The 57,671-nt window shown below is 40.0% G+C and carries 51 protein-coding genes; 34 read left to right on the top strand and 17 right to left on the bottom strand.

Features of this window, described 5'->3' with window-relative positions:
* Positions 1 to 363: 363 nt before the first annotated feature.
* Positions 364 to 939, bottom strand: coding sequence for a DUF2777 domain-containing protein (locus JOC77_RS16535; protein WP_204545411.1), 576 nt, complete (start codon positions 937 to 939; stop codon positions 364 to 366).
* 290 nt (positions 940 to 1,229) lie between these two features.
* On the opposite strand from JOC77_RS16535, the gene asnB reads away from it, so the two are divergent.
* The 3 genes from asnB (at position 1,230) to JOC77_RS16520 (ending at position 6,842) form a co-directional block, all read left to right on the top strand.
* Positions 1,230 to 3,080, top strand: coding sequence for an asparagine synthase (glutamine-hydrolyzing) (gene asnB / locus JOC77_RS16530; RefSeq protein ID WP_204545409.1), 1,851 nt, complete (start codon positions 1,230 to 1,232; stop codon positions 3,078 to 3,080).
* Positions 3,081 to 3,587: 507 nt separating this feature from the next.
* Positions 3,588 to 5,129 carry an alpha-amylase family glycosyl hydrolase gene (locus JOC77_RS16525; RefSeq protein WP_204545407.1) on the top strand — a complete coding sequence of 514 codons (1,542 nt, stop codon included), beginning with the start codon at positions 3,588 to 3,590 and terminating at the stop codon, positions 5,127 to 5,129.
* 45 nt (positions 5,130 to 5,174) lie between these two features.
* Entirely contained in the window at positions 5,175 to 6,842 is a 1,668-nt protein-coding gene (locus JOC77_RS16520) for a glycoside hydrolase family 13 protein (RefSeq protein WP_204545405.1), read from the top strand.
* A 934-nt stretch (positions 6,843 to 7,776) separates the two neighbouring features.
* On the opposite strand, the gene JOC77_RS16515 is transcribed toward JOC77_RS16520, so the two are convergent.
* The 3 genes from JOC77_RS16515 to JOC77_RS16505 form a co-directional block, all read right to left on the bottom strand.
* Positions 7,777 to 8,640 carry an SDR family oxidoreductase gene (locus JOC77_RS16515; protein ID WP_204545403.1) on the bottom strand — a complete coding sequence of 288 codons (864 nt, stop codon included), beginning with the start codon at positions 8,638 to 8,640 and terminating at the stop codon, positions 7,777 to 7,779.
* Positions 8,641 to 8,968: 328 nt separating this feature from the next.
* The gene (locus tag JOC77_RS16510; RefSeq protein WP_204545401.1) at positions 8,969 to 9,460 is read right to left on the bottom strand and encodes a YajQ family cyclic di-GMP-binding protein; all 492 of its coding nucleotides are present in this window, start codon (positions 9,458 to 9,460) and stop codon (positions 8,969 to 8,971) included.
* Between the two features lie 203 nt (positions 9,461 to 9,663).
* Positions 9,664 to 10,533, bottom strand: a complete 870-nt coding sequence (locus JOC77_RS16505) for a DegV family protein (protein WP_204545398.1) — start codon at positions 10,531 to 10,533, stop codon at positions 9,664 to 9,666.
* 142 nt (positions 10,534 to 10,675) lie between these two features.
* On the opposite strand from JOC77_RS16505, the gene JOC77_RS16500 reads away from it, so the two are divergent.
* Positions 10,676 to 11,518, top strand: coding sequence for a YitT family protein (locus JOC77_RS16500; protein ID WP_204545395.1), 843 nt, complete (start codon positions 10,676 to 10,678; stop codon positions 11,516 to 11,518).
* 39 nt (positions 11,519 to 11,557) lie between these two features.
* Here the strand turns inward: JOC77_RS16500 and JOC77_RS21640 are convergent, their stop codons facing one another.
* The 3 genes from JOC77_RS21640 to JOC77_RS16490 form a co-directional block, all read right to left on the bottom strand.
* On the bottom strand, positions 11,558 to 11,686 hold the full coding sequence (locus JOC77_RS21640; RefSeq protein ID WP_275585087.1) for a hypothetical protein: 129 nt from the start codon (positions 11,684 to 11,686) through the stop codon (positions 11,558 to 11,560).
* On the bottom strand, positions 11,686 to 11,832 hold the full coding sequence (locus JOC77_RS16495) for a hypothetical protein (RefSeq protein ID WP_204545392.1): 147 nt from the start codon (positions 11,830 to 11,832) through the stop codon (positions 11,686 to 11,688). The genes JOC77_RS21640 and JOC77_RS16495 overlap by 1 nt, the downstream gene beginning before the upstream one ends.
* Positions 11,833 to 12,014: 182 nt before the next feature.
* Complete coding sequence (locus JOC77_RS16490; protein WP_204545389.1) at positions 12,015 to 12,833, bottom strand: Cof-type HAD-IIB family hydrolase; 819 nt, start codon at positions 12,831 to 12,833, stop codon at positions 12,015 to 12,017.
* A gap of 161 nt (positions 12,834 to 12,994) precedes the next feature.
* Here JOC77_RS16490 and JOC77_RS16485 point away from each other — a divergent pair, with 161 nt between their 5' ends.
* The 5 genes from JOC77_RS16485 (at position 12,995) to mobB (ending at position 17,153) form a co-directional block, all read left to right on the top strand.
* The gene (locus JOC77_RS16485; RefSeq protein WP_239558840.1) at positions 12,995 to 13,762 is read left to right on the top strand and encodes a prolyl oligopeptidase family serine peptidase; all 768 of its coding nucleotides are present in this window, start codon (positions 12,995 to 12,997) and stop codon (positions 13,760 to 13,762) included.
* An 83-nt stretch (positions 13,763 to 13,845) separates the two neighbouring features.
* Entirely contained in the window at positions 13,846 to 14,154 is a 309-nt protein-coding gene (locus JOC77_RS16480; RefSeq protein ID WP_204545607.1) for a metal-sulfur cluster assembly factor, read from the top strand.
* Positions 14,155 to 14,277: 123 nt separating this feature from the next.
* Entirely contained in the window at positions 14,278 to 15,327 is a 1,050-nt protein-coding gene (moaA, locus tag JOC77_RS16475) for a GTP 3',8-cyclase MoaA (RefSeq protein ID WP_204545383.1), read from the top strand.
* A 27-nt stretch (positions 15,328 to 15,354) separates the two neighbouring features.
* A complete protein-coding gene (locus tag JOC77_RS16470) occupies positions 15,355 to 16,629 on the top strand; it encodes a molybdopterin molybdotransferase MoeA (protein ID WP_204545380.1) in 1,275 nt (424 codons plus the stop codon).
* Positions 16,614 to 17,153, top strand: coding sequence for a molybdopterin-guanine dinucleotide biosynthesis protein B (gene mobB, locus JOC77_RS16465; protein WP_204545377.1), 540 nt, complete (start codon positions 16,614 to 16,616; stop codon positions 17,151 to 17,153). The genes JOC77_RS16470 and mobB overlap by 16 nt, the downstream gene beginning before the upstream one ends.
* Positions 17,154 to 17,215: 62 nt before the next feature.
* On the opposite strand, the gene JOC77_RS16460 is transcribed toward mobB, so the two are convergent.
* The 3 genes from JOC77_RS16460 to JOC77_RS16450 all read right to left on the bottom strand — a co-directional run bounded on the left by JOC77_RS16460 (position 17,216) and on the right by JOC77_RS16450 (position 21,035).
* Positions 17,216 to 18,628, bottom strand: a complete 1,413-nt coding sequence (locus tag JOC77_RS16460) for a sigma-54 interaction domain-containing protein (RefSeq protein WP_204545375.1) — start codon at positions 18,626 to 18,628, stop codon at positions 17,216 to 17,218.
* A gap of 98 nt (positions 18,629 to 18,726) precedes the next feature.
* Positions 18,727 to 19,512, bottom strand: a complete 786-nt coding sequence (locus JOC77_RS16455) for a 3-hydroxybutyrate dehydrogenase (RefSeq protein ID WP_204545366.1) — start codon at positions 19,510 to 19,512, stop codon at positions 18,727 to 18,729.
* 80 nt (positions 19,513 to 19,592) lie between these two features.
* Positions 19,593 to 21,035, bottom strand: a complete 1,443-nt coding sequence (locus JOC77_RS16450; RefSeq protein WP_204545363.1) for a GntP family permease — start codon at positions 21,033 to 21,035, stop codon at positions 19,593 to 19,595.
* Positions 21,036 to 21,464: 429 nt separating this feature from the next.
* Between JOC77_RS16450 and argC the strand changes: the two genes are divergently transcribed.
* The 8 genes from argC to JOC77_RS16410 all read left to right on the top strand — a co-directional run bounded on the left by argC (position 21,465) and on the right by JOC77_RS16410 (position 31,237).
* On the top strand, positions 21,465 to 22,499 hold the full coding sequence (gene argC / locus JOC77_RS16445; RefSeq protein WP_204545360.1) for an N-acetyl-gamma-glutamyl-phosphate reductase: 1,035 nt from the start codon (positions 21,465 to 21,467) through the stop codon (positions 22,497 to 22,499).
* A 14-nt stretch (positions 22,500 to 22,513) separates the two neighbouring features.
* Complete coding sequence (gene argJ, locus JOC77_RS16440; RefSeq protein ID WP_239558838.1) at positions 22,514 to 23,746, top strand: bifunctional ornithine acetyltransferase/N-acetylglutamate synthase; 1,233 nt, start codon at positions 22,514 to 22,516, stop codon at positions 23,744 to 23,746.
* Positions 23,747 to 23,760: 14 nt separating this feature from the next.
* A complete protein-coding gene (gene argB, locus JOC77_RS16435; RefSeq protein ID WP_204545358.1) occupies positions 23,761 to 24,546 on the top strand; it encodes an acetylglutamate kinase in 786 nt (261 codons plus the stop codon).
* Positions 24,543 to 25,697, top strand: coding sequence for an acetylornithine transaminase (locus JOC77_RS16430; RefSeq protein WP_204545356.1), 1,155 nt, complete (start codon positions 24,543 to 24,545; stop codon positions 25,695 to 25,697). The genes argB and JOC77_RS16430 overlap by 4 nt, the downstream gene beginning before the upstream one ends.
* An 85-nt stretch (positions 25,698 to 25,782) precedes the next feature.
* Positions 25,783 to 26,862: a carbamoyl phosphate synthase small subunit gene (locus tag JOC77_RS16425; RefSeq protein WP_204545354.1), complete on the top strand. Its 1,080-nt coding sequence runs from the start codon at positions 25,783 to 25,785 to the stop codon at positions 26,860 to 26,862.
* A complete protein-coding gene (locus JOC77_RS16420; protein ID WP_204545352.1) occupies positions 26,855 to 29,971 on the top strand; it encodes a carbamoyl phosphate synthase large subunit in 3,117 nt (1,038 codons plus the stop codon). Before JOC77_RS16425 ends, JOC77_RS16420 begins: the two co-directional genes overlap by 8 nt.
* Positions 29,972 to 29,973: 2 nt before the next feature.
* A complete protein-coding gene (gene argF, locus JOC77_RS16415; RefSeq protein ID WP_204545350.1) occupies positions 29,974 to 30,933 on the top strand; it encodes an ornithine carbamoyltransferase in 960 nt (319 codons plus the stop codon).
* 118 nt (positions 30,934 to 31,051) lie between these two features.
* Positions 31,052 to 31,237 carry a YjzC family protein gene (locus JOC77_RS16410; protein WP_204545348.1) on the top strand — a complete coding sequence of 62 codons (186 nt, stop codon included), beginning with the start codon at positions 31,052 to 31,054 and terminating at the stop codon, positions 31,235 to 31,237.
* Between the two features lie 132 nt (positions 31,238 to 31,369).
* Here JOC77_RS16410 and JOC77_RS16405 read toward each other — a convergent pair whose 3' ends face one another.
* Positions 31,370 to 31,558, bottom strand: a complete 189-nt coding sequence (locus tag JOC77_RS16405) for a DUF2929 family protein (protein ID WP_204545346.1) — start codon at positions 31,556 to 31,558, stop codon at positions 31,370 to 31,372.
* 177 nt (positions 31,559 to 31,735) lie between these two features.
* Between JOC77_RS16405 and JOC77_RS16400 the strand changes: the two genes are divergently transcribed.
* From JOC77_RS16400 to JOC77_RS16390, 3 genes are all read left to right on the top strand, one after another.
* Positions 31,736 to 32,464 (top strand): hydrolase, encoded by a 729-nt coding sequence (locus JOC77_RS16400; protein ID WP_204545343.1) that lies wholly within the window; start codon positions 31,736 to 31,738, stop codon positions 32,462 to 32,464.
* A gap of 78 nt (positions 32,465 to 32,542) precedes the next feature.
* A complete protein-coding gene (locus JOC77_RS16395; RefSeq protein ID WP_204545340.1) occupies positions 32,543 to 33,349 on the top strand; it encodes a hypothetical protein in 807 nt (268 codons plus the stop codon).
* A gap of 281 nt (positions 33,350 to 33,630) precedes the next feature.
* Positions 33,631 to 33,816, top strand: a complete 186-nt coding sequence (locus JOC77_RS16390) for a ComZ family protein (RefSeq protein ID WP_204545337.1) — start codon at positions 33,631 to 33,633, stop codon at positions 33,814 to 33,816.
* Between the two features lie 52 nt (positions 33,817 to 33,868).
* Here JOC77_RS16390 and JOC77_RS16385 read toward each other — a convergent pair whose 3' ends face one another.
* Positions 33,869 to 34,105, bottom strand: a complete 237-nt coding sequence (locus JOC77_RS16385; RefSeq protein ID WP_204545335.1) for a hypothetical protein — start codon at positions 34,103 to 34,105, stop codon at positions 33,869 to 33,871.
* Between the two features lie 210 nt (positions 34,106 to 34,315).
* Here JOC77_RS16385 and JOC77_RS16380 point away from each other — a divergent pair, with 210 nt between their 5' ends.
* The 4 genes from JOC77_RS16380 (at position 34,316) to JOC77_RS16365 (ending at position 38,814) form a co-directional block, all read left to right on the top strand.
* Entirely contained in the window at positions 34,316 to 35,251 is a 936-nt protein-coding gene (locus JOC77_RS16380; RefSeq protein ID WP_204545333.1) for a beta-ketoacyl-ACP synthase III, read from the top strand.
* A gap of 41 nt (positions 35,252 to 35,292) precedes the next feature.
* Positions 35,293 to 36,531 carry a beta-ketoacyl-ACP synthase II gene (fabF, locus tag JOC77_RS16375; RefSeq protein WP_204545331.1) on the top strand — a complete coding sequence of 413 codons (1,239 nt, stop codon included), beginning with the start codon at positions 35,293 to 35,295 and terminating at the stop codon, positions 36,529 to 36,531.
* Positions 36,532 to 36,932: 401 nt separating this feature from the next.
* Entirely contained in the window at positions 36,933 to 37,715 is a 783-nt protein-coding gene (locus JOC77_RS16370; protein ID WP_204545319.1) for a DUF2268 domain-containing putative Zn-dependent protease, read from the top strand.
* Between the two features lie 343 nt (positions 37,716 to 38,058).
* Entirely contained in the window at positions 38,059 to 38,814 is a 756-nt protein-coding gene (locus tag JOC77_RS16365; RefSeq protein ID WP_204545603.1) for a YjbA family protein, read from the top strand.
* A 65-nt stretch (positions 38,815 to 38,879) separates the two neighbouring features.
* Here the strand turns inward: JOC77_RS16365 and trpS are convergent, their stop codons facing one another.
* Positions 38,880 to 39,866, bottom strand: a complete 987-nt coding sequence (trpS, locus tag JOC77_RS16360; protein WP_204545317.1) for a tryptophan--tRNA ligase — start codon at positions 39,864 to 39,866, stop codon at positions 38,880 to 38,882.
* A 356-nt stretch (positions 39,867 to 40,222) separates the two neighbouring features.
* A complete protein-coding gene (locus JOC77_RS16355; protein WP_204545309.1) occupies positions 40,223 to 40,588 on the bottom strand; it encodes a DUF3899 domain-containing protein in 366 nt (121 codons plus the stop codon).
* A 401-nt stretch (positions 40,589 to 40,989) separates the two neighbouring features.
* Between JOC77_RS16355 and JOC77_RS16350 the strand changes: the two genes are divergently transcribed.
* The 5 genes from JOC77_RS16350 to JOC77_RS16330 all read left to right on the top strand — a co-directional run bounded on the left by JOC77_RS16350 (position 40,990) and on the right by JOC77_RS16330 (position 46,757).
* Entirely contained in the window at positions 40,990 to 42,651 is a 1,662-nt protein-coding gene (locus JOC77_RS16350; protein WP_204545306.1) for a peptide ABC transporter substrate-binding protein, read from the top strand.
* Between the two features lie 135 nt (positions 42,652 to 42,786).
* Positions 42,787 to 43,716 (top strand): oligopeptide ABC transporter permease, encoded by a 930-nt coding sequence (gene opp3b, locus JOC77_RS16345; RefSeq protein ID WP_204545303.1) that lies wholly within the window; start codon positions 42,787 to 42,789, stop codon positions 43,714 to 43,716.
* On the top strand, positions 43,716 to 44,732 hold the full coding sequence (gene opp3C / locus JOC77_RS16340) for an oligopeptide ABC transporter permease (RefSeq protein WP_204545300.1): 1,017 nt from the start codon (positions 43,716 to 43,718) through the stop codon (positions 44,730 to 44,732). The genes opp3b and opp3C overlap by 1 nt, the downstream gene beginning before the upstream one ends.
* Before the next feature lie 17 nt (positions 44,733 to 44,749).
* Positions 44,750 to 45,820 carry an ABC transporter ATP-binding protein gene (locus JOC77_RS16335; RefSeq protein WP_204545298.1) on the top strand — a complete coding sequence of 357 codons (1,071 nt, stop codon included), beginning with the start codon at positions 44,750 to 44,752 and terminating at the stop codon, positions 45,818 to 45,820.
* A 1-nt stretch (position 45,821) separates the two neighbouring features.
* Positions 45,822 to 46,757 (top strand): ABC transporter ATP-binding protein, encoded by a 936-nt coding sequence (locus JOC77_RS16330; RefSeq protein ID WP_204545296.1) that lies wholly within the window; start codon positions 45,822 to 45,824, stop codon positions 46,755 to 46,757.
* 373 nt (positions 46,758 to 47,130) lie between these two features.
* On the opposite strand, the gene JOC77_RS16325 is transcribed toward JOC77_RS16330, so the two are convergent.
* Positions 47,131 to 47,316 (bottom strand): hypothetical protein, encoded by a 186-nt coding sequence (locus JOC77_RS16325; RefSeq protein ID WP_204545284.1) that lies wholly within the window; start codon positions 47,314 to 47,316, stop codon positions 47,131 to 47,133.
* 509 nt (positions 47,317 to 47,825) lie between these two features.
* Here JOC77_RS16325 and spxA point away from each other — a divergent pair.
* The 5 genes from spxA to pepF all read left to right on the top strand — a co-directional run bounded on the left by spxA (position 47,826) and on the right by pepF (position 54,714).
* Positions 47,826 to 48,221, top strand: a complete 396-nt coding sequence (spxA, locus tag JOC77_RS16320) for a transcriptional regulator SpxA (protein WP_101641127.1) — start codon at positions 47,826 to 47,828, stop codon at positions 48,219 to 48,221.
* Positions 48,222 to 48,679: 458 nt separating this feature from the next.
* Positions 48,680 to 49,354: an adaptor protein MecA gene (gene mecA / locus JOC77_RS16315; RefSeq protein WP_204545282.1), complete on the top strand. Its 675-nt coding sequence runs from the start codon at positions 48,680 to 48,682 to the stop codon at positions 49,352 to 49,354.
* A gap of 150 nt (positions 49,355 to 49,504) precedes the next feature.
* Positions 49,505 to 51,016: a cardiolipin synthase gene (cls, locus tag JOC77_RS16310; RefSeq protein WP_204545280.1), complete on the top strand. Its 1,512-nt coding sequence runs from the start codon at positions 49,505 to 49,507 to the stop codon at positions 51,014 to 51,016.
* A gap of 575 nt (positions 51,017 to 51,591) precedes the next feature.
* On the top strand, positions 51,592 to 52,773 hold the full coding sequence (locus tag JOC77_RS16305; RefSeq protein WP_204545267.1) for a competence protein CoiA: 1,182 nt from the start codon (positions 51,592 to 51,594) through the stop codon (positions 52,771 to 52,773).
* Between the two features lie 126 nt (positions 52,774 to 52,899).
* Entirely contained in the window at positions 52,900 to 54,714 is a 1,815-nt protein-coding gene (gene pepF, locus JOC77_RS16300; RefSeq protein ID WP_204545265.1) for an oligoendopeptidase F, read from the top strand.
* Positions 54,715 to 55,238: 524 nt separating this feature from the next.
* Here pepF and JOC77_RS16295 read toward each other — a convergent pair.
* A complete protein-coding gene (locus JOC77_RS16295; protein ID WP_204545247.1) occupies positions 55,239 to 56,105 on the bottom strand; it encodes a ClpXP adapter SpxH family protein in 867 nt (288 codons plus the stop codon).
* Positions 56,102 to 56,506, bottom strand: a complete 405-nt coding sequence (locus tag JOC77_RS16290) for a globin domain-containing protein (protein ID WP_204545245.1) — start codon at positions 56,504 to 56,506, stop codon at positions 56,102 to 56,104. Before JOC77_RS16290 ends, JOC77_RS16295 begins: the two co-directional genes overlap by 4 nt.
* Positions 56,507 to 57,671: the final 1,165 nt, after the last annotated feature.

Raw genomic sequence — 57,671 nt, 5'->3', positions numbered from 1 at the left:
CCGGAATCGAGCATAAGGTACTCACAATCGCGCATAGAGCAGCAAGAGGGGAATCTCGAACTGAAAATGACGGTTCTTGGACAAAGACCAAAGTATCTGAACCTCGAAATAGTGTGTGGAGTATCCAAAACACGTAAAGAGTACGCAAAAAAGCGTGACTGAAACTTGAAATTGAACGCCCAAACTTCACTATTTGTTTGCGAGCCCGCTGGGGGGTCTCCAAACCGTACTTTCCAAACTGAGAACGCGATGACCAACAAAACTAAATTGCGCATAGGAGCTAATATTGCCCCATCCGCATGACTGAGCAGCTGCCCTTCCAAAGAGAAACAAGTTCCAACACTCCCGATTAGGTTCCCCTTATTACTGCGCAGGATTTGAATGGAGCTTTTCAATAACAATTCGTTTTCCGGTATTGATCGTGAACTCAAAACGGTCATGTTCATGTTTTAAATAGCGAAAATGATGCTGAACAGAACAAATTCCTTCCCCATTATCAAAAATAAAAAAGTTTACTCCAGATTGCAATTTTTTCTCCTTAAGAAAAGTCAGCTGATTATAACTATAAATACAATCGTAAATCGAAAAATCTAAAGAATTGAGGGTCGTTATAAATTGAAAGAAAGCATCATCATTAAGTTCATCCAATAATCGTTCAAATGAATAAAGGATATTTTTTCTAATACGAACCTTTTCCTCATCATATAAATAAGTGGTGTCTTTGCTTAGTTTAATCACACCATTATCTTCAAGAATTCCTTTTCTCCATCTGTTGCCTCTGAAAATTTCGATGTCGTGGTGAAGAAAGTCGTCAAGAGAAGCTGCTTCATCCGTTTCATCATCAAAAAAAACCCATTGCTGATTGATAAATTCTACTACACCTTCTGTGAAGGCTCTGGATTGTATGGATACGAGTTTAGAACGGTGCTGTTTGTTCATGGTCTACCTCCAAAATGGATGCCTCACCTACTTTTTAGACAAAATCATCTTAAATTATAACTGTATATTTTTTCTGGGTCGGGACAATTAACCATCTAATCTGTTTTGCATAGTCTATGTTATCTGTAATGGAAGGCCTAAATATTTCAGGATGTAAGCTTAATACCTATGCAGGCAGTGAAACTTCAACTCGCTAAAAGTTAGGAACCAGACCAGAAAAAGCTTATCTCTAAATTAATTGGCTGCATGCAGCTGTATCTACAAGCTGTGCAGGAAAGGAAGATGAACATATGTGTGGAATAACGGGATGGGTCCATTATCAAAGAAATCTTACAAATGAAAAAGCCATTGTGGAAAAGATGACGAACACCCTGCAAAGGCGCGGTCCAGACGAAACAAATATTTGGTCGGAGCCCCATGCCACCTTTGGCCATAAAAGGCTTATTGTCGTTGATCCAACTGGCGGTAAGCAGCCAATGACTAAGGAAGAAGATCACAATCGTTATACCCTCTGCTACAATGGTGAACTGTATAACACAGAAGATTTAAGAAAAGAACTCCTAATAAAAGGATATTCCTTTAAAGGGCATTCTGATACAGAAGTATTGCTTGCCTCCTATATGGAATGGAAAGAAAAATGCGTGGAATTTTTTAATGGCATATTTTCTTTTGCTGTCTGGGATGAAAAAGAGGAAAAACTATTCATTGGGCGAGACCGTTTAGGGGTGAAGCCGCTTTTTTTTGCAGAAAAAGATGGCGGGTTCTTATTTGCTTCTGAAATTAAAGCCCTGCTTGCTCATCCGAGTGTAAAAGCAGAAATAGACAGAGAAGGCCTGGCGGAGGTATTTGGCCTCGGACCGTCCAGATCGCCGGGATCAGGAGTATTTAAAGGGATAGAGGAACTCCGGCCTGCCCATGCTCTGACCCTTTCCAGAGACGGATTGAAAATCTGGAGATACTGGAATGTTAAAAGCAGCGAGCACAAGGGGAACTTGAATGAAACCGCTGATACTGTGGGCTTTTTACTAAGGGATGCCGTAACAAGGCAGCTTGTATCGGATGTACCGCTTTGTACCTTTCTTTCAGGGGGCTTAGATTCAAGCGCGATTACTGCCATCGCAGCTAAGCATATGGAAGAAAAGGGACTCGGCCAGCTCCATACTTATTCCATTGACTATGAAGATAATGACAAATATTTTCGGGCTAATGCTTTTCAGCCAAATTCAGACGTCCCCTGGATCAGGCGGATGTCGGAAGCCTTTAACACCCAGCATCACAGCTATGTAATTTCACAGGATGCGCTGTCCGATTATTTAGCAGATGCTGTAAGAGTGAGGGATATGCCGGGGATGGCAGATGTTGATTCTTCACTCCTATGGTTTTGTAAAGAGATCAAAAATGATTTTGTTGTTAGTTTATCAGGTGAGTGTGCGGATGAAATCTTCGGAGGCTATCCATGGTTTCACCGCACAGAGGATTTAGACAGCGGCAGTTTCCCATGGATGCGTTCTTTGAAAGAAAGGAACTCACTGTTAAAAACTCACTGGCAGGAAAAGCTTGCCCTAGAGAGCTATGTGGATCAGAAATATAAGGAAACAATATCAGAAGTTCCGGTGCTGGAGGGAGAATCCGGTGCAGCTGCTAAAAGGCGTGAGCTATTCTATTTGAATATTATCTGGTTTATGACAACACTGCTAGACCGCAAGGACCGGATGAGTATGGGGGCAAGCCTGGAAGTTAGGGTACCCTTCGCAGATCATAGATTAGTAGAATATGTATGGAACATACCGTGGGAAATGAAAATGGCAGGTAACCGGGAAAAAGGGATCTTAAGGAAAGCACTGGAGGGAACACTGCCTGAAGAAGTATTATACAGAAAAAAGAGTCCATATCCAAAGACTCATAACCCGGTTTATACACATAGGGTCCAGAAGCTTTTGAAAAAGAAGCTGGCAAATAAAGAATCTGTCCTTCACGAACTGTTCAACGGAAATAAACTTCAGCAAATTTTAAATACCGGTGGATCCGCATTTAAAGTTCCTTGGTTCGGACAATTGATGACTGGACCCCAGCTGTTAGCTTACCTGGTACAGTTTGATTTATGGTTTGAAGAATATGGAATACAAATCGTAGAATCATAAGAAACAAGCCGGTGCGCGGAGTGCACCGGCTTTCTAATAGTAATTATATTTATGAATTTTAGCGGGCTGCGCCTTCAGACTTTTTTGTAGGGACAGAAGATGGATCAGCTGGAATGCTGCTTTGAAAAACCCTTTTTCTTCCATATTCAGGATTAAAGTCTCCTTGTGATTAGCCCGACCAGGCAGACTAACTTGAATAGTACACCAGCAATCTAACATATAGTTATGCAAACGTTATTCTTATACAAAGTTATCAAAATGCTAATATTCGTTCAAATTCACCAATATTTAGAAGACTTATTTTTTGGAATTGTTGTAAAAAATGAGGCGGAGAGTATAATAAGATTAATAGTTTGCGCAATCGCTTTCATGAAATGAATGAAAGATAAATGAATAATTTAGCCGGAAGGATTTATGCGAAATGATTTATATCACTATACGGATTGACGGCATTGCCGTATACAGGCTACTCTAATAGAGGTTAAGAAGATTGAGGGGAGATTTGAAATGAAAAGCAAACTATTTGCCATACTTATGCTGCCATTCATGCTGATTTATACGATTCCGGCTGCAGCGGAGGAAACTAAACCAGAATCGCGGGAATGGCGGGATGAAAATATATATTTTCTAATGGTGGACCGTTTTAAAAACGGGGACACCCAAAATGATTATAAGGTAAATGTTAAAGATCCTAAGTCCTATAATGGCGGTGATTTTACCGGAATTATCCAGGAACTTGATTACATAAAGGATATGGGCTTTACGTCTATCTGGCTTACACCGGTTTTTGACAATGATGAAAAAGGGTATCATGGCTACTGGATTCGAGACTTTTATAAAACAGAAGAACACTTTGGGACGATGAAAGAATTCAAGAAGTTAGTCAAGGAAGCTCATAAGCGTGATATGAAGGTTATTTTGGATTTTGTTGTAAACCATACGGGACCCAAACATCCTTGGGTGAAAGATCCTTCTAAAAAGGATTGGTTTCATGACCAAAAACCTATACAAAATTGGAATAATCAAAGCGAAGTAGAAAATAACTGGCTATATGATCTGCCTGACTTAAATCAGGAAAATCCTGAAACACGAAAATACCTCCTTGAAGCGGCTAAATGGTGGATTAAGGAAACAAACATAGATGGATACCGTCTGGACACAGTCAGACATGTTCCAGCCGATTTCTGGGCTGATTTTTCCAAAGCAGTCAAATCCGAAAAGAAAAATTTCTATTTGTTAGGTGAAGTATGGGAAAATGACCCTGGCAAAATTGCTAGATACCAGGAGTCGGGTATTGATGGATTTGTAGATTTTCCCCAAAACGAATATCTGAGAAAAATATTCGCTTCAAGCGATCGAAGCTTAACAGGTGCGTTTCTTTCAATAAAAAGAAATAAAGAAAACTTTAAGCAACCCGAGCTGCTTGGAACCTTCATGGATAATCACGATATGCCGCGGTTCACAAGTGAAATTGTACGAAATAAACAAAATCCCGGCACAAGATGGAAACTTGCTCTTTCCTATTTATATACTGCTCCAGGCATTCCAATCGTCTATTATGGCTCGGAGATTGCGCTGAATGGCGGAAATGACCCAGATAACCGGCGTTTAATGGGATTTAAAGCAGAAAAAGAGATTATTGATTACCTCACTAAACTCGGAGAATTAAGAAATAAATATAAAGTCCTCACTAGAGGAACGATGGAAGTCTTATACGATAAAGGCGGTATGGCAGTTTATAAGCGCCAATATAAAAAAGACACCTTCGTAGTTGCGATTAATAACTCCTCAAAATCTAGAACAATTGTTTTAAACAAAGAGGATTTGGACAAGAATAAAGAACTTCGCGGTTTGCTGGAAGGGGACCTTGTAAGAAGCAAGGGGGATACGTATAAAATTATTTTAGACCGCGAAAAAACAGAGATTTATGCCCTGGCAGATAAAACGGGGCTGAATATTCCATATTTGCTTTTGATGGGAACCGTATATGCAGCATTTATTGGTTTTGTCTTCTTATTGGTTAAAAGGTCAAGAAAAAAGAACAAGTAAATATCATAAATGCTTAATAAGCATAGGTAACGGGGGATATGGGAAATGAAAAAAATTTGGTGGAAAGAAGCAGCGGCATATCAAATTTATCCGCGCAGCTTCATGGACAGCAATGGGGATGGCATTGGAGATATCCAGGGAATTATTTCTAAGCTGGATTACTTAAAAGAGCTAGGGATAGATATATTATGGATCTGCCCTATTTTTAAATCCCCTAACGCAGATAACGGCTATGATATCAGCGACTATCAGGACATCATGGATGAGTTTGGAACGATGTCTGATTTTGATGAGCTGCTTGAAGAAGTGCATGCCCGCGGTATGAAAGTCATTCTTGACCTCGTTATCAACCATTCCAGCGACGAGCATCCATGGTTTATCGAATCCCGTTCATCAATAGATAACCCTAAGAGAGATTGGTATATATGGAGAGACGGAAAAGATGGGAAGGAACCAAATAACTGGGAAAGCATTTTTTCAGGAAGTGCCTGGGAGCTGGATGAAAAAACAAACCAATATTACCTTCACTTATTTGATAAAAAGCAGCCGGATTTCAACTGGGAAAACAGTGAAGTGCGCAGAGCACTATATAACATGGTAAACTGGTGGCTTGATAAAGGGATCGATGGATTCCGGGTTGATGCGATCAGCCACATTAACAAGCGGACCGGCCTTCCGGATTTGCCAAACCCGGAAGCCCTGTTATATGTTTCTTCGTTCGACATGCACACCAATCAGGAAGGCATTCATGAATATCTGGAAGAGCTCAAGAACGAGACATTCTCTAAATATGATATTATGACCGTCGGCGAAGCAAATGGTGTAAGAATTGACCAGGCTGATGAGTGGGTTGGCGAGGAAAACGGCACATTCAATATGATTTTCCAATTTGAACATCTTGGCCTTTGGGACAAAGGAACAAATAACAGCGTGGACGTCCGCCAGCTTAAGGAAACATTAACAAAGTGGCAGCAAGGATTATATCAAACAGGCTGGAACGCCTTATTCTTCGAAAACCATGACCAGCCGCGAAGTGTTTCAACCTGGGGCAATGACCAGGAATATTGGAAAGAGAGCGCAAAAATGCTGGGAGCCTGCTATTTCCTGATGTCTGGGACGCCGTTCATCTATCAGGGACAGGAAATAGGCATGACTAACGTTCAATTCGGCTCAATAGATGATTATGATGATGTGGGTATGAAAAACTACTATCAAATTGAAACTGCCAAAGGACGGCCGCATGATGAAATCATGGACATAATCTGGCAGAAAGGCCGGGATAACTCTCGTACGCCGATGCAATGGAACACAGAAAAGAACAGCGGTTTCTCTACAGGAACTCCATGGATGAAAGTTAATCCAAATTATACTGACATCAACGTTCAAGCCCAAAAAGAAGATCCTGATTCCATTTATCACTTCTATAAAAAAATGATAACCATCCGCAAGGAGCATGAAGCTCTAATATATGGGGACTATCAGCTGGTTCTAGAAAACCATCCATCCGTATATGCATATACGCGCAATCTTGATAACCAGACTGTACTCGTAATCTGCAGCTTTAGTGAAATAGAATCCAATGTAAGCTTTCCTAATTTAACAGAGAAGCCATCAGAACTCCTATTAACTAACTACCAAGAGGCAGAGAAGGAATTGCCAAAGACAGTTCGATTAAAACCTTATGAAACACGGATTTATATAATAAATAATTAAAAGATAACTTGATGGATTCTCATTCATTTTGATGAGGGTCCCTTTTTTTATGCTGGGGGTTATTTTTAATACACTTTGGACGGGATTTATGGCTTTTGATCTGCGGGGCTGAGGGAAAGTAGGTAAATGTTATATGCTTTATCATCATAGTAGAATTGGAAAGTATGCTTAGGTTTATGAACGCTTGGAAATATAAGATTTATGCTTAAGTTTTTGAAGGTTATGCTTGAGAATAAAGGTTCTACGCTTAAGTTAGAGAGATGTATGCTTAAGTTTTGTGATTTTGGATTTAGTTTAGGAAGTTATGCTTATCTTCTAGGAATATGCCTATATATGCTTTGTTTTACTATTATGGATAGGGATATACGCGGATATTTATTCTTTAATAGTTAAAAAGATCGTATTTTTATACAGCCGCATAGTTGGGTCTGTATAGCCTCATAGAATAAAAGGGATTTTTTCAGTGGTTGCATCTTTGCTCGCAAGCATCTCGACTGCTCGCAAAGTCCTATAGCGGCTCGCATGCTCTTATTTTTGCTCGCACATTCAAAAAGCTGCTCGACCGCCTGCAATTTTTGCTCGCATCCACCTGGTCTGCTCGCAAAACCCGCAAGCTGCTCGCATTCTCTTATTTTTGCTCGCAAATTCAAAAAGTTGCTCGACTTTCTGCAATTTTGCTCGCATACACCGAGACTGCTCGCAAAACCCGCAAGCTGCTCGCATTCTCTTATTTTTCCTCGCAAAAAGGTGATCCCAGCCGCCGATCTTTGCTCGAAACATCACATATGCTCCCACATCCGTAAGCTGCATGTAATCCCTTGTAATGTGCTAGCAACTGCCATTAGTTGCGTGTATTTATTGAGTCTGCACGCAGTCTCTATTTCTGCTCCAACACCCATAAAAAAAAGGCCACCATAACGATGGCCTTACTGATTTAGCCGTTAACCACTTTGCCGCCGTTGATATGAATAACCTGGCCGCTTATATAAGATGAGTCATCACTAGCCAGGAAAACATAAGCAGGGGCAAGTTCTTCGGGCTGCCCGGCTCTGCCCATTGGCGTGTTCTGGCCGAATTTTTCCACTTCTTCTTCGCTAAAAGTGGATGGAATTAATGGAGTCCAGATTGGCCCTGGTGCTACCGCATTAACCCGGATTCCATCTTTAACAATGGAGTTGGAGAGAGCTCTTGTGAAAGAAACGATCGCTCCTTTTGTTGAGGAGTAATCAATCAGCTTTGGATGGCCCTCATAAGCTGTAATGGATGCGGTATTGATGATGCTGGCTCCCTTTTTCATGTGGGGGAGTGCAGCTTTTGTCAGGTGGAACATCCCGAAGATATTGGTTTTGAACGTGCGCTCCATTTGATCCTTCGTGATGTCAAGAATACTCTCCTGCGGGTGCTGCTCTGCAGCATTGTTAACGAGAATGTCTAGGCTTCCGAATTCGTCGATTGTCTGCTGCACAACACTCTGACAATGCTCTTCCTCTCCTATATCTCCTGTAATAAATAAGCATTTAACGCCTTCCTGCTCAATGAGGCTGCGTGTTTCTTTGGCATCGGCATTTTCCTCTAAGTGCGCAATAACAACGTTTGCACCTTCTTTTGCAAAATAGATGGCTGCAGACTTACCGATTCCACTGTCGCCACCCGTAATTATGGCCGTCTTGCCTTGTAATTTACCTGATCCTTTATAAGATGAATCCACAGAGTCTGGTCGTGGTGTCATTTTGGTTTCAGTTTCCTGTCTCATATCCTGCTGCTGAGGCGGAAAGCCTTGATTTTGATTTTGGCTCAATTCTATCCCTCCAAGTTTTGTATTCTATAATTTTCTTTCCTTTGTAGAGCAGAAGAAAACATGGAAAAATTATACAAAGGACTGTGTTTTCATGTTGAAGCAAGCCATGCCTTGATATATGCAAGAAGCACTATTAAAAATTATTTATACTGCCGCGAGATAGTATCACATATACAGGAATTTAGAAGGAGCGGCTGAAGGAATGACTCGTGAGGCTTGTACAGAGAACCAGGACAGTCTGATGCTTAGGCCAATAATCATGGTCTACAATACGAAACCAGCGCAAAAAAAGAAGAGGCCATATGTAAATGCCTCTTCATAAACTAATTTATCGGTAATTTAAAAATTGAACGTCGATTGGAAGGTCTGCACCTCTAATGGCTGAAATAATGCCTTGCAGGTCGTCTCTGTTCTTGCCGGTAACCCGGATTTGATCTTCCTGGATCTGGCTTTTAACCTTTAAACCGCTGTTTTTAATGATCGTGTTGATTTTTTTGGCGTTTTCTTTATCGATGCCCTGGATCAGCTTAGCCCTTTGCCTGACTGTACCGCCTGAGGCTCCCTCGATTTTACCATAGTCCAGGTTCTTGATGGGTACCTGCCTCTTGGCTAGCTTACTAATCAAAACATCTTTTAACTGATCTAATTTGAATTCATCATCAGAAACCAGCACAAGTTCTTCTTTGTCCAGAGTGATATCACTTTTGCTGCCTTTAAAATCATAACGGGTTTTAATTTCTTTCATAGCCGCTGTTACAGCGTTTGTTACTTCTGGAAAATCTACCTTTGAAACAATATCGAATGAACTTTCTTTTGACATATTGAACCTCCATATGCTCTGTTTTTTTTTCATTATAGCAGACAGGAAATTAAATTCCTATGCGGGAGGGCTGAAGAAATAAAAGGAGTCCGCCAACATTCAAAAGGCGGCCTGACCCTTGTCAGCCGCCTAATTTTAGTATCATATAAGTGCGTTGGTTCTAATAAAAAATTTGTTCTGGTTAATGACCTTATGTACTAATCTTAACTCTCGGAAGCAGGGAGTTCATTTAAAAAGAAAAGGGCCAGGGTGCCAGGGCCGACATGTGCTCCAATAGAAGCACCGATGGAATTAATATAAACTTCCTTGACGCCATATTCGTCTATGATTGCCTTTTTCCATTCTTGGGCAGTTTCCTCGTCATCCGCGTGACTGATGGCAATAGACTGTTCGGCTAGGCTTTCACCGCGTTCCCCCATAATTTCAATCACCCGTTTAAAAAGCTTTTTCTTGCCCCGGATTTTTTCCAGCGGGATCAGCTTGCCGTCTTCGACGTTGAGGAGGGGCTTTATATTAAGAAGGCCTCCTATAAAAGCCGATGCTTTTGATATTCTTCCCCCGCGGGCCAGATATTCAAGGTTATCTACTGTAAATAAGTGCTCCATATGTTGACTGCGGAAAATGGCATCTTTTATAATAGCCTCTTTAGCGGCGCCTTTTGAAGCTTGGTCAACGGCTTGCCTTACGATCTGTCCATAACCTAATGACGCACATTTTGTATCGATAATCTCGATGTCCAGTTCGGGGTATTCTTCCTTAACCTGGCTTAAAGCCATTACAGCTGTTTGATAGGTACCGGAAAGTTCGGAAGAAAAAGCTAAATAAATACCTGTTTTTTTTGCTGACCCGAACTCGGAAAATATCTGGATCACATGCTCTACGGATGGCTGAGAAGTTTTCGGCGATTTTCCTTCCTTCATGGCTGAATAGACTTCATCGGGGGTGATGCCTCGAAGATCATCATAATCTTTACCGTCAAGGTGGACTTTTAATGGAATAAATGTTACGTTGTATTCTTCAAAAAAAGATAAGGGCAAATCTGAGGCACTATCGGCTAAAATGTGTACCGACATTACTCACACCTTCTTTCTAATTGTGCTCTTTGTATATTTTAGTGTATCTATACTTCAGGGAAATTACAATCCTTCAGAATAGGATTTAGCAGTAACGGGCAATTCAATAATATTGGCATCATAGAGATGGGGGACATACATAATGGTTTATGCAGAAACAAAAAAAATAATAGTCGTCATTCTGGGAGCATTGCTGAATGCAATTTCCATGAATTTATTTTTAATTCCGGCCAAGGTTTATGCCAGCGGGTTTACCGGGCTTGCTCAGCTGCTTTCCAACCTGTTAGGGAGTTTTGCTCCTTTTCAAATTTCAACCGGTATTCTACTTTTATTGTTAAACATTCCAGTAGCCATACTTGCCTGGAGAAAGGTTGGGAAACTATTTACCTTTTATAGTCTGCTGAGCGTTGGCTTTAGCACTATTTTTTTGGAAACCATTCCGGTTATGGCCGTTTCCCCGGATATATTGCTTAACGCTGTTTTTGGCGGAGTAATTGCTGCTGTCGGTATTGGTTTTACTCTTAAATACGGAGCTTCGACAGGCGGACTTGATATTGTAGCCATGATTCTATCCCGAATGAAGGACAAGCCGATCGGCACCTATCTGTTCAGTTTAAATGCCTTAATTATTCTGACTGCAGGATATGTATATGGATGGGAAAAGGCCTTGTATACTTTAGTTGCATTATATGCCTCCACCAGGGTTGTAGATGCCATTCATACAAAATATGAAAAACTAACCGTAATGATTATTACAAAAAAATCAGACGAAATGAAGAATGCTATTTATCAAAAGTTTGTAAGGGGGCTTACTCTTGTTCCTGCAAGGGGTGCGTTTACAAATGAAGACAAAAATATGATTATGATTGTGATCACACGGTATGAATTATACGATTTGGAAAAGGTTATAAATGAAGTAGATCCGTCATCTTTCACGAACATTGTGGAGACTGTCGGGATACTGGGACAGTTCAGAAAGGATTAGAAAAAGCTGGCAGGTGCTCTGCCAGCTTTTTTCTATTCATCAAACAGTGGCTGCTTCAGCTGCCAGCAGATAATAGCCGGCTAAGGATGGAATAGGCTTAAATATGCAGAGGATTTCGTGATAACGGCAGAAATAGAGACTTACCATCTGGCGGGAGAGTTTGCTCATTATAACCCGCCCTCCTTTAACACATTACTGCGTTCTAATTTTCTTGCTTCTGCTTCTGCATACGTCATCCGATAAGGTATTTTAAGGCTGTGCTGAGTTACAACATCTTTACTATGCTGAACAAAACGTCGAGATCCTTTACCCAATCGAAACACCTCCGCATCCACTGTATTGACACAGGTCTGTGTCATTTATTAGCTTTAACTATAATGAATACTATTAATTCGGGTAATTTTTGGCTAATAGACGTGTTCAGAAGGATTAGTTTCCAAGCTAGTTAGGGAATGCAGCAGACCAAAAAAAGACTCCCCGTAAAAGGGAGTCTGGGTCAGGCTGTTTTTTCTTTAAAATATTCTTCAAGGAAAACAGCAATACCGTCTTCTTCGTTTGATAGTGTTACTACATCAGCAATGCTTTTTAGCCCGCCAATTCCATTTCCCATAGCCACACCGCAGCCCGCATATTCAATCATTTCAAGGTCATTATCTTCATCACCGAATGCTATAATCCGCTCCTGCGGAATATTTAAGGATTTAGCAACACGTTCTATTCCAACTGCTTTATTTAATCCCTTTTTTACAATTTCAATCACATGAAATGGATCTGCCCATCTTCTATGCTCAACTACCTCTGCATGAACATCCTGTAAATGCTCTCTTATTAACGGAACATGTTCTTCCTCTGTATGGATTAGCATACTGGTCGGCGGTTCTGTAAGAAAATTCCTTAAATCGCCTGTTGTCACACGGGGATTGCCCATGCTGAAAATATCCATCAGCTTTTCATCATGATAATGGTAGTACACATCATCACGTACTTCCGCAATAATGTTATGGAATGTAAAGCCGCTAAGAGCTTCAACGATATCCTTTGCTACCTTAATGTCAAGAGGAGAGTGAAAACTTCCCCAGCTGGTATGAAGCGGGTGGTGGACGAATGCACCATTGAAGTTAACAATTGGTGTATTCAGCCCAGCTTCATGATAGTATCTTTCGCTTGAGCGGAAGGGGCGCCCAGTGGCAATCATCACTTGATGCCCCTGATTCATGAGCTGATTCAGAACTTTTTTTGAGCGGTCTGATATGGTTTTATCATCTTTTAATAGTGTTCCATCCAGGTCCAATACAATTAAATGCTGTTCCTTCATAAAATCTCCCTTTTCTGTACATGATTATTAACTATATTAACATGGCTTTGTAAAAAGGATTTTAAGCCAAAGTTAAATCTTTTTCCATTGTTTGATAAATAATGTATGGTATTAATAGCAGTGTAAAAACAGTTCATGAAGCAAAGCAGGAGGCAGCCATCTTGATAAGTATTAGTAAAGAAAGTATACACCATATTCCCGTATTACATATTGTTAAACAGGAAAAAAGGAAAGAAAAGCTGCCGTTTATACTTTTTATACACGGCATAACAAGCGCCAAAGAACATAATTTACATTATGCTTATCTTCTGGCAGAAAAGGGTTTTCGAGTTGTGCTTCCTGATGCACTTTACCATGGTGAAAGGGAAATAAACCTTTCTGAAAATAAGCTTATGCTATCCTTCTGGGATATAGTAATCAAGACAATAAAAGAGATTGAGGTTTTAAAGGACTTTTATGAAAATGCAGAGTTGATTGACACCTCCAGAATTGGGGTGGCGGGCACCTCTATGGGCGGCATCATTACATATGGGGCACTTTCTCAGTACGCTTGGATTAAAGCGGGTGTGAGCCTTATGGGGAATCCTGCCTACGTTAGCTATGCTAAGCGGCAGATTGAAAACCTTAAGAATTCCCATATTGACATACCGCTTTCTAATGAAGAATTGGATCAACTTTATTCAGTCCTTGCCTCATATGATCTTACACTGAATAGGGAAAAACTTGCTGGAAGACCCATTTTTCTGTGGCACGGTGAAAAGGATACTGTGGTTCCCTATCAGGACGCCTATAATTTCTATGAATCAATGTCGGCAGAATATGGAAATGCTAGTCATAAGATAGCTTTCTTACTCGATAAAGACGCTTCTCATAAGGTAAGCAGAGAAGGGCTGTTAAAAACACAGGAATGGTTCGCCAAGCAGCTTTAAATCAATTCTTAAGAATTTGGAATGAAGAAACCGCTTTTTGGATATAGAAACATATACTATTGTGAAATAAGGAGAGATTGATGATGGATCAGGATTTAAAAGATAATATAATGGGAGCATTAGAGCAGGTCATTGATCCGGAAATAGGAGTAGACATTGTCAACCTAGGTTTGGTATATGACGTGGATATGGATGAAAATGGAGAAACTACCGTAACCATGACACTGACATCGATGGGTTGTCCGCTTGCAGGCACTATTGTAGACCAGGTAAAGACGGCTTTAGAGGATATACCTGAAGTGAAAAATACAGAAGTTAACATCGTATGGACTCCGGTTTGGAACAAAGATATGATGTCCCGCTATGCAAAGATTGCTCTTGGCATCAGATAAACTTTCGAATGTCTCAACTTATTTAGTGCAGCAAGCATCCCGCAAGAGTCTTCGCGGGGTGTTTTTTTGAACAGCTGCATCTGCTTTCGTAAATAGCTCTTAATAATCGTCCAAAGCAATAAAATGGTACAATACGTGGGAGGAGGGGATATTGTGTCAGAGATCAGACAAGTGTATGATGCTTTGAAAAGACCGCTGAGAGATTTGCGGATTTCAGTAATTGACCGCTGCAATCTTAGATGCCAGTATTGCATGCCGGCCGATATATTCGGTGACAGCTATAAATTTCTCCCTGGCGAAGAACTATTATCTTTTGAGGAAATTGAACGATCAGCCCGGCTTTTTGCTGATCTTGGTGTGGAAAAAATCCGTCTGACTGGCGGAGAACCCCTTCTAAGAAGAAATTTGCCCCTGCTTATCAAGCAGCTTTCTCATATAAATGGGATCAACGATATCGCCTTAACTACAAATGGAATTTATTTGAAAAAATATGCACGAGACCTAAGGGATTCAGGTCTGCAGCGTGTTAATATAAGCCTTGACAGTATAGATGATGCCCTCTTTAAAGAGATAACAGGCAGAAGCATTGGCATTAAACCAGTACTTCAAGGCATTCAAGCTGCAAAGGAAAGCGGCCTTGAAGTTAAAATCAATATGGTTGTCAAAAAAGGCATGAATGACAGCCAGATCCTTCCCATGGCGGAATTCTGCAAAAATGAAAATCTAACCTTAAGGTTTATAGAGTTTATGGACGTAGGAAATACAAATGGATGGAAATTGGATCATGTTATTTCTAAAAAAGAAATCATCCAAATAATTAGCAGCAGATATTCCATTGAACCGGTAGAATCCGACTATTACGGCGAGGTGGCTAAAAGGTACCGCTACACGGATGAAGATCCGGAAATTGGCTTTATTACATCTGTTTCAGAGTCTTTTTGCTCTACATGCACAAGGGCGCGTCTCTCAGCGAATGGCCAGTTTTATACCTGCTTATTCAGCAGTTCAGGATTTAATTTAAAAGAATATCTGAGATCTCAGGCCGACGACGAGGAAGTAATTAATCAAATTACATCAATCTGGAACAATCGGAGAGACAGATATTCAGATGAACGGAATGAACCGAATAAGGACAAAAAAGCTAAAATTGAAATGTCTTATATTGGCGGTTAAATATTTTTATACCCGGGAGAGTCAGCCATGCTTGAAAAACGCAAACCTTTACCCATATATGAAGCAGTTGCAAAAATTATGGATATTAAAGTTGATCGAGAGACGGAAATTGTTCCATTAAAGGAAAGCATTAATAGATTTCTGGCCGAAGATATTAAGGCAAATCATGATGTGCCTCATTTTAACCGATCTCCATATGACGGATTTGCTCTTCGGGCGGAAGATACCAGACTTGCAGAATCAGGAAACTCTGTGGAATTTGAAGTGATTGAAAGTTTAGCGGCAGGGATGGTTGCAGAAAAAGAAGTAGGACCTTTTCAGGCCGCGCGTATCATGACCGGAGCTCTGCTCCCTGAAGGGGCAGACACGGTCATCATGTTAGAGCTTGTTAAAACATACGAAAAAAATAATAAAGATTATCTATCTATAAAAAGAAAACAGAATAGCGGGGACAACATCTCTTTTCAAGGTGAAGATGCAAAAAAAGGAGATTTGCTGGTTAAGAAAGGAACCATAATTAATCCGGGTGTGATAGCTGTATTGGCGACCTTCGGCTATCATGAAGTGAAAGTCGCAAAGAAGCCGATGATCGGCCTCTTTGCGACCGGAACAGAGCTGCTTGAAGTATCAGAGGAGCTCGCCCCTGGGAAAATTAGAAACAGCAATGCACCTATGATTGAGGCACAGGCTGCAAGAGCAGGTGCGGAGGCAAAGTATTACGGCCAGCTTCCTGATGACATTGAAATATGCTATGCGGCCATAAAACAGGCTCTAACCGAAGTGGATATTTTAATCACCACAGGGGGAGTCTCTGTTGGCGATTACGATATTATGCCAGATATATATAAGAGACTTGAAGCAGACGTGCTATTTAATAAGGTGGCAATGCGGCCGGGAAGTGTCACAACAGTGGCAAGGCTGAACCATAAAATTCTTTACGGTCTTTCCGGAAATCCTTCCGCTTGTTATGTAGGATTTGAGCTTTTTGTACGGCCGGTGATCCGGACAAAGCTGTTTTCTGAAAAGCCGCATCTGCGAAAAGAAAAAGCATGGCTGAAGGTAGATTTTCCAAAAGCAAATCCTTTTACCCGTCTAATTAGAGGCAGCTTATCATTCGAAGAGGGAAGGCTTAGAGCCGAGCCGTCCGGCCTAGATAAATCCAGTGTCGTGATGAGCCTCGCGGGAGCGGGCGTTCTAATTATTTTGCCCTCAGGCACACGGGGATATCAAAAAGGCGATGAAGTAGAAATATTGCTTCTGGAGGATTTTGAAGGCAGTAAAGCACCTTGGGAAAACCAATGACCGGTATCTTTCAGATCTGCGGATATCAAAATTCGGGAAAAACGACTCTTTTATCCAGTATAATCACAGCTTTAAAAGAGAGAAATGTAAAGGCTGCTGTTTTAAAGCACCATGGACATGGCGGCTCTTTGACCGTACGAGAAAATCAAAAGGACTCTGAGCAATATATACAGGCAGGTGCTGTAGCTTCCCTTGCAGAAGGACAGGGCCATATTCAATTACTTGCCAATATCGCAGAATTTGATTTGGATCAGCAAATTCGTTTTATTTCTTTCTTCAAGCCGGACATTATTCTAATAGAAGGATATAAGTATGAAAATTTTCCGAAGATTGTTCTGCTTAAAAACAGAGAAGATCTGACTTTGCTGAATGATCTTACCAATATAAAAGCAGCCGTATATTGGGAGGAAGCGGAAGGTGAGGAAAAGAGTGAAAAGAACAACATAAAGCATCTGAGTCTCTTTGATCCCTCGCTGCCTATTCAATTGTGTGAAATGATTATGAAGGAAAATCTTGATTTATAGAAAGAAAAGAGGAGGCCGCTTATGAATGATTTCATAAGCGGCTTTTTTATGAAGCAGGCTGCCTAGTTTATATTATAAAGCTTGCATTTATCATAAAAACTCGTTTTGCCGATGCCGAGCATTTTTGCGGCTTTTTGTTTATTCCCATCAGCAAGTTTAATAGCCTTTGCAAGGGCAGCCTTTTCTACAGCAGCCATTATTTCCTTGAGGGGCTGTATAGACTTCTCCTGATCTAGCTTATCGGAAAGGGATGGGGGATAGCCAGCTTCTGCCTCTTCCAGGTCGCGCAGGTATAAAGGCAGGTGTTCTAAGCATATTTCCCGTCCATCTAATACATTAATAGCTCTTTCCAGAACATTCTCCAGTTCTCGGATATTTCCTGGCCAGGAATGCTTTTCGAGAGTAATTTCTGCTGAATTAGATAAATATATGCCTTGTCTGTTAAACTTTTTCTCAAGTTTTTTCAGAAGAATGTATGCAATAGGCAGAATATCTTCTCTTCTTTCTCTAAGAGGGGGGATTTCTACCTTTAGTACATTTAGACGGTAATATAAATCCTGCCTGAATTTACCTTCATGAACCATCTCTTCCAGATTTCTGTGTGTTGCAGCGATAATACGGACATCTACTGCTTTGGGGCTCTGGCCGCCAACTCTCTCGATTTCCTTTTCCTGAAGAACCCTCAAGAGCTTGCTTTGCATGAGAAGAGGCATATCTCCAATTTCGTCCAGAAAGACAGTTCCCATATGCCCAAGTTCAAATTTCCCTTTTTTGCCGCCTCTTTTAGCTCCGGTAAAGGCTCCTTCGTCATACCCGAACAGCTCCGATTCTAACAAATTTTCAGGTATAGAGGCACAATTAACACGAATGAAGGGATAATGTGCCCGGGTGCTGTTCTGGTGGATGCTGTGGGCAAATAATTCTTTGCCGGTGCCTGATTCTCCAATAAGCAGAATGGAGGACTGGCTGTGAGACCCTCTTTCGGCAAGCTGTTTAGCTTCTACAAAACGCGGGTTATTTCCGGCAAGGTCGCTGAAACGATATTTACTTTTATGCTCTTTTTCAAACTTTCGTTTATAATACTGAAGTTCATCCAGCAGAGGCTGAATTTTGCTTGAATAATCCAGCCACTCCTGCGGGTTTCGGAATATAACCGTACCTGCCGCACCGACCAGTTCATTGTTTACGTATAAGGGATAACGATTAGCAATCATTTCACTGCCTTTAATAGGCTGCACAGACGATAATTCAGGAATGCCGGTATTGGCAACAATATGCATCCGTGTATTTTCTATAACTTGATCTACGTGTTTACCTATAGCATCCATCGGGGTTATATTCAGGAAGTCACAGTAGGCTGAATCCATATATCGAATGATGCCTTTACGATCCACCACAACTAACCGTTCAGCTACAATATTAATGACTTCTTTAACCCATTCAACCGGAAGAATATCAATACCCTGCTGGTTCATGTGCAGTCCACCTTATTTGTTTATCATGATTACCTATTATACTAACAAACAAGCTGGCCTGACCACTTTGGTGTCGAAAGATTCTAATAATTACTACTCTATTGAACTGTATATCCCCCGTCTAATACACATGCCTGGCCTGTTACGCCTTTAGCCTTGTCACTCGCAAGGAATACTGCATAGTCAGCAATTTCTGATACATTCAGCAGCCTTTTCTGTGGTACTAAAGGATAAATAACCTCCTCAAGGACCTTTTCGAGAGGGACATCTCTAGTAGCAGCCAGATCTTTTAACTGGTTCTGTACGAGCGGAGTATTGACATAGCCAGGGCAAAGGGCGTTCACCGTAATGCCATCGGCTGCTCCTTCTAGAGCCGAAACCTTTGTCAGTCCAATCAGGCCATGTTTGGCACTATTATAAGCTGATTTTCCTGAAAAACCTATCAGGCCGTTAATGGACGCCATATTAATAATTCTTCCGTACCCTTGGTTTTTCATAATGGGGAAGGCGTGCTTTATTGCCATAAAAGGAGCAGTCAGCATAACCTTAATGAGAAATTCAAACCTTTCTGTCGGAAAATCTTCAATTGGTGAAACATGCTGAAGTCCTGCATTATTGACTAATATATCAAGCCTGCCAAATTGTGAAATTGTTTCATTGATGCAGCTTTTTATAGCATCCTCATTGGTTACATCACATGCCAGTCCTATCGCCTCAAAGCCTTCAGCGGTCAATTGGGAAGCAGCCTCCCTACTTGCTGCTTCATTTAAATCTGACAAGACCACTTTTGCTCCTTCGGCGGCAAAGGCTTTTCCTATCTGCAGTCCAATCCCGCTTCCTGCGCCTGTAATCAGGGCTACTTTATCATGTAATAATGATTTCACACTTTCGCCTCCACTGTTGATGATTTAGTAAGCAGCAGGGCCATAATCGAGGAGAATGGCCCTGCATCTATAACTGGCTTTTATTTAAGCCCTGTCAGGCTGTACAATCCAATAATTAAAAATACAGTCAGTGTTTTTATGATGGTAATTGCAAAGATATCTTTATAGGACTGTCTATGTGTAAGTCCTGTAACAGCAAGAAGGGTTATAACTGCTCCATTGTGAGGGAGAGTATCCATACCGCCGGAAGCCATGGAGATGACCCTATGCATAACTTCTGGCGGAATATTAAATTCATTAATGGCAGCAATATATTTGTCTGACATGGCAGCGAGTGCAATACCCATTCCGCCGGATGCAGAGCCTGTTACACCTGCAAGTGTAGTTGTGGTAATGGCACCATTTACAAGCGGATTCGTAAATGTTTCAGAGATTCCTTTACTTACTGCTGCAAATCCAGGCAAGGAAGAAATAACTCCTCCAAATCCATATTCAGCTGCCGTATTCATAACAGCCAGCAGTGCTCCGCTTATGCTAAGATTCAAGCCGGCCTGGAAATTGGTTGTGACTTTTTTCCAGTCATAAAGAATAGTTGCAATGATTCCGATTGCAAGTGCCATTTCAACTGACCAGATTGCTACGACGGCAGGTGTTTCCAGTTTTACAAAGGCATTTAAGCCAATAGCAGAAAAGTCAAAGCCGTTTGGATACCATTTAGGAATATTGATGGTGAATATTTTATTCATTACTCCTACAAGGATAAGGGGTACAAATGCCAGGATCTGCCTTAAAGGAGATGAAGTTTCAACCGGGAGTTTTTCATCTTCAGGCGGAAGGCTTGCAGCTGTGCTTGTATCTCCAGCAGCCAATTCAGAACCGAATCCAGTATAGCCTTCCCCTGCAGCTGCAGCTTTTTTGCGCTGGTGCTCTAGATAAAGCATCCCGACAATCAATATAAAGGCTCCGCCGATGATGCCGAGTAAAGGTGCAGCATAGATGTCTGTCTTAAAAAATGTGGTCGGGATTACGTTTTGAATCTGTGGTGTTCCAGGAAGAGCATCCATGGTAAACGTAAATGCTCCGAGAGCGATTGTACCCGGAATTAAACGTTTTGGGATGTTTGCCTCTCTGAATAAATTAGCTGCAAATGGATAAACCGCGAATACTACTACGAATAAGCTTACGCCGCTGTAAGTTAAAATAGCTCCTAACAGTACGATGGCTAATATAGCTCTTTTTGCGCCAACTAATTTCGCAATTGTTTTTGCTATGGACTCAGCTATTCCAGACATTTCTACAACTTTTCCAAAAATCGCACCAAGCAGGAAAACAGGAAAATAAGATTTTATAAAGCCGACCATTCTTTCCATAAATATGTTGGAGAAGAACGGCAACACATAACTTGGATCGGTTAAAAGGACAGCAAATAGTGCACAGATTGGAGCAAATAGAATAACTGAAAATCCTCTGTAAGCTACGAACATCAACAAGCCTAGCGATAACAGTATGATAATAAACTCCATATATATCCTCCCTTGTAAAAAAAATCGTCAATAGAAAGCGTTTACAATAATTTGTAAAATTTTTATAGCTTACTTACTTAGGACTAGATCTTGTTTTTCACCTCCCATGTTTTAGCTTTTTAAAAAAAGGGTAACTCTTAAACGTTATAATGCAATTTCCATGCCAAAAGTAAAAAGGGGGATATTTATTAACAAAAGTCGGAAAATTGCAACATTTATTTTTATGGGTTCCGGAATTTCGGAAAATACATTCTAAACTCTCCCGAGATATCGGAATATTCCAGGAACGCGGAAAAAGCACTATTTATCAGAATTTTAAATAAAAAACTAAAAATACATAATAATGCATTTGCATTTATTTTTATTCAGTCATATAATGTATAACTAAATAAAGGGAAACTATTTTACCAGTCTTGGAGATGATGATAGTTGAAGGTTTCTATCGTAGGAGCGACGGGATACGGCGGTGCGGAATTAATTAGAATAATAAATAATCATTCAAGCCTGTCTTTAGAGAGTGTCCACTCTTCCTCGAAAACGGGGCAGGCCATATCCACCGAATATCCACACTTTATGCATAAGATAGAGAAAATTCTTATGGAGATAAATCCGGAACAAATGGCGAAAACTTCAGACCTTGTTTTTCTTGCTACACCTAACGGGATTTCAAAGGGACTTACCCCATTTTTTAAAGACTTGAATATAAAGGTAATAGACCTATCTGGAGATTTAAGATTAAAAGACAGAGAGCAATATCAAAAGTGGTATAAGAAAGAAGCAGCATCTGAAGAAGTAACCGGCTCTGCTGTTTACGGACTTTCTGAATGGAATCAAGAAAACATCTCGCAGGCAGATATTATTGCAAATCCAGGATGTTTTCCAACAGCTTCTTTACTGGGGCTGGCTCCTATTATAAAAAATTTCACTTCCATTGAAGATATAATTATAGATGCAAAAACAGGTGTATCGGGAGCAGGAAGATCACTTTCTTCGGCTTCACATTTCAGTGAAGTAAATGAAAATCTAAAAATCTATAAAGTTCATGAACATCAGCATACTCCGGAAATTGAGCAGCAAATTAAAGCTTGGAATAAAAATTCGCCTAATATTAGTTTTTCAGCCCATTTAATTCCAATGACTAGAGGAATTATGGCGACAATGTATGTCAAGGCAGACCGTGTTACCAGCTCCCGGGAAATTTGGGATTTATATAAGGAAGCCTATGAAGGGAAACCTTTTGTCCGGCTTCATCCGCCTGGTTCTTTCCCTTGTACGAAGCATGTATACGGTTCCAACTTCTGTGATATAGGAGTTGCATACGATGAGCGTACAAACCGAATCACGATTGTGTCAGTAATTGATAACTTAATGAAAGGGGCTGCGGGCCAGGCCGTCCAAAATGCAAACCTGATGTTTGGTTTTAATGAAAGTGACGGGCTGCTGAATCTGCCGCTATTCCCATAAACCAGGAGGAAGACATGGAAATCATTAAAGAGAAAAGCGAACTGAAAAAAATAATCAATGGAAGCATTTTATCACCTCTAGGCTACAAAGCAGGCGGGGTACATGCAGGGCTCAGATATACCAAAAAAGACCTGGGAATTATTCTATCAGAAGTTCCGGCGTCTTGCGCAGCTGTTTATACAAAAAATATATTTAATGCTGCTCCCTTACAAGTTACTAAGAATAGTATTTCCATAGAAAAAAAACTGCAGGCCATTATAGTAAACAGTGCCTGTGCAAATGCTTGTACAGGGAAGCGCGGTTTAGAGGATGCCTATGAAATGCGGAGCTCTACCTCAAAAGCTTTCGGTATTTCTGAACATTTAGTGGCAGTAGCTTCCACAGGTGTAATCGGAGAATTTCTGGATATGCAGAAGATAAAGCAAGGCATCAATCTGCTTAACCCAGTGGCTGAAACTTGCGGAGCTGCAGATTTTGAAACAGCCATTTTGACTACAGATACAGTTACAAAAAATACAGCTTATTCAACTTATATTGATGGAGTTAAAGTAACGGCAGGAGGTGCTGCCAAAGGTTCAGGAATGATACATCCCAATATGGCTACAATGCTTGGGTTTGTAACGACAGATGCCAATATAAGTTCGGATGCCCTGCAGAGTGCTCTATCAATGGTAACGAACCAGACATTTAATCAAATAACAGTGGATGGGGACACATCCACTAATGATATGGTCATCGTTATGGCTAATGGCCAGGCAGGAAACAAGGTGCTGGATGAAAATCACCCTGAATGGCAGAAATTTATTGAATTGCTTAAGTTAACATCGGAAGAGCTGGCAAAGCAGATTGCAAGAGATGGAGAAGGAGCTACAAGGCTGATTGAAGTGAATGTTTCCGGCTGCAGGACTAACGAAGATGCACAAATGGCAGCTAAAACGATTGTAGGAAGCAACTTAGTCAAAACAGCTGTTTTTGGTGCAGACGGGAATTGGGGACGCGTAATAGCAGCAATGGGAAGAAGCGGAATCACCTTTAATCCTGAGGATGTAACAATCTGCTTTGGAGAGACAGTCGTGTTAAATCATAGTGAACCGGTATCATTCAGCGAAGAAACAGTCACAGATTATCTTAAAAAGGATTCAGTTGTAATCAACGTCTTGCTGGAAGAAGGAAAAGGTGCCGGCACTGCCTGGGGCTGCGACTTAACATACGATTATGTAAAAATTAATGGAAGCTACAGATCTTAGGCGGAGGTTTACGAATGAAAGTAATTGTCATAAAGTGCGGAGGCAGTATTTTAAACAGCCTTTCAGAAGACTTTTTCTTAAGCATAGACAGGTTAAAGAACAGCGGCTTCCATCCAGTATTGGTTCATGGCGGCGGACCGGATATTAATGAAACCCTGGATTTATATAAAATTAAGCCTGAATTTAAAGATGGATTAAGGAAAACAACTGAGGAAGTAATGCATATAGTGGAATTAGTGCTGTCGGGAAAAACAAACCGCAAGCTTGTAAATCTTCTGGAGCATGCCGGGCATAAAGCGTTAGGGTTAAATGGGTCAGACTGCTCACTGCTACAAGCAGCTTTTGTTAACTGGGAAACACTTGGATTTGTGGGCAAGGTAGAATCGGTAAATAAAAACCTTCTGGAGTCTATTCTAGAAATAGGATGCATTCCTGTTATCACTCCAATAGCATCCGGACCCCATGGGCAAAAACTTAATGTTAATGCTGATATGGCAGCTGGCGCTGTTGCAAGTGCATTACATGCTGAAATGTGCGTGTTTGTAACAGATGTGGATGGAGTTTTGAAAGATGGAAATCTAATCCAGGAGCTTACCGTACAGGAAGCCATAAAGCTTATTGAAGAAGGAACTGTATATGGAGGTATGAAACCGAAGGTAGAAACAGCTCTATCAGTTTTAAGCCAGGGAGCAAAACGAGTGATGATTGCAAGCGGGAAAAATAAATTTTATGATAATAACTCTTTTATCGGAACAGCTTTTGTCTCTGAAAATTTATATATGAAGGGAGCAGCAAAATGAGCCATTTGTTTCCAACCTACGGACGCTGGAATATTGAACCAGCTGCAGGCAAGGGATCCTATTTAATCGATCAAACAGGAAAAGAGTATTTAGACTTCACTTCTGGAATAGGAGTTCTCAATTTCGGGCATTGCCACCCGGACATTACAGAGTCAGTGAAAAAGCAATTAGATAAGTTTTGGCACACGTCAAATTTATTTTCGCTGCCTGTTCAGGAAGAAACAGCATCCGCTATAGCAGAGCTATCAGGACTGGAACGGGTTTTCTTTTCCAACAGTGGAGCAGAAGCAAACGAAGCTGCTATTAAACTGGCAAGGAAAGCAACTGGTAAATCAAAAATCATAACCTGCTATCAGTCTTTCCATGGCCGGACCTTTGCTACAATGGCGGCAACAGGACAGGAAAAAGTCCGTACCGGTTATGGACAGATGCTGGAAACCTTCAAATATATTGAGTTTAACAGTATTCAAGATTTAGAGGACGCTGCTGATAATGAGACGGCTGCCATTATGTTGGAGATTGTTCAGGGCGAAGGTGGTATTCATATCATTAAGCCTGAATTTATCAAGAAATTGGAAGAAATCCGAAGCAAAACAGGGGCTTTGTTGATTATTGATGAAGTACAGACTGGAATTGGGAGGACAGGTAAGTCTTTTGCCTTCCAGCACTTCGACATTAAGCCGGACATTATTACGCTTGCTAAAGGGCTTGGAAATGGAATTCCGGTAGGAGCTATGGCAGGAAGGGAAGAGTTAGCCGAGTTTTTTGGACCTGGCAGCCATGGTTCTACATTCGGAGGTAACCCAATATCTTTAGCCTCTGCAAAAGCTGTGCTATCTGAGCTTACTAAAGAAGGATTTACACGTAGTGTCGAGGAAAAAGGCAAGCTGCTTATTGCACGTTTACAGGATGAGTTACAAGAGTCACCAGTTGTGAAAGAAATTAGAGGATTAGGCCTTATGGTCGGCATTGAGCTGAAAGAGGATGCAGCACCGTACCTGAAAGCTCTTCAGAAACAAGGACTGTTAACTCTGCCAGCCGGTCCGAATATAGTAAGGCTTCTTCCTCCGCTGACAGTAACTGAAATTGAATTGAATAAGGCCATTGAACATATAGCTCAAACATTAGCAAAAAAGAAACAGGTTGTTTAGCACAATAAGAACCTCGTGTTCTTATATCTAAAAATGCATAAATATTCTCAATAACAAATAAATATACACATGTGAGGGAGCCAGAATGAAGGGATATTTACATTTGAAAAACGGAGACACGTTTGAAGGAGAATGGCTGACAGACACTGCTTGCACTGCAGTGGGAGAAGTCGTGTTTTATACAGGAATGACCGGCTACCAGGAGGTGCTGACGGATCCTTCCTACAAAGGGCAGATCATTGTTTTCACTTATCCGCTTATAGGCAATTATGGAATTAATAAAGAGGATTTTGAAAGTAAAGTCCCGCATGTCGCAGGAGTGATTGTGTATCAAGGAAATATGAAATATTCCCATTATCAGGCTGAATGCTCACTTGTACAATATCTGAATAAATGGAACATCCCGATGCTGGGAAAAGCAGATACAAGGGCCATTGTGAAGAAGATCCGCAAAGAAGGTTCGATGTCTGGAGCAATGGCTGCAAAAGCCACAGAAATTCCAGATCTTATTCCTCTCAGTAAAGCAGGATTGGTAAGCCAGGTTACCTCTCGGGAAATTTCCTCCTACGGTAAAGGCAATCACCATATTGTTTTGTATGATTTCGGATATAAAAAATCCATTCTTGATGAACTTCTAGCAAGAAACTGCAAAGTGACGGTGGTTCCGTGCCACACTGCTCCAGAAACTATACATGCATTAAAACCGGATGGAATTGTGTTATCAAACGGTCCTGGAGATCCCAAAGCAATGAATAGGTTTATGCCATTTATTAAAGAAGTGATTAAAAAATATCCAACTATGGGTATCTGCCTTGGCCACCAGTTGATCGCCTTAGCTTTTGGCGGGGATACGGAGAGACTTTTATTTGGACACCGAGGAGCCAATCAGCCAGTCATTAATATGAATACAAAGAGAGTGGTCATGACTTCTCAAAATCATGGGTATGTTGTGAAAGAAAAAAGCATTTCTCAAGCTCCTTTATTTATTTTGTATAAAAATGTGAACGATGGAAGTATAGAAGGTCTTCAGCATAAAGTACTGCCCATCGTATCTGTCCAATTTCATCCGGAGGCCAATCCTGGTCCATGTGAAAGCAATTATATTTTTGATGAATATATGGAAATGGTGAAACACAAATCTGGGAGAGAAAAAGCATATGCCTAAAGATACTAGCTTACAAACCATCTTAGTTATTGGATCAGGTCCAATTGTAATCGGCCAGGCGGCTGAATTTGATTACGCAGGAACTCAGGGCTGTCTGGCTCTTAAAGAAGAAGGCTATAAGATTATTCTTGTTAATAGTAATCCTGCGACTATTATGACAGATGAAATTCATGCTGATGCCGTTTATTTTGAGCCCCTAACAATGGAAGTTATAACCAGGATCATTGAAAAAGAAAAACCTGATGGTCTTCTAGCCACTCTAGGAGGCCAAACGGGGCTGAATCTGGCTTATGAGCTATATGAAGGCGGTATACTAGAAAAGTACAAGGTCAGACTGCTCGGAACTCCGATTGAATCCATTAAAAAGGGTGAAGACAGGGAACTGTTCCGCAATTTAATGTATGAAATCAATGAGCCAGTACCAGAAAGCAGTATTATTAATACGGTAGAAGATGCAGTCTCATTTGCTGAAAAAATTGGTTTTCCGATTATTATCCGGCCTGCTTATACACTAGGAGGAACGGGTGGCGGCATTGCTGAAAATATGGAGCAATATCATGAGCTGGTACGTTCAGGACTGCAGGAGAGTGCCATTCATCAATGTCTGGTAGAAAAGAGCATTGCAGGTTTCAAGGAAGTCGAATATGAAGTCATGAGAGATGCCTCCAATACTTGTATAACAATCTGTAACATGGAAAATATTGATCCTGTTGGTATCCATACGGGTGACTCCATCGTAGTGGCTCCCTCCCAGACTTTAACAGATGAGGAGTATAACCTTCTTCGGTCGGCCAGCATAAAGATCATTTCATCCCTTGGAATTATTGGAGGATGCAATATTCAGTTTGCTCTCGATCCGCAAAGCAAAAAGTATTATTTAATTGAGGTTAACCCAAGAGTAAGCAGGTCTTCAGCACTCGCTTCAAAAGCAACAGGATACCCTATCGCAAGAATAGCCGCAAAACTTGCAGTTGGATATACACTGGATGAATTAGTTAATCCGGTTACAAAAAGCACTTACGCAAGCTTCGAGCCGGCTTTAGATTACACGGTAGTTAAGTTTCCGCGCTGGCCCTTTGATAAATTTCCTGAAGCATATCGAAAATTAGGAACCCAGATGAAGGCGACCGGAGAAGTAATGGCTATTGAAAGAAGTTTGGAAGCAGCCTTGCAGAAAGCCATTGTCTCGTTAGAGCTAAAGGTAAACGGGCTGGAAATGGAGTCATTAAAATCAGTCTCCGTTCCAGATTTAGTAAATCTGATCAAGAAATGTACAGATGAGCGTCTTTTTGTCATTTTTGAATTGTTGAGGAGAGGCATTACAGTTTCTGAAATCCATCAGGCTACGGAAATAGATTATTTCTATTTAAATTGCTTTAAAAACCTGATAGATACAGAAAATGAGATATACTCCAAGGCACTTGAAACGGTAGAAAAAGAACAGCTTCAAGCTTACAAGGAACAAGGTTTCCAAGACTCATTCCTAGCCCATGCCTGGAACGTTTCCGAAGCAGAAATCCGCAGTAAAAGAAGGCATTTTGGTGTCATTTCAGCTTATAAAATGGTAGACACCTGTGCTGCCGAGTTTGAATCGAATACCAACTATTTTTACTCTACTTATTTTGGGGAAAATGAGCAAAAGCCATCTTCCAGCAAAAAAGTCCTGGTTATTGGAAGCGGACCGATCAGAATCGGGCAGGGCATCGAATTTGATTATTGCTCTGTTCATGCTGTATATGCACTAAAAGAAAAAGGCTATGAAGCTGTTATGATTAACAACAATCCCGAAACAGTGAGCACGGACTTTGCTACCTCAGACCGATTATATTTTGAGCCATTAACCCTTGAATCGGTCCTAAATGTAATTGAAGCAGAACAGATCGAATCAGTATTGGTACAATTTGGCGGCCAGACTGCCATTAACCTGGCAAAGGGTCTAGAAGAAAACGGGGTTAAGCTTCTTGGAACAAGTTTTGATACTTTAGATCAAACAGAGGATAGAAGCCGCTTTTACCAGCTCCTTCAGAAGTTGAATATTCCGCATGTTCCGGGTTATGAGGCTGCTAATGAGGAAGAGGTATACCAGCTCGCCGGCACAATTGGATTTCCTGTTTTGTTAAGGCCTTCTTATGTAATAGGCGGGAGAGGAATGCTGGTATTTGATTCTCTTCAGCAGCTTAAGACTAAAATTCAAGATGGCTGGGCAATTGACTACCCTGTTCTAATTGATAAGTATATTCCTGGTATGGAAGCCGAAGTGGATGTAATTGCCGATGGTGAATCTGCCTATATTCCTATGGTAGTAGAACATATAGAAAAAGCAGGTGTCCATTCAGGAGATAGTATGGCATACCTACCGGCGCAAACGATCAGCAGCCAGAATAAAGATCTTATGTCTGAGTATGCACGCCGAATCGTAAAAGAGTTGAATTATAAAGGTTTAATGAATATTCAATTTGTACTGGACAGCAATAAGGTATATGTACTTGAGGTAAACCCTAGGGCCAGCAGGACTATTCCTATCATCAGCAAGCTGTCAGGAGTATCGATGGTTCAAATAGCGACAAAAATATTGCTTGGGAAATACTCCTTGTCGAATGTCGAAGAAACACATTCTCCAGAATTTCCTTTTATAGCTGTTAAATACCCTGTTTTCTCAACTTATGCTCTAAGCGGACTGGATTCAAAAATCGGCCCCGAGATGAAATCAACAGGGGAAGGAATCTCAATCAGTAATTGCAGGGAAAAAGCCCTGCAGAAAGCCTTCCTGCAAAAAAACAAAAACTTTACGGTTCAAAATGAAATTTTGATCAGCTCCAGTGTAAACCTCTCAGCTGAACACGAAGCGCTCATAGCGGAAAAAGGATTTACAATTATTAAAAATGTAGATCTTGAATCATGGTTCCAGGGAGGGAAAGGCGCAGCCGTGCTTGCATGGGGGATATCTGAAGAAGACCAAAGGCTTAGGGAGAAAGCTGTGAAATATCGTCATTATATGTTTTCAGAACCTGAGACTTTCCAAGCTTTCTTAGATTCAGCTGCCGCAGATACTATAACTGTTACCTCATTGCAGGAATGGCAAAAGAAAAATAAAGTGGGAGTGAGGTAATCATGTTGAATAGTGCACCTTCAGTTAAAGGAAATATATTGGGCCAGAAGGATTTCCTTACAATATCAGATTTTACCTCGGATCAAATAGCAAGCATACTGGAATCAGCAAAAAAGATTAAAGCTAAAAAAACTTTGGGGGAAAGCTATCTTCCGCTAAAAGATAAAACGCTGGGGATGATATTTGAAAAATCATCAACCCGTACAAGAGTTTCCTTTGAAGTTGGAATGCTTCAGCTTGGCGGAAATGCGCTGTTTCTAAGCAGCAATGATCTGCAGATTGGCCGTGGAGAAACCATTGCTGATACAGCACGTGTACTTTCTGAGTATTTAGATGGGATTATGATCCGGACCTTCAGCCATGAAAGGGTAGAAGAGTTAGCTAAGTACGCATCCATTCCAGTTATAAATGGGCTGACTGACTTAGCTCATCCCTGCCAGGCGCTGGCTGATTTAATGACCATTTCGGAGATAAAAGGTCCATTAAAGGGGTTGAAGATGGCATACATTGGTGATGGGAATAATATGGCCCATTCCCTTATGGCTGCCTGTGCTAAAATGGGTATGCATTTTTCGATAGCATGTCCAAATGACTATGAGCCAAATCAGGTTTGTATACAATCTGCGAAGCTGCAAGGAGAGAAGAATGGCGCCGAAATCATAGTCACTGGGGATGCTGCGGAAGCGGTCAAAGATGCCGATATTATATATTCAGATGTCTGGACTAGTATGGGCCAGGAAAAAGAAAATGAAATAAGACTGGAAAAGTTTAAAGACTTTCAAATTAATGGTGATCTCATTCAGAGTGCCAAGCACAATTTCCTCTTTATGCATTGCCTTCCTGCCCACCGGGGAGAGGAAGTAACGAGTGAAGTGATTGATGGCCCGAATTCTGTCATCTTTCATCAAGCAGGGAATAGATTGCATGCGCAAAAGGCATTATTGGTGGATTTAATGCAATAAGAAAAGAGAATCCGGGTTTTTAACCCGGTTTTTTTATTGTCTTCAGTAAAAGGTGTGATGATCTTGTAATGGACACCGTATTTTAGCTAATAATAATGGGGAAAAGGAGGGATAACCAATGGGGCAGAATCATCGATTTAAACCAGGAAATAAAGCACCTAATAATGGGAATTATGTAGAAGTAGGTGTGGGCGGCAGCATGGTAGTCAACCCGCGGAATATTCATCTGAACGCAGGAGAACCATTCCCCGAAACTTCCAATCATGAAAGACAGTGGACGTACGCACCAAAACCGCAGCATTAACAGAGCACGAGCATACGGGTAATCTGGAAAATCAAGGTCCACCCGCGCCGGGATCATGTAAAAAGGGACTTCCTGTGGGAGTCCCTTTTATACGTTCACCAATATAGCACTTACGGCGCTTTTTGGTTTAGATTAATGATGGTAAGCTTTTGCAGGCTCATCAGGAATAATAGCGCCTACAATTAAAATGAGAACAGTCACGACTACACCCAGGATTGCCCCTTGAGCGAAGTCTGGCTTAACACCATTCATTGCGCTTACTACATATGTAAGCATTTGAACTAATAAAAAAGTCCAGAAAAAGGTCCAGAATACTTTCACAGAATTCACCTCAATCCTATTACATCATCACTATTTTATCATAAGCCAGCCATTTAAAAAACGGATTTTTTTGATTTCTTTTATATGATCACCCATGCATTTAGAGATCCTCTATAATATTATAGAATATAGGACAATCATATATATAAAAATCAGCACACAAAGGGGAACCCGGTAATGAATCAACGTACCTTCCAGTTTGATGGTCAATGGAATATCGTATACTATCCTGACCGGCCAAGCGGGTTCGCGATCATGATAATCGGTGAGAGAAACCATTTTGTAGATGAGAAAAGCAGCTTTTGGCTGCAGCATCCAGGACGGGAACAGATATTGAACCAGTTAAAATCGGCGGGCTATACACTTTATTCGTCTAACTTATATGGAGCTAACTGGGGAAGTGATAAATCTGTATTTTTAGCTAAGCGCCTTCACCATTTAATAATGAAAAGTGAAATCTTAAATGACCGGATTCATATCCTGGCAGAAGGGACAGGAGCGCTGACTGCCCTAAAGCTTATGAAACTCCTTAAGGGAAATGTGCGATCTGCTGTTTTTCTTAACCCATGCCTTTCCTTAAATGAAAAAATACAAAGGGAGAAAGAGCGTAAATTTTTTCTGAATAGACTAATGAAAGAACTATCTGAAGCCTATGAACTTGATACGGAACAAAGAGAACTTTTTCAAAACAACGCCCATCCGGATTACCTCGATATTAATGTCCCCTTAAAAATTATTCATGTACTTGGAACGGGCGGAGAAGATCAGTCTCATTTATATAAACGCCTAATAGACAGCCAAAAAGAAGAAATTGCGGTTGAAGTTCAGTACCTTTTAGCCGAAAAACGTTATAAAATCGCCGCGCAGGCCCGCCAGTTTTTCAAAAAGTTCGAAGATATCCTTTAAATTCGAAAAAAAGCGAAATTCCCCCTTTTTTTACGCATAAGATACACCAACAGATCAATCTTGGGGGGCCAGACGATCATGCTGAAGCATATTGTAGTGGGAAATTTTCAATTTATAGGTTTTCATCTATGTAAAAAACTGCTTGAGCTAGGGAATGAAGTAATAGGCATTGACTGGAGAAGCGAGGTAAATTCAAGCTTCGAGGACAAATGTATGGAAATAGGAAGAAATGATAACTTCTCTTTTTTTTCGATCGAGGAATGGAATAATGCCTGGAATGAAGATGAAGAGGTGATGGTCTATATTTCTTATTATGATTTTTATAAGGTCTCAGCTATTGGTAGTGAAAAGACGCTTGAACTATTAAACTCCATTAATAAAAAATCCGAACGTACAGCAAAGAGAACCTTTCTGATCGGTCCTATAGAAAAAGAAGAAGAAATGAAAATTCTCAGTTTACAAAATGAAGTCTGCAAAATTGTACTTCTTCCAACTGTGTACGGGGCCTGGCAGCCAGAAGGAATGGCTTTTCAAGCATGCATCCAAGGGGTAGAGACAGAGAAATTAAGTGCTATTATTAGAGAGGAATATAGCAGAGACGCCATTTATATTGAAGATTTAATGGATGAATTGCCCTCCATACTGGCTTCCCCGCTTAAAGAAATTGTTATAGAAAGCTCTGCAGAGAATCAATGGGATTTATGTGCAAAAGAAATCTTTCCTCAAGAGCAGATCGAAGTTTCAAGGAACAAGGTCACAGAACAAGAGCCAAACGTGGAAACAAACTGCATGATTCCTTTAAGGACCTCTCCTGAATCAGGAATAGCGAAACAAATCGATCATTATAGAATGAATCAGCAATTAATCGGCTGGAAAAGATTTTAATACTGAGGACTTAAGATCAGAATGATGATTCCTTAGTCCTTTTGTAGCTGGAAGAGGTCTATGAGTATGAGTGCTAAAACCAAGTGTGGGTGAAAAAAGCCAATTGGAAAACGACATGTAATGAGCTGTATTCTCGTCTGGTCCTAGTCAAGGGAACAAGCAGGTCTTGTGACCTGAATTCTGTAATTTTAAAGGTCCATAATAATTAATCCTTCTAATTCCATTAAAAAGAGTAAATTAAGCTATAATATTAGGGAATCGTATAAAAAGGAGAGAATGATATGGACCAGCAAAATAAAAACATGGAATTTATGGCGATTGCCATGAAGTATTTTCCTGATGCGAAAGCAAAACTTGATGAAGCCGGGATTGAACTTTCTATGGACATGCTGCCGCACTTTATGGATTTATTCCAGAAAGTTATGCAGGAAGCCTATGAGCTTGGAAGACAGGATGCTAAAGAATAGATTTTCACCTAGTGAATTTTCTGCAATAAAAAAAGCTGCTCTCTGCAGCTTTTTATTTTTTTCTCTTTAGAATGATATCCATGATCGGGCTAAGCTGCTTAATTGCTGGTTTAAATTGATCATATACAGTCATGATGCTGTCCACCTGATTCAAGAGCTGGTCAAGATCAATTTTTGACATCAATTCAGCAAGCTTATCATGTTCGTCTGAATTGCTGTGCTGTCTATGGTTTTTAGTTCCAAACATAAAATCAGAAATTCTGTCATGTTTCCCTTTGTTAGAAGCCATTATGTTTTAACCTCCTTTGCTATCCTCACTTGTACTATATGTACAAATATCTAAGTTGGACTAGACTGAAGCCGCCATGATAAGGCAAGAATTATCAGAGAGCACCAAGGTAATCTATTGCCAGATTTCAGGTTTTTAGTTAAAATTAGTACCAAGTCTTAATAATTGATAATAATTCATTTGGATATTGAAAATAGAGGGGTTGTTTAAATGAATGCAGGTATAATCGGGATAGGCAGATATCTGCCTGAAAAAATCCTTACAAACTTTGACCTTGAAAAAATGGTCGATACATCCGATGAGTGGATTCGTACAAGAACCGGCATACAGGAGCGAAGAATTGCAGCAGATGATGTAAATACATCTGATATGGCCTATGAGGCGGCTAAAAAGGCAATTGAGAATGCGCAGATTTCCCCGGAAGAGATTGATTTAATTCTCGTAGCTACAGTTACGCCTGATCGTCCTTTCCCAAGTGTTTCCTGTATGCTCCAGGAAAAACTGGGAGCTAAAAAAGCTGCAGCTATGGATTTGAGTGCTGCATGCGCCGGATTTATGTATGGCATGATTACTGCAAGCCAGTTCATCAAAACAGGATCCTATAAGCATGTATTAATAGTGGGTGTAGAAAAACTTTCGAAGATAACAAATTGGGATGACCGCAATACTGCTGTTCTTTTTGGGGACGGCGCCGGTGCCGTCCTAATGGGGCCAGTATCCGATGATAAAGGGATCCTTTCATTTGAATTAGGGGCAGATGGTTCTGGCGGGAAATATTTGCTCCAGGATGGTTTGTATCTAAGCATGAATGGGAGAGAAGTTTTCAAGTTTGCGGTGCGCCAGATGGGTGAATCGAGTGTAAATGTTCTAAAAAAAGCTGGTCTTACAAAAGAGGATGTAGACTTGCTGATCCCGCATCAGGCAAATATCCGAATCATGGAATCGGCCAGGGAAAGATTAGAGCTTCCTCCTGAAAAGATGTCCTCCACTGTTCATAAATACGGAAACACGTCTGCAGCTTCTATCCCTCTCTCTCTAGTGGATGAACTTGAAGCTGGTAAAGTTAAAGATGGCGATTGTCTGGTAATGGTCGGTTTTGGCGGAGGCTTGACATGGGGAGCCATTGCTTTACGCTGGGGCAAATAGTTCAAACAGATTAATTTTCATTTAAGAAAGGAAGAATTATAATGACTAAACGCAGAGTTGTAGTAACAGGATTAGGCTCCCTTACTCCGATTGGGAATAATACAGAAAGCTTTTGGCAGAACGCTGTTGCTGGAATTTCAGGTGTGGGCCAGTTAACGAGGGTTAATGCAGAGGATTATCCGGCAAAAGTGGCAGCTGAAATTAACGATTTTAAATCTGAGGATTTTATTGATAGAAAAGATGCAAGAAAAATGGATCGTTTCACTCAATATGCAGTAGCAGCTTCATTGATGGCGGTTAAGGATGCTAAACTCGAAATTACTGAAGAAAACGCACCGCGGGTAGGTGTATGGATCGGTTCCGGAATAGGCGGTATGGAAACGTTCGAAAACCAGTTTGAAACCCTCCTTAACAGAGGGCCGCGCCGAGTAAGCCCATTTTTTGTTCCGATGATGATTCCCGATATGGCTGCTGGCCAGGTTTCTATCATCCTAGGTGCAAAAGGATTCAATTCCTGCACGGTGACTGCATGTGCTACAGGTACCAATTCAATCGGTGATGCTTTTAAAGTGATTCAGCGCGGAGATGCGGATGTTATGATTACCGGCGGCTCCGAAGCCCCCATTACAAGAATGGCAATTGCCGGCTTCTGCGCCAATACTGCACTAACCACGAATCCGGATCCAAAAACGGCGAGCCGGCCTTTTGATAAAAACCGGGACGGATTTGTAATTGGTGAAGGAGCGGGAATTATTGTATTAGAGGATCTGGAACATGCACTTGCAAGAGGAGCAGAAATCTATGCAGAAATTGTAGGATATGGAGCTACTGGGGATGCGCATCATATAACGGCACCATCACCAGGCGGCGAAGGCGGAGCGAGAGCCATGAAGATGGCCATTAAAGATGCAGGGCTTGAACCGAGCGAGATTCAATACATTAATGCACATGGAACAAGCACCCCATATAATGACAAATTTGAGACCATGGCTATAAAAGAAGTGTTTGGCGAAAGTGCCGCACACGTAGCTATTAGTTCTACAAAATCGATGACCGGACATTTATTAGGAGCAGCAGGCGGAGTTGAAGCAATCCTAACGGTACTTGCGATCAAAAATAATTTGGTTCCTCCTACCATCAATCTTGAGGAAGCCGACCCGGAATGCGACTTGGATTATGTTCCCAACAAAGCACGAGAAATGGAAGTACAAGCTGCTATGAGTAACTCGCTTGGTTTCGGCGGACATAATGCCACTTTAGTATTTAAAAAATACCAATAAAACCTTTAGCAACCTCCTGGAGAATATTCTTCAAGAGGTTTTTTTGTGGATCCTTTTTGGACAGAATCCTTTATTATTACGCTAAGTTTTAGCTCATTTTTGATTTTGGACTATGTTCATTTTAGAGGATACTGGGACTCCTGCAAGCAAACAGGTCAAGGGAAACCCCGCAGGCGTAATCGGGAGAGCCGGTTCCCGGATCGCCCGAGGAAAGCGAGTGCCCTTCGCTGGCAATCAACAGGCAAGTTTAACAGCTATTTTTAAATCCTGAGTTTTACCATCATCATACATACCTGCATCCGCCTAATGGCCGGCATTAAAGTAAATTGTGAGAATGAGACTAATAACAACCCTAAAGCCTCAAGCATATAATACATCATCGCTGAAAGGGAGGAGGGAATATGGGAGTTCTGAAGACGGATGAATGGTTAAAAGTTTCCTTGAAAAATCCTCTAGAAATATGTAAAAAGCTCAAAAAATTATTCCACGAGGATTCTGAGCAAAGAGTTTATAATTATTTGGCCAGAAATGGCATGTACAAATATAATGGGAGAACTTCAAGTGAATTTACTAAGCTAGTAGAAAATAAAGTATGGACTAAAGTTGAAGGCTTCTTTAAATTTTATAAAAAAAGCTGGGGCGGGCCGGACATCCCTATATTTATTTTTCCTCATGGAAGTGCCGGTATGTTTCATTCAAATAAAGGAAATAAGTCAGGATTGGCATTTAAGGATAAGATGTTTTTGTTTTATACTCCAGGCCTTTCCGAGAAGGAGCTTGAAGCTGTTTTTGTTCATGAATATCATCATGTCTGCAGGCTTAATTCTTTAAAAAAGGATATTAATGATTATACTCTAATGGATTCTATCGTTCTTGAGGGACTCGCAGAACATGCTGTAGCAAGAAATGTAGGTGCATCTTACCTTGCTGAGTGGACCCGGTTTTATAATTCGAATGCTGCATTAAGACTGGGGGAAAAATATATTAAGCCGCATCTGGATTTAAAAAAGAATGATACGTTACATGATCAGCTCCTGTATGGGTTAGGAAGGTTTCCAAAAATGATAGGGTATTCATGCGGGTTCCATGCGGTTTCAAAGTATAAAAAAAATAAATACATTTCAGAAAGTGCTACATTCACTAAGCCATCTGAATATTTTATGGAAGGTTATTTTAGTGGCTGACCACCACCAGAAGCATGTTGCCCCCTGCTGTATTACATACCGAATAAATCGCGGCTAGAGAAGCGGTTTACAGCAGAGGAGTACTCGGGGTCATTTACAGAATGCAGCGGGAGTAAAACAGCGAAATAAAATTTTTTAATAGATTATCGGCGTAAATAGAGACCGTACATTATTAGAGAAATAGATGTTCATAGAAATCATAATCGTCTATAGGAATCTTTCTGGCGGGCTAAAGCAGGGGACAGAAAAATATAGCCAGCCTCCTTCAAAAAAAGGAATATTTTTACTAAAAAATGCCTATACTGATGGACAAACAGTTTTCAAGTAAGTGAGGGGTCAGATGATGTTATATCTCCATGATGTATGGGTTAATTGGTTTGAAGGGGAAGAAAACGGGTACAATATTTGCCACTTTCACGAATGGAGAAAAGACGATGGTATAGAACTGCTGGATCAAGTGCCGCTCATCAAAGTATCGTCTCCTATGTTTCACTATATTGAAAATGACTTATCGGAGCTGCCCAAAGAATTACTGGATGATATTTTCCAAAAGGCGTATGCAAGAAAAAACCATGAAAGAATTCAAATGGATTATTGCTTTATTGTTACGGATGGAAAAGGGATACTGGCGGTTGATACGATCGGCTATAATATTCCTATCAGGAAAAGCAGACTTATTCCAAGGCAGGAACAGCTGGTTTATGAAATGGTTGAGGACCAGGAAGAAGCGAAATATGAGTTCAAAAAGCAGGAGACAGAAACTAAGGATTATCATATCCTGTCTCCGGCACCAGATTTAATGCAGGGACTTACAAGAAAAGAACGCCAACTAAAACAGCTGTTATTTATGGCTCTTGATCAGCTGTATTCTTCAAAAAATACGGCAGAAATCAGATACTGGTACACCGAATGGTCACCGCATAAATACGAATATATCCAAAATCTTGAATTTGAAATTGCATGGAATGAGCTGTTCGAATCCTTAAGATATGATTGGAGCAGCAAGCATCTATTATTATGCGAAAACCTGATTAAAGGCCAGCCATTTTTCGAAAAGCTTTGGGAAATGGAAGTAGGAGACAGTCCTTCTGTATTATAAAATAACTAAAGTCAACCAAAAAAGCACGCCTCAAAAGCGTGCTTTTTTGGTTATATAATATTTAATTATCTCTTCCTGCCTAGTCCCATGGCATTGTTCATTTTTCTAATCATTTTATTTGCCTCGCGATTTGCTTTCTCGGCGCCTCTGTCAAGAATCGCGTCCAATTCCTCTGAATTAATGAGGCTATTGTATCGTTCCTGTATAGGAGAAAGGGCATCAATCACAACCTTTGCAAGGTCTCCTTTGAAATCTCCATATCCTTTTCCTGCATAGTTACCCTCTATGTCAGTAATGGACTTTCCGCTGAAAATCGAGTAAATGGATAACAAATTTGAGACTCCCGGTTTGTTTTCTTTGTCATACTTCACGATTCCATCTGAATCCGTTACAGCGCTTTTGATTTTCTTTTCAATCGTTTTAGGATCGTCCAATAGGGTAATGAACGATTTTTTATTGGCATCTGATTTGCTCATTTTTTTTGTTGGCTCCTGCAGAGACATCACCCTTGCGCCAATCTGCGGAAGCCGTATTTCTGGAATCGTAAAAATCTCGTTATACTTTTTATTAAATCTTTCTCCTAGATCACGGGTCAATTCTATGTGCTGCTTCTGGTCATCTCCAACCGGCACAATGTCCGTCTTATATAGAAGAATATCGGCTGCCATTAAAGGCGGATAGGTAAGCAGTCCTGAAGAAACAGCTTCCTTGCCAGAGGATTTATCTTTGAATTGTGTCATCCTCTCCAGTTCTCCAATATAAGAAATACATTGCATAACCCATCCTGCCTGAGCATGTGCCGGGACTTCGGATTGAATGAAAATAGTTGCTTTTTCAGGATCCAGCCCGATTGAGAGATAAAGAGCAGCCAGGCTGCGGACATTTTTTCTAAGTTCTAGACGATCCTGAGGCACAGTAATTGCATGCTGATCCACTATGCAGAAATAACAGTTATAATCATGCTGTAAATCAACAAATTGCTGCATCGCTCCTATGTAGTTTCCTATTGTTACATTTCCTGTCGGCTGAATTCCGGAAAAAATGGTTTTCATTTTATACAACTCCTAAATTAATGTTAAGTCTTTTTAATTTTCTATAAAAAAAACCATCCTTACCCCAGTATAGGGATGAATGGTTTTTCAATATGCCACCCTTTGTACCGGTATCCCGGTTTCTTTATCGATACTCAAAAAACTGTAACCTGCCTTTAACGCTGGCCGCGTCCAGATCCCTTTTTTAAAAAGAAATCCGATGCTGAAAAGTCCATTCCATACGGACAGTATGCCAGATTATTCCAACTGACAGGCGCTAATTAACTGACACCGAATGTTCTGCTTTTTTCTATGCTTTTCAATATAAAATCTTACTTTAATTTTATCTAAAAGAAAGTACATTTGCAAATAGCCGCCTAGATAACTCCAATCAGGCTTGCAAGGCAGCACAATAATCCAGAGATTAGAAACGGCAGAGTAATATTATACTTTTTCTGGGAAGGGTAACCCGTTGCCTCCAGATCCGCATCATCAAACTGCGCAACATACGCACCCAGCTTATCCAGCTTAAGAAAATTTTTCATACTAAAAATGATTCCATTGAAAAAGCCGCCTTCAACCACAAATAAAAAGGCTCCTATTACAATATAAAAAAGCCCAATAAAGAATAAACAATTCATAAAGGAGATGTAATAAGTATTTTCTCCAAAAAAGGCAAGCAGTAGTGAAACGAATATATTAATTCCCGTTATTATGGACAGCCGCTGTACAATATAGTTCATGTCTTCTCCTTCTCCGGCATATGTCATGTTCAAAAAAAAGTATAGCTATTAATAGACGGGATAGGCAAGCAATATTAAAATAATATAAGAGAGTCTTTTACCCTCATATAGAGATTTGGTACATACAGTATTTGTCAAAAACAAACAAAATTTTCTCAAAATTTTCCCAACTTTGAGCCTCATTTTAAGAAAAGTTAGATAATAAAACAAGAATTTTTTTCCTGTGTATTATGCCGAAAACCTTGGTATAAAAAGGTTTCGTGAAAAATAGCCTGAGTTTATTGAAACCTAATCGTAAAGTTTTTGTAAAAAAAATATTGAAAATTTGTAGTAGTACAACTTATAATAAGAACGAAATCTTCAGAAAATTTGAAGATAAAAATTAGGGAGGTCATTCTAGAATGAACAAAAAGTTTTCGTTTCTTTTAGTTCTTGTTCTTGCTTTAAGCACGTTCCTTGCAGCATGCAGCGGCGGCGGAGAAAAAGCAGGCAGTGACACTAAAAAAGGCTCAAGCGAAGGAAAATCTGCTGACGCTAAAAAAGAACAAGTATTGAACCTTATTGCAACTTCTGAGATTCCATCTATGGACTCAACTCTTGCTACTGACTCCGTATCATTCAATGTTATGAACAACGTATACGAGGGTCTTTACCGTTTAGGACAGGATAATGAGCCTACACTTGGTATGGCTGCAGAAGAGCCAAAAGTAAGTGAAGACGGAAAAACTTATACGTTCAAACTACGCGATGCAAAATGGTCTAACGGAGACGCTGTAACAGCTAACGATTTCGTATTCTCTTGGAGACGTGCAGTAGATCCTGCTACAGCTGCTGAATATGCTTATATGCTTTATGATGTAAAAGGTGCAGAAGAAATTAACTCTGGCAAAGCTAAGCCTGACACACTAGGCATTAAAGCTATTGATGAAAAAACGTTAGAAATCACTTTGAAAAACAACATTCCATATTTCAAATCCCTATTGTCATTTGCAACTTTCTATCCACAAAACGAAAAATTCTTTAAAGAGCAAGGCAAAAACTACGCTCTAGAAGCAAACACTGGAGTTTATAACGGTCCTTTCACACTAAGCGATTGGAAACACGAACAAAGCTTCCAGCTTAAGAAAAACCCTACATACTGGGATAATGCAGCTGTTAAGCTTGAAACAATCAACTTTAACATTGTTAAAGATACCGCTACTGCAGTTAACCTTTATGAAACTAAAAAGGCTGACCGTGCAGCTTTAAATGCAGAATTTGTAGATAAATACAAGTCTGACAAGAACTTTGGCACTTCTCCTGATACTTCTGTATACTTCTTGCGTTTAAACGAAAAGAACAAAGTATTAGCTAACAGAGATGCACGTAAAGCACTTGATCTTGCATGGGATAAAAAATCATTTGTTGATGTTATTCTAAACAATGGTTCTAAGCCTGCTTACTACCTGGTTCCTGATAAATTTGCTGTTGGTCCGGACGGCAAGGATTTCCGTGAAACAAATGGAGACCTAGGTAAATTGGATGTGGAAGAAGCTAAAAAACTTTGGGCTAAAGCTAAAAAAGAAGCTAAATTCGACAAAGTTACTCTAGAAATGCTTAACTATGACGATGACAACTCTGCAAAAATTTCTCAATACCTTAAAGAGCAGTTAGAATCAAATCTTGAAGGCTTAACTGTTAACATTAAGCCACAGCCATTCAAACAAAAGCTAGATCTTGAATCTAAAGGCAACTATGACTTCTCATTCGCTGGCTGGGGTCCTGACTACCAAGATCCAATGACTTTCATCGACATGTTCGTAACTGATGGTGCTCATAACCAAATGGGCTACTCAAACCCTAAATATGACAAGCTTGTTGCTGATGCTAAAGGTCCTCTTCTTTCAGACCTTGATGCTCGCTGGAAAGCTCTTTTAGAAGCTGAAAAAATCCTAATGGATGATGCTGCAATTTCTCCAATGTACCAAAGAGGTACTGCATTCCTTCAACGTGAATATGTAAAAGGAATCGTTGAGCATCCATTCGGCGGAGACTTCGGCTACAAATGGGCTCACATTGAGTAATCTCTAAGTACTCATGGGAAGCAAAGGAGAGTATGTGGTTTAAAACCTCGTACTCTCCTTTTTCCCTTATTACAGAAAAATCAGAATTAAAAGATTACTAGAATAATTTACTAATAGAAAAGGGGGGCTAACGGGATGTTGCGTTATACTCTTCAAAGAATTGTCTACATGCTGATAACTTTATTCATCATTGCTACTCTCACATTTTTCTTAATGAAACTGCTTCCCGGTTCACCACTTAAAAGCCAGGATAAACTTACTCCTGAACAGGTAACGATTATTAATGAAAAGTATGGACTGAATGATCCACTGCCTGTCCAATATGTTCATTACATCGCAAATCTAGCTAAAGGTGATCTTGGATTATCTTTTCAATACGATAACCGTCCGGTATCAGAAATGATTGCAGGCAGAATTGGACCTTCAGCACAATTAGGGTTACAAGCATTAATAATTGGATCAATTGTTGGCCTAATTTTAGGGATTATTGCTGCAATCAAGCACAATACGTTTTTCGATTACGGTGCTACTTTCCTGGCTGTATTAGGTATATCTATTCCTTCTTTTGTTTTCGCAGGATTCATGCAATTTGTACTTGGTGTTAAGCTTCAGCTGTTACCAGTTGCACTATGGGAAGGTTTCATCTATACAATTATGCCGACTATAGCATTATCTGGATTTGTAATTGCCAATATCTCACGTTTTATGAGGACTGAATTACTAGAAGTTATGGCTTCTGATTATATTATGCTAGCTAAGGCAAAAGGAATCAGCCAATCCGGCATCATCATCAAGCATGCTATTAGAAATGCTTTAATTCCGGTAATTACAATTATTGGTCCATTGGCAGTTAATATTATGACAGGTTCCTTAGTAATCGAAAGAATATTTGCCATCCCAGGATTAGGGGAGCAATTTGTCAAGTCAATCAACATGAATGATTATACAGTCATTATGGGAACAACGATCTTTTACAGTGCTCTGTTTGTATTTATCATTTTCGTAGTGGATATTTTATACGGCGTCGTTGATCCTCGAATTCGTCTGGCAGGAGGGAAAAAATAATGGAACAGAAACAGCTAGACAATCTACCTTCTGATTTATTCCGCCCGGCTGCTGGAAAAGGGGACCTTGAAAGAATAGGAAGGCCGAGCCTGAGTTACTGGCAGGACGCCTGGATTCGTCTGAAAAAAAATAAAGGTGCTATTTTTGGGTTAGTGGTTGTTATACTGATTACGCTTTTAGCTATCTTTGCACCCATATTAAGCAGCCACACTTACAGAGAGCAAAACTTAGCGCTTTCAAAGCTTCCGCCAAAGATTCCTGTTTTAGAAAACATAGGTTTCCTGGGTGTTGATGGCAAAGATAAAGATGGATTTGATGTTTATAAAGCAAAAAACGTTAAAGAATATTATTGGTTTGGAACGGATGACCTGGGACGCGACCAATGGGTCCGTGTTTGGCAGGGAACCCGTATTTCGCTTCTAATCGCGGTGGTAGCTGCCCTGATTGATTTGTTTATTGGAATCATTTATGGCGGTATAGCCGGCTTCTATGGCGGCAGAACAGATAACATTATGATGAGGATCATTGAAATATTAATTGGTATACCAAGTTTGATCATAGTTATTTTATTTATTCTGATCTTTAAGCCAGGCGTAACATCGATCATTCTGGCGATGGTTATAACAGGCTGGACAGGTATGGCAAGGATTGTACGCGGACAGATTCTCAAAATGAAAGAACAGGAATTCGTCTTGGCTTCCAAAACGCTTGGGGCAGCAAACTCCAGGTTAATAGGTAAACACTTGATTCCGAATGTACTGGGACCGATTATAGTAACTACTATGTTTACAGTACCTGGAGCCATCTTTACTGAAGCGTTCTTAAGCTTCATTGGTTTAGGGATCGCTCCTCCACAGGCATCCCTGGGAGCTTTGGTTAATGATGGATTCAGATTTATTCAGACATATCCTTATCAATTAATCATCCCGTCTATTGTAATCAGTTTATTAATCCTTAGTTTCAACTTACTTGGTGATGGCTTGCGTGATGCACTGGATCCAAAAATGCGTAAGTAATTAGGAGGAGAAGAATTATGGATAAAGTTTTAGAAGTAAAAGATCTGCATGTCTCCTTCGATACGTACGGAGGAATCGTTAAGGCTGTACGCGGTGTCAGTTTTGACTTAAAAAAGGGAGAAACATTAGCAATCGTAGGTGAGTCCGGCTCTGGAAAATCAGTCACATCAAAAGCGTTAATGAGACTTATTCCTAATCCGCCGGGACGGATTTCTAAAGGAGAAATCCTCTTTGATGGAAGAGATCTAGCCAAACTTTCAGAAAAAGAGATGCAAAGAGTCCGGGGAAAGGAAATCGCGATGATCTTCCAGGATCCAATGACTTCCTTGAATCCAACAATGAAGATTGGTACTCAAATCATGGAAAGCTTGATCAAACATCAAAATTTAAGCAAAAGTGCTGCAAGAGAACGAGCATTAGAGCTATTAAGATTAGTTGGGATCCCACAGCCGGAAGTTCGTATCAATCAGTACCCGCACCAATTTTCAGGCGGGATGAGACAGCGTGTGGTTGTAGCGGTTGCTCTTTCGTGTAATCCTAAAGTCCTTATTGCCGATGAACCAACAACGGCACTTGATGTTACAATCCAGGCTCAAATTCTAGAGCTTATGAAGGACCTGCAAAATAAAATAGATACAAGCATTATCTTCATTACCCATGACCTTGGTGTTGTTGCCAACGTTGCGGACCGGGTAGCTGTTATGTACGGCGGCCAGATAGTTGAGATGGGTACTGTAGATGAAATATTCTATGACCCGAGACATCCATATACATGGGGCTTGCTTGCATCTATGCCTTCCTTAGATACAAGCATACAAACAGAACTTGCTGCGATTCCAGGTACTCCTCCTGATTTAATGCATCCGCCTAAAGGGGACGCATTTGCTCCAAGGAGTGCATATGCTCTTGAGATAGATTTTGAGCATGAGCCGCCAATGTTCCAAATCTCAGATACACACTTTGCAAAAACATGGCTGCTTCATGAAAATGCTCCGGCGGTAGAGCCTCCTAAAGCAGTTATAGACAAACGCCGCACAATGTCTTCCAATTTTGCAAAACCAAGATTGGCAGAGGAGGTAGTTCGCTGACATGGCAGAAAAACTTCTTGAAATTAAAAATTTAAAGCAGCATTTTAACATAGGGAAACCAAACCAGGTCAAAGCTGTAGATGGTATTTCTTTTGATATCTATAAAGGCGAGACATTAGGGCTTGTAGGGGAGTCTGGCTGTGGAAAATCCACAACTGGAAGATCAATCATCCGCCTATATAATGCAACAGATGGAGAAGTTCTTTTTGAAGGTGAAAATGTACACGGAAAAAAATCTCGTTCCGATTTAAAGAAATTTAATCGTAAGATGCAAATGATATTCCAGGATCCATATGCATCATTAAACCCTCGTATGACTGTCGGAGATATAATCGCAGAAGGCATTGATATCCATGGTTTAGCAAATACGAGAAAAGAAAGAATGGATAAAGTTTATGAGCTGCTGAGCACGGTAGGGTTAAACCAGGAACATGCAAACCGTTATCCCCATGAATTTTCTGGAGGACAGCGACAGCGTATTGGAATAGCAAGAGCCCTTGCTGTTGATCCTGACTTTATCATAGCTGACGAGCCTATTTCTGCTTTGGATGTATCAATCCAGGCCCAGGTTGTAAATTTAATGAAAAAGCTTCAAAGAGAAAAAGGTCTGACATACTTGTTCATTGCCCATGACCTTTCTATGGTTAAATATATCAGTGATAGAATTGGTGTTATGTATTACGGAAAGCTTGTAGAGCTTGCTTCAAGTGAGGAGCTATACAAAAATCCAATTCACCCTTATACACAGTCTCTTCTTTCTGCTATTCCGCTTCCAGATCCTGAGAGTGAAAGAACGAGAAAGAGAATTGTATATAATCCAAATGTCCATAATTACTCTGAAGGCGAAGAACTAGAAATGCGTGAAATCACACCTGGACATTTTGTCTATTGCTCTGAAAAGGAATACAAGCAATACAAGTCTATTTATTCTAAATAAAAATGAAACGGTCCATGACAGGGCCGTTTTTTTTTTATTGTTTACATTTTATACCCATGAATCTATTTATTTAATCTAGAGTATCACAAAAGATTTGAAAATTACAAAGATTCAGTTTTTACCTTACCAAAGGTTGATCAACATTACCGAACCTAGGCGGATTATCAGGCGAGATTTATTATATTGTCCGAGTTTTTGCTGCATAGCCTGCTTTTTTTTATGCAAGGGATAATATCTATATGAAAAAGGTGATTTTGCACGAGGAGGTAAAAAAATGAAAGAGAGGAAAAACCTGCTTGCAGCTAGCTTCCTTAGCTCACATCAATTTGAGTCATACAAAAAAAGGATAGAGGAACCCCCTCTATCCTTTAAGTTATTTCTTTTTACCGCCTACTAATTTCCAGCCAGATTGGATGCCAGCCGACTTATCAGTAAACTCTGTTCTTTTTTTACCTCCAAAGAAGGTTACCCCTATTCCATTCGTCAACACACCAATTAAAGCAGTTATACCAATTACAAGGATAGCTACTATTGATAAATCTATAACATATCCGACCATTAACTACCTCCGATATAGACGTTCTCTAATCATATTTTATTAAAAAAACGGCTCGTTTGAAAGACAAATCTTTTTTTATTCAAGAGGAATACATTTAGTGATGAAAACATAGGGAATAAAAAAGAAACTGAGAATGAAAAGGGTTTAATTTCAGCAAAAGCCGGGTATATATATACGAATATGAATTTATACCTAATCAAACTTAGTTATATAGAAGGGGAGAATGGTTTCCTTTTTATTCATTTTAGATGAATTTTCTAATTAATGTAAAAAGTAAAGGCGGTATGACCTAATTTTGGAGTATTGGTTCATTCAGGTGTGTGGCGGGAGATAACGATTGCATTACATTTTTCATATTTTAAAAAAATAACCCCTCTTTTATTACATTTTAGTGTATAATAACAATAGATATTACTTATTTAAAGTAATTCTAAAAAGGCATTATTGGAAGGCAATCTAGTTATCCCAGCATAGATCATCGATTCTATATTCAGGGAGTGTGAAAATAAATGGTAACTTTGTATACCTCACCAAGCTGTACATCCTGCAGAAAAGCTAAAGCGTGGCTTGAAGAAAACGATATTTCATATACAGAAAGAAATATTTTTTCAGAACCTTTATCCATCGACGAAATAAAAGAGATTCTTCGTATGACTGAAGATGGCACGGACGAAATTATTTCTACAAGATCTAAGACATTCCAGAAATTGAATGTAAATGTTGAATCTCTTCCTCTGCCAGAGCTTTATAAATTAATTAAAGACAATCCTGGTCTTTTAAGAAGACCCATTATTTTAGATGAAAAAAGGTTACAAGTTGGGTATAACGAAGATGAAATCCGCCGCTTCCTTCCAAGGAAAGTGCGTACTTTCCATCTTCGCGAAGCACAGCGCATGGTTAACTAAATTATATATTCTAGTTCCTTTTCCGGCTTGCTAAGCCGGAAATTTTTTTATATATGCCTATATGTGATAAAATAAGGACAAGTAGCTTTTTTATTCAGAATGGGTGATAATCCTTTAATTAAGGAAAACCCTTTATCATAAAGAAATCTGATAAGTTGATTATTTCCATTCAAAAATATATGAAAGAAATGGATGATTCCTGTCCACAATAATGAATGGATGGTCAAAGTTTATATAAGCAGGAAAAAGGGAATATTAGGCGAACAATTGTTTTTTCTAATTCTTTGTTTTTTGTTTCCCTTCTATAGAATTTTGTCATAAAATAAAGTCAACAGAATATTTATTATGTTCTGTAGGATTGCCATTTGGAAAAGCAAGTGTAGTGCACGGTAGAACTTCTATGTGTATGCTTGGGGGTAATGTCCCTTCCATAACTGAAACAGAAGGGAGAGGGAATCATGGAAATCGAGCGAATTAACGAAAATACCGTTAAGTTTTATATATCTTATATTGATATAGAGGAAAGAGGCTTTGACCGCGAAGAAATCTGGTACAATCGTGAGCGAAGTGAAGAATTGTTTTGGGAAATGATGGATGAAGTTCATCAAGAAGAAGAATTTATGGCTGAAGGTCCACTCTGGATCCAGGTACAGGCATTGGATAAAGGCCTTGAAGTATTAGTTACAAAAGCCCAGCTTTCCAAAGATGGGCAGAGGCTCGAATTGCCTTTATCAGAAGAAAAGCTAAAAGACCTTGCTGTCGATGACAAGATAGAGGATTTGTTAGAAGAACATTTTCAATCCAAAACTGATGGTGCTGCTGCCAGCAGCTATGAGGATGGAATTCTTGAATTTGTAATGGTATTCAAGGATTTTGAGGATGTTATTTCCCTCAGCAAAAGTACCGGTCTTGAAGGAGTCAAGACAAAATTATTTGCTCTAGAGAATAGATATTACCTATATGTTGAATTTCTTGAAGAAGAAGATGATGAAGAGGAAATTGACAATATTCTTAGTATTCTTTTGGAATATGGCAGTGAATCAAATGTGACTGTCCATCGTCTTGAAGAATATGGAAAAACTGTTATTGACCATGATGTCTTCGAAACAGTAAATAGGTATTTTTCCAAGTAAGAGGCCGATTTCTATTGTAAGAAATCGGGCTTTTTTTTTGGATTTTACATTGGGTTTAATTGGTCTTTAATATAAGATGGATTTTTATAAACGAAATTAGGGTATATATGTGTAAGAACTTTTATGACTCTGGAACTGTAGGTGAGACACGTGAGGAATACGGTACGTATCGGTATTTTTCTTTCAGGACTTTTTGTTATCTGGTATTTTTTAAATGATTATATAGGCGGCGGGAAATTTGTAAGCTACTTTAGTTTGGTTCTTACGCTTTCCTTGATTATTATTGGATTTGTTATATTTCTTGAAAATAGACAGCCTGTTCATACACTGACCTGGCTTGTGGTTTTCGGTGCTTTTCCTTTGCTCGGCTTTTTCTTTTATTTGTTATTCGGGAGAAACTATAAAAAAGAAAAAATGTATCGCAAAAAATTCTTTTTGGATAAGCAGGCTTTTTTAAAGATTGAAGGAGAAAGAGATATAAGCGAGGAACGGATTAGCAGCATGGGAGAACATAGGCAGAAAATGTTTCGTCTGGCACAAAAAATTGGCAACAGCCCAATATCGTTTGCTAGCTCAACAAAGGTTTTGACAAATGGAGACGAAACTTTCTCGACGATTCTTGAAGAATTGGCAAAAGCGAATCATCATATCCACATGGAATATTATATAGTACGAGATGATGAGATTGGCAGGGAAATTAAAGACCTTTTAATTTCAAAAGCTCGTGCAGGCGTAAAAGTAAGGTTTATGTATGATGCTGTAGGCTCATGGACTCTTCCTAAACATTATATTAAAGATATGCGAAATGAAGGCATCGAGATTGTAGCCTTTGGTCCAGTAAGAGTCCCTTTTTTGAATAATAAATTTAACTTCCGGAATCACAGAAAGATCATTGTGATAGACGGCAGTGTTGGTTTTGTGGGCGGATTAAATATTGGGGATGAGTATCTTGGCAGAGATGAGCACTTTGGCTTCTGGCGTGATACCCATTTAATGGTTAAGGGAGAAGCGGTCCGTTCGCTGCAGCTTATATTTCTGCAGGATTGGTATTATATGACTAACCATAGTTTTCTGACTGACGAATATCTTTCTGCTATGCCGATCGAGCACAAGCATGGAGGAGTTCAGATGATAGCCGGAGGCCCTGATAATGAATGGAGTGTCATCAAAAATGTCTTCTTCTCCATGATTTCCTCTGCAGAGGAGTCCGTTTGGATTGCCTCTCCATACTTCATTCCAGACGAGGATATATTTCAAGCCTTAAAGGTCGCAGCACTAAGTGGAATTGATGTAAGGCTGCTCGTACCCCAGAATCCAGATAAATGGATTGTTTATCACGCTTCCAGGTCCTACTTCCCAGATCTTCTAGAAGCAGGGGTCCGGGTATTTGCTTATAAGGAAGGATTTATGCATAGTAAAATTATTATCGTTGATAAAGAATTTGCTTCTATTGGAACTTCCAATATGGATATGAGGAGCTTTCATCTGAACTTTGAAGTCAATGCGTTTCTTTATAAAACTGGGAGTACACAGAAGCTGGTCCAGGATTTCATACAGGATTTAACACAATCCAGAGAGCTTCACTTAGATACATTCAATAAGCGCCATCTGGGATTGCGGTTATTGGAATCAACGTGCCGCTTATTATCACCTTTATTATAACCTGCTTACGCAGGTTATTTTTTTTGAAAGGCAAGTTATAGTTCATTGTAGATTTTGACAAACAGAAATGCGGAGAACGGTGCTTTTCAGAAACGATTGGTTGAAATAGCTATGAGATGCCCTTGTGTAATAACTAGCTGACTAAAATGAAAAGCAGACCCCTAATAAAAGAAGACTTGCTGATTGGCGAGCGTTTGTGTCAGGGAGACCCCGCAGGCGTAAACGTGAGAGGAGGGCTCCCGGACTGCCCGCGAAAAAGCGGGTACCCTTCTGTTGTCCAGCCTGCGAACTGCCTCCCTCGAGTCATAAGTCTATCAGTCCATAGGAAGAAGAACACTTCCTACAGCCTGCTCGCCTTATGCTTGTCGGGAGTCTGCTTTTCATATAGATCGCGAAGAAATAAAGAAGCTAAGCAATAAGCCTAGCTTTCTTAAACGAGTATTGTGAGGAAAAGCACCGTTCTCCGCATTTCCTTCTGCAATCAACAGGCAAGTTTAATAGAGCTTTTGAATTAGAAAAAGAATAAAGGGGATTTTCGATCACTGGCGAATTTTTATAGTAAAAGGAGGTTTCTCATGCTCACAGTTAAAAAGGAAGACGGAAGTTATTTCTCCATTGAAGGGAGGCTTAAAAAAGAAGAAGTTAAAAAAATAAAAGAAAAAGCTCCGTATTTTTGTCCCTGTTGTCACAAGAAAGTGATCTTGAAAGCAGGGGAAAGGAGGATTCCGCATTTTGCACATGAGAAATTGGACGCCTGTATATCCTATTCAGAACCAGAATCAGAATATCATCTAAATGGGAAATTAATTCTTTACAAATGGCTCAAGGACCAGGGGTATGAAGTTAATATGGAAGCTTATATTAAGGAAATCAACCAAAAAGCCGACTTATATTTTGAAGTAAAGGATACAAGGTATGTGATTGAGTTTCAATGCTCCATAATCCCACAGGCTCTCTATATTAAAAGGACGGTTTCCTATCAACAAGCAGGTATACAGCCTATTTGGATACTAGGAAGCAAACTTATTAAACAAAAAAGAGCAGGAACCTTCAAGCTTTCGAGCTTTGAGTGGCTTTTTGCCTTTAATGAATCCTTCTACCCATCCATTCTTACTTTTTGCCCTCTCTCTGCTATGTTTCTTAAGCTTCAGTCCATTATCTCCTTTTCCGCTCAAGTTTCTTTTGCAGAAACTAAAAAACTCCATCTTGGCTCTGTGACTTTCCATCAGCTATTCCTCCCGCATGATATCACCGATTCCCAGCTTTTTTCCTGGATTCAAAAGAAAAGGAACTGGCAGTTTTTCAGCCATAGGTACGCGGCCATTCATACTGGGGTTCATAGGGAGCTATATCTGAAAGGGCTCAGCCCATCAACGCTGCCTGCCTTTATTGGCATACCGGTTCCGTTTGGACACTGCTTTGAAACGCCGTCTGTTGAATGGCAGACATATATTTATCTCGATGTTTTAATCCACCTTAAGGAGGATGAAAGATTTAATATTGATATAATAGAGAATGCCATCAGAAAACGATTGAAGAGCGGAGAAATACGCATAAGAAGCTTGCCTTTAAATAAGTCTGATTCTGCTCCAATGCTTGCTATCACAGCGTTTCTGGATCTATTGGCAAAAGCGGGACTGCTCCTTAAATTAATTTCCGGGGAATATAAAATCCTTCCAAAACCGGAACTCAATCGCGTCAAAGGTCCATTGGAAAAAACAGACTTTGTTATATTAAGAGAATTATGCAGAACCTAAGCTGAACGGAGAACAATAATTAATGATTGAATTAAATCAATTTAAGGTTAAAAGAGGATTTTTTTAGGGAAAAGCGAATACTGATAAGGTATGGATTTTTTTACAAGAAAACGGAGGGAACGATATATGTCACAGGAGTCAGCAGTAAAATCATTACCAGCAAGAAATGATATACCTGTTAATGATACATGGAAGCTAGAGGATATTTTTGCAACAGATACAGACTGGGAAAATGAATTTAAATCGCTAAAGCAAGAAATCAAAAAGGCGGATGCATATAAAGGTACATTGGGAGAGAGTGCAGATAAGTTATTTGCGGCGCTTCAATTTCAGGATGAGATTATGAAACGCCTTGGTAAATTATATACATATTCACATATGCGATATGACCAGGATACAACAAATGCATATTATCAAGGATTTGATGACAGAGCTAAAAACTTGTATACGCAGGCAGCAAGCGCATTTTCCTATGTCGTACCTGAAATCCTGAGTGTCGATGAAAACAGAATTGAACAATTTCTCAATGAAAACAATGAATTACAGCTATATAAGCATGCTTTGGAAGAAATCAACCTTCAGCGCCCGCATGTTCTTTCCGCTGAACAGGAAGCCCTGCTGGCAGAGGCTTCTGAAGTGATGTCTGCTTCTCAGAACACTTTCGGCATGTTAAATAATGCAGATCTCCAATTTCCTGTGATAAAGGATGAGGAGGGCGAAGAAGTAGAAATTACACATGGAAGATATATTCGCTTTTTAGAGAGCGAGGACCGAAGAGTACGTGAAGAAGCCTTTAAAGCGGTATACAACACTTATGGACAATTCAAAAACACGTTTGCAAGCACCTTGGCAGGAACCGTGAAAAAAGATAACTTTAATGCTAAAATCAGAAATTATGATTCTGCACGCCATGCTGCGCTAAGTGCTAATAATATTCCAGAGAGTGTTTACGATAACCTTGTAAATACTGTTAATGACAATTTGCATCTTTTACATCGGTATGTTGATTTACGTAAGCGCGTACTCGGTTTAGAAGATCTTCATATTTACGATTTATATACACCTCTTGTTAAAGATGTGAAAATGAAAGTATCCTATGAAGAGGCTCAAAAGTATGTGTTAGAGGGACTTGCGCCGCTTGGCGAGGAATATAACAGCATCTTAAAAGAAGGCTTTGAAAACCGCTGGGTAGATGTTCATGAAAATAAAGGAAAACGGAGCGGTGCGTATTCATCGGGTGCATACGGTACCAATCCATATATTCTTATGAACTGGCAGGATAATGTAAATAACTTATTCACACTTGCCCATGAATTTGGACACTCTGTTCACAGTTACTACACTAGAAAGACCCAGCCCTATCCATATGGCAATTATTCCATTTTCGTTGCAGAAGTAGCATCTACATGTAATGAAGCTTTACTGAATAATTATATGCTGAAAACGGTTGATGACGAGAAAAAGCGGCTCTATCTCCTAAACCATTATCTCGAAGGCTTCCGTGGAACGGTTTTCCGTCAGACTATGTTTGCTGAATATGAACATCTTATTCATCAAAAGGCTCAAGAAGGTGAAGCACTGACTTCTGAATTGCTGACTAAGGAATATTATGAACTAAATAAAAAGTATTTTGGAGAAAACATTACGATTGATGAAGAAATTGGATTAGAATGGTCAAGGATCCCTCATTTCTATTACAATTACTATGTATACCAGTATGCAACTGGCTTTAGTGCAGCAACCGCTCTTAGCAATGCGATCCTTCAAGAGGGGCAGCCGGCAGTCGATAAATACCTTGATTTCCTTAAATCTGGAAGCTCTGATTATCCAATTGAAGTACTTAAAAAAGCAGGCGTAGACATGACCAAAGCAGATCCTATCCAGCAGGCATGCAAGGTATTTGAAGAAAAATTAAACGAGATGGAAAGCTTATTATCCTAAAAGCAAGCATAAAAAATCTAAAATCAAAAAGGACGGAAAGCCTCTGCTTTCTGTCCTTTTCCTATTTCAGTATAATGAAAGGGTTAAAATCCTTTAAACCTTTTTTTATCATTTAATATAGATAGAATTAAAAACAAAGAAAAGAAAAGTAAAGGGGAAGAAATATAAAAGGGAAATAGACGCATAAAACTTAGAATTAGAAAGAAAAATGAAAGAATCAAAAGAAATCCTATTAATGCAAAAATAAGTATTTTCATCTTCTGCACCTCACAATTTGTCCTTTAGTAAAACGTATGATTAAGGGAAAATTATTATTCTAAATATATGACAAACTTGTGAAATGTCACACATACTCTTGCAAAAAAAGAATAATTCCTATAAAATAATGAGTGTGAAGTTAATCACATAGCAAACATATACCCCTTTGTTTGAAACCGTGAAAATTTCTCCCAACCCCTTTGTTCGTATAAATAGTAAAGTCCTTGCTTAATTGCAAGGACTTTTTTTTGATATATATAGAATGATCACTCCATTAGTTTCCAATAAGGACCTTTCTTGGCTGGAATCTTTTGAACAAACTGTTTCAAAACGAGTTTCTTCATCTCCTTTTCAACTTCCTGATGGGACAAATCATAGATCATGGAGATTTCTGACGAGGAGGCCAGGCCAAACATACGCAAAAAGGATTCAAGAGAGGGCGGCGCAGCGGCTTCAGGAAGACCACCCAGCATTTCCTCCAAAATATGTTTATATACTTCATATGGATAAAAACCGGAAACTTTGATTCCTTCTTCTTCTATATTTTGATTAAAGAAAACCAGTGTAGGGAGTTCCTGAACTTCCATTTCATTTGTAATTTTTAAATCACATTGAAACGCCTTCGCCGCACTGGATGAAGTAAAGTCTTTAATAAATTCCTGTGTATCTAATTGAGCACCTTTGGCACATTCAAACAATATATCTAAATCCGATACATTCATTTTTTCAAGGAAAAGCATTTCCTGCAGTTTCCGCAAAAAACGTATGCCTGCTTTGCGGCCCTGAAGCTCTGCAGCTTTTAGAGCAATGGATGCATTATATGGAGTGGAAACAGGCTGTTCAGATCCTGGGTTTTCTTCAGCTGTCTTGGCAAAGCGGCTTCCTGCTGTTTCCCGATATACAGGATTCTTGGCCTTGTTTAATGCAGCAAGACGAGCACCGAGTACACGCTTAAAGCTAATGTATCCCCCGAATTCTATTTGCAGTTTTTTCAGGCTGGGTTCGAGTGACCAGCAATCAGCACAGAGCGGATCAATAAAAATATAAATTTCTATTGGTTTATTCCCGATGCCTTCACAATGCTGGGATTTTATCCAGTCGGTAACATTGAAATTGGGCTCTTGAGAGTTCAACTGTTATCTCCTTTCGCATCGTTATCAGGTGTATTAACCATATGCTGTGCTGTAAGAACAAGACGCTGGTAAAAAAAGTCACGGATTTCTCCAGTTAGCCCTATTTCATCCATCGCTTCCCTCATACATAGGAGCCAGGCTTCCGCTCTGCCGGGTGTGATTTCAAATGGCATATGCCGAGCTCTCAGCATAGGATGCCCATGCTCTGCTGTATATAGCGGCGGGCCGCCCAGGTATTGGCCCATAAACTGTTTTTGTTTTCTGGCTGTTTCGGACATGTCAGCCGGGAATATAGGCTTTAGATCTGGATGTTCACTGACTTTTGAATAAAATAAATCAATAAGTTCATGTAATTTTTCTCTCCCAATAGCCTCGTATGGTGTCTTATTGCCTTCTATCATTCCCGTTGCTCCTTTAGAACTGTTGTGTAAACTTATTTTATCAATCCGGTCACAATATCTCAAACATATAGCATTAAACGAAAAGCGGAAAGCGGTGCCTTTCTACTCTTACTAATGTTTTGCAGAATGATATGCGAATTATTATACCCTTTAAATTAGAAGAAAGGCAGAGACCTGAAATGCACAAGACGAGCAGGCCAGTGGGAAGCGCCTTTCTTCCCATTGGATTGATTGGCTTGTGACTCGAAGGTCTCAGCTTGTAGCTGGACACCACGAAAAGCGGAGAACGGTGCTTTTCGAACAAGCTTATTTAAGACCATGATAATCTTAAACGAGTTAAACAAAATTATTAGATGAAAAGCAGACACCTGAAAGGCGTAAGACGAGCGGCAGCGAAAGGCCGCTCTCGCCTTTTGATGGCGATTGGCTTACAAGCGAAGGTGTCAGTTCGAAGCTGGACACCACGAAAAGCGGAAGCGCCTTGCTCAGACTCGAAAAGCATAAGACGAGCTGGCCGTGGAAAGCGGTTTTCCCTTACATGGACTGATTGGCTTATGACTCGAGGGTCTAGGCGCTGCAGCTGGACACCACGAAAAGCGGAAAGCGTTGCCTTTCTACTCTTACTAATGTTTTGCAGAATGATATGCGAATTATTTTACCCTTCAAGTTAGAAGAAAGGCAGAGACCTGAAAAGCACAAGACGAGCAGGCCAGTGGGAAGCGCCTTTCTTCCCATTGGACTGATTGGCTTGTGACTCGAAGGTCTCAGCTTGCAGCTGGACACCACGAAAAGCGGAGAACGGTGCTTTTCTACACTTACTAATGTTCTGCACAATGATATGCTAATTATTATAACCTTTAAATTAGAATAGTTCCTCAGCTTGCAGCTGGACAAAAGAAAAGCGGAAGTGCCTTGCTCAGACCCGAACAGCATAAGACGAGCTGGGCCGTGGAAAGAATTTTTCTTCCATGGACGGATTAGCTTAGGAAGGGAGGTTCTAGGCGCTGCAGCCAGGCATCAAGCAGCAGCGGTATAAGCAATTTTTTAAGTATATAAAAAATACCCGCCAGGGTGAACTATAACCCGATTAATGGACACTAAATTAAAAGTGCCCCTTAATCGGGTTTTTCTATGTCATCAGGAAGAAAACCCGTTTATAATAAAA

This window comes from Peribacillus deserti, from assembly GCF_016909175.1.
In the GTDB taxonomy this organism is placed as follows: domain Bacteria; phylum Bacillota; class Bacilli; order Bacillales; family DSM-1321; genus Paraperibacillus; species Paraperibacillus deserti.
This window is presented reverse-complemented; position numbering and strand designations above follow the sequence as displayed.

What these genes read in the sequence shown, in the direction of transcription:
- JOC77_RS16380 (WP_204545333.1), top strand. Translation starts at nt 34,316, where the DNA reads ATGAATGCAGGTATAATCGGGATAGGCAGATATCTGCCTGAAAAAATC.
- JOC77_RS16500 (WP_204545395.1), top strand. Translation starts at nt 10,676, where the DNA reads ATGGTTTATGCAGAAACAAAAAAAATAATAGTCGTCATTCTGGGAGCA.
- pepF (WP_204545265.1), top strand. Translation starts at nt 52,900, where the DNA reads ATGTCACAGGAGTCAGCAGTAAAATCATTACCAGCAAGAAATGATATA.
- JOC77_RS16365 (WP_204545603.1), top strand. Translation starts at nt 38,059, where the DNA reads ATGTTATATCTCCATGATGTATGGGTTAATTGGTTTGAAGGGGAAGAA.
- JOC77_RS16410 (WP_204545348.1), top strand. Translation starts at nt 31,052, where the DNA reads ATGGGGCAGAATCATCGATTTAAACCAGGAAATAAAGCACCTAATAAT.
- JOC77_RS16450 (WP_204545363.1), bottom strand. Translation starts at nt 21,035, where the DNA reads ATGGAGTTTATTATCATACTGTTATCGCTAGGCTTGTTGATGTTCGTA.
- fabF (WP_204545331.1), top strand. Translation starts at nt 35,293, where the DNA reads ATGACTAAACGCAGAGTTGTAGTAACAGGATTAGGCTCCCTTACTCCG.
- trpS (WP_204545317.1), bottom strand. Translation starts at nt 39,866, where the DNA reads ATGAAAACCATTTTTTCCGGAATTCAGCCGACAGGAAATGTAACAATA.
- JOC77_RS16420 (WP_204545352.1), top strand. Translation starts at nt 26,855, where the DNA reads ATGCCTAAAGATACTAGCTTACAAACCATCTTAGTTATTGGATCAGGT.
- argB (WP_204545358.1), top strand. Translation starts at nt 23,761, where the DNA reads ATGAAAGTAATTGTCATAAAGTGCGGAGGCAGTATTTTAAACAGCCTT.
- JOC77_RS16305 (WP_204545267.1), top strand. Translation starts at nt 51,592, where the DNA reads ATGCTCACAGTTAAAAAGGAAGACGGAAGTTATTTCTCCATTGAAGGG.
- JOC77_RS16400 (WP_204545343.1), top strand. Translation starts at nt 31,736, where the DNA reads ATGAATCAACGTACCTTCCAGTTTGATGGTCAATGGAATATCGTATAC.
- argJ (WP_239558838.1), top strand. Translation starts at nt 22,514, where the DNA reads ATGGAAATCATTAAAGAGAAAAGCGAACTGAAAAAAATAATCAATGGA.
- asnB (WP_204545409.1), top strand. Translation starts at nt 1,230, where the DNA reads ATGTGTGGAATAACGGGATGGGTCCATTATCAAAGAAATCTTACAAAT.
- JOC77_RS16470 (WP_204545380.1), top strand. Translation starts at nt 15,355, where the DNA reads ATGCTTGAAAAACGCAAACCTTTACCCATATATGAAGCAGTTGCAAAA.
- argF (WP_204545350.1), top strand. Translation starts at nt 29,974, where the DNA reads ATGTTGAATAGTGCACCTTCAGTTAAAGGAAATATATTGGGCCAGAAG.
- JOC77_RS16510 (WP_204545401.1), bottom strand. Translation starts at nt 9,460, where the DNA reads ATGTCAAAAGAAAGTTCATTCGATATTGTTTCAAAGGTAGATTTTCCA.
- JOC77_RS16290 (WP_204545245.1), bottom strand. Translation starts at nt 56,506, where the DNA reads ATGATAGAAGGCAATAAGACACCATACGAGGCTATTGGGAGAGAAAAA.
- opp3C (WP_204545300.1), top strand. Translation starts at nt 43,716, where the DNA reads ATGGAACAGAAACAGCTAGACAATCTACCTTCTGATTTATTCCGCCCG.
- JOC77_RS16480 (WP_204545607.1), top strand. Translation starts at nt 13,846, where the DNA reads ATGGATCAGGATTTAAAAGATAATATAATGGGAGCATTAGAGCAGGTC.
- JOC77_RS16395 (WP_204545340.1), top strand. Translation starts at nt 32,543, where the DNA reads ATGCTGAAGCATATTGTAGTGGGAAATTTTCAATTTATAGGTTTTCAT.
- JOC77_RS16460 (WP_204545375.1), bottom strand. Translation starts at nt 18,628, where the DNA reads ATGAACCAGCAGGGTATTGATATTCTTCCGGTTGAATGGGTTAAAGAA.
- JOC77_RS21640 (WP_275585087.1), bottom strand. Translation starts at nt 11,686, where the DNA reads ATGAGCAAACTCTCCCGCCAGATGGTAAGTCTCTATTTCTGCCGTTAT.
- JOC77_RS16535 (WP_204545411.1), bottom strand. Translation starts at nt 939, where the DNA reads ATGAACAAACAGCACCGTTCTAAACTCGTATCCATACAATCCAGAGCC.
- JOC77_RS16370 (WP_204545319.1), top strand. Translation starts at nt 36,933, where the DNA reads ATGGGAGTTCTGAAGACGGATGAATGGTTAAAAGTTTCCTTGAAAAAT.
- opp3b (WP_204545303.1), top strand. Translation starts at nt 42,787, where the DNA reads ATGTTGCGTTATACTCTTCAAAGAATTGTCTACATGCTGATAACTTTA.
- mecA (WP_204545282.1), top strand. Translation starts at nt 48,680, where the DNA reads ATGGAAATCGAGCGAATTAACGAAAATACCGTTAAGTTTTATATATCT.
- JOC77_RS16325 (WP_204545284.1), bottom strand. Translation starts at nt 47,316, where the DNA reads ATGGTCGGATATGTTATAGATTTATCAATAGTAGCTATCCTTGTAATT.
- JOC77_RS16330 (WP_204545296.1), top strand. Translation starts at nt 45,822, where the DNA reads ATGGCAGAAAAACTTCTTGAAATTAAAAATTTAAAGCAGCATTTTAAC.
- JOC77_RS16385 (WP_204545335.1), bottom strand. Translation starts at nt 34,105, where the DNA reads ATGGCTTCTAACAAAGGGAAACATGACAGAATTTCTGATTTTATGTTT.
- JOC77_RS16525 (WP_204545407.1), top strand. Translation starts at nt 3,588, where the DNA reads ATGAAAAGCAAACTATTTGCCATACTTATGCTGCCATTCATGCTGATT.
- JOC77_RS16505 (WP_204545398.1), bottom strand. Translation starts at nt 10,533, where the DNA reads ATGTCGGTACACATTTTAGCCGATAGTGCCTCAGATTTGCCCTTATCT.
- moaA (WP_204545383.1), top strand. Translation starts at nt 14,278, where the DNA reads ATGGTACAATACGTGGGAGGAGGGGATATTGTGTCAGAGATCAGACAA.
- JOC77_RS16490 (WP_204545389.1), bottom strand. Translation starts at nt 12,833, where the DNA reads ATGAAGGAACAGCATTTAATTGTATTGGACCTGGATGGAACACTATTA.
- JOC77_RS16350 (WP_204545306.1), top strand. Translation starts at nt 40,990, where the DNA reads ATGAACAAAAAGTTTTCGTTTCTTTTAGTTCTTGTTCTTGCTTTAAGC.
- JOC77_RS16335 (WP_204545298.1), top strand. Translation starts at nt 44,750, where the DNA reads ATGGATAAAGTTTTAGAAGTAAAAGATCTGCATGTCTCCTTCGATACG.
- JOC77_RS16520 (WP_204545405.1), top strand. Translation starts at nt 5,175, where the DNA reads ATGAAAAAAATTTGGTGGAAAGAAGCAGCGGCATATCAAATTTATCCG.
- spxA (WP_101641127.1), top strand. Translation starts at nt 47,826, where the DNA reads ATGGTAACTTTGTATACCTCACCAAGCTGTACATCCTGCAGAAAAGCT.
- JOC77_RS16355 (WP_204545309.1), bottom strand. Translation starts at nt 40,588, where the DNA reads ATGAACTATATTGTACAGCGGCTGTCCATAATAACGGGAATTAATATA.
- JOC77_RS16390 (WP_204545337.1), top strand. Translation starts at nt 33,631, where the DNA reads ATGGACCAGCAAAATAAAAACATGGAATTTATGGCGATTGCCATGAAG.
- JOC77_RS16430 (WP_204545356.1), top strand. Translation starts at nt 24,543, where the DNA reads ATGAGCCATTTGTTTCCAACCTACGGACGCTGGAATATTGAACCAGCT.
- JOC77_RS16425 (WP_204545354.1), top strand. Translation starts at nt 25,783, where the DNA reads ATGAAGGGATATTTACATTTGAAAAACGGAGACACGTTTGAAGGAGAA.